The sequence below is a fragment of the Streptomyces sp. NPDC017943 genome, assembly GCF_044328425.1.
Classification (GTDB): Bacteria; Actinomycetota; Actinomycetes; order Streptomycetales; family Streptomycetaceae; genus Streptomyces; species Streptomyces djakartensis_A.
Window position 1 is genome coordinate 505,856 of record NZ_JBIRHH010000006.1, and the last position, 57,671, is coordinate 563,526.

Consider the following 57,671-nt stretch of genomic DNA (forward strand, 5'->3'; position numbering starts at 1 on the left):
CCCCGACCGCCAGTGGAAGCTGAACTACTGGAAGGCCAACAAGGACGCCTGGTGCCGCACCGGCAAGCGCAACGGCAGCTACGCCGAGAAGATCGCCTACGAGAACTGCCTCGAAGGCAACCGCCTGCGCGCCGGTGACTCCGTCAACTACTCCATCGGACAGGGCGACACCCTCGTCACACCGATCCAGATGGCCACCATCTACGCGGCCATCTCCAACGGCGGCACGATGTACGACCCCTCCGTGGGCAAGGCGGTCATCAGCGCCGACGGCAGGACCGTGACGCCGATCAAGCCCCGGTCCCACGGCAAGCTCCCGATGACGCAGAAGACGCGCGACGAGATAGACGACGCCCTCGCGGGAGTCGCCACCCGCGGTACCGCCGCCTGGAGGTTCGGCGGCTGGCCGCAGGACAAGATCCCGATGCACGCCAAGACGGGTACGGCGGAGGTCTACGGCAAGCAGACGACCTCCTGGTTCGCCACGTACACCAAGGACTACTCGATCGTCATGACGATCTCCCAGGGTGGTACGGGCTCCGGCGCCTCCGGCCCCGCCGTGCGCAACATCTACAACGCGCTCTACGGCGTCTCCCCGGAAGGCGACATCGACACCAAGAAGGCCCTGCTGCCCACGCCGCAGAAGACCCTGCCCAAGATCAAGGTCGACGGCACCATCGCCTCGCCGAAGCTGCCCAAGGACCCGGCCAAGGACCAGCAGGCGAAGAAGCAGGACCCGAACGCCCCGGCCGATCCGCTCCAGCCCGCGACGTCGGCCCCGCCGTCGCCCGAGAACCGCGACACCCGCAGGCGCAGGCGCCGGCGGGGAAGCCGGAGGTTGCCCACATGACCGGCGGTGTGAACAGCTTCCAGGTCTCCGGCTACGGGCCCGAGCGCTCCGGCTGGACGCGGCTGCTCGCCCGCGACTCGGTGGCACGGCGCATCGACTGGCCGATCCTGCTCGCGGCGCTGGCCCTGTCGCTGCTCGGCACGCTCCTGGTCTACTCGGCCACCCGCAACCGCACCGAGCTCAACCAGGGCGACCCGTACTACTTCCTCGTCCGGCACCTGCTGAACACCGGCATCGGGCTCGCCCTGATGGTCGCCACGATCTGGCTCGGCCACCGCGGCCTGCGCACCGTCGTGCCCCTGCTGTACGGCGTCTCGGTGCTGCTGATCCTGCTCGTGCTCACCCCGCTCGGCTCGACGATCAACGGCGCCCACTCCTGGATCAAGCTGCCCGGCGGCTTCTCGTTGCAGCCCTCGGAGTTCGTGAAGGTCACGATCATCCTGGGCATGGCGATGCTGCTGGCGGCCCGGGTCGACGCGGGCGACAAGACCTACCCCGACCACCGCACCGTCGTGCAGGCGCTCGGCCTGGCCGCCGTGCCCATGGCGATCGTGATGCTCATGCCCGACCTCGGGTCGGTCATGGTCATGGTCATCATCGTGCTGGGCGTGCTGCTGGCCTCCGGGGCCTCCAACCGCTGGGTGTTCGGCCTGATCGGCACCGGCGCCCTCGGGGCGGTCACCGTCTGGCAGCTCGGCATCCTCGACGAGTACCAGATCAACCGCTTCGCCGCCTTCGCCAACCCCGAGCTCGACCCGGCCGGCGTCGGCTACAACACCAACCAGGCCCGCATCGCCATCGGCTCGGGCGGACTGACCGGCTCCGGCCTCTTCCACGGCTCGCAGACCACCGGGCAGTTCGTGCCCGAGCAGCAGACCGACTTCGTCTTCACGGTGGCGGGGGAGGAGCTCGGCTTCCTCGGCGGCGGCCTGATCATCCTGCTGCTCGGGATCGTCCTGTGGCGGGCCTGCGCGATCGCCCGGGACACCTCGGACCTGTACGGCACGATCGTCGCCGCCGGCATCATCGCCTGGTTCGCCTTCCAGACGTTCGAGAACGTCGGCATGACCCTGGGGATCATGCCCGTCACCGGCCTGCCCCTGCCCTTCGTGTCGTACGGCGGCTCGTCGATGTTCGCCGTGTGGATAGCGGTAGGACTGCTGCAGTCGATCAGAGTGCAGCGGCCGATGTCGGCCTGAGCGGGTACGGGGCGTCTCGCGGCGTCCCGTACCGCGTTCCGGCCCGGACGGTTAGATTCGCTCCATGGCGGACACCAAGCGCGAGATCGAGCGGAAGTACGAGGCTCCGGACGGGGGCCTGCCCGACCTGACCGGTGTCGGCGCGGTCGCCACCGTCGCCGACCGGGGGATCACCCACCTCGACGCCACCTACTACGACACCGCCGACGAACGCCTCGCGGCGTCGTCCGTCACCCTCCGCCGCCGCACCGGCGGCTCCGACGCGGGCTGGCACCTCAAGCTCCCGGTCGGCCCCGGCGTACGCGACGAGATCCGGGCCCCGCTGAGCGACACCCTCCCCGCGGAGCTCGCCGCCCTGGTCCGCTCCCGGGTCCGCGACGGGGAGCTGCTGCCGCTGGTGCGGCTGCGCTCGGACCGCGACGTGCGGCACCTGCTCGACGCCACCGGACAGCTGCTCGCCGAGGTCAGCACGGACGCGGTGCACGCCGAGCGGCTCACCGGCGCCGGGGGAGAGGTGCGCTGGACCGAGATCGAGGTGGAACTGGCCGACGGCGGCGACCCGGCCTTCCTCGACAAGGTCGACAAGCGGCTGCGCAAGGCGGGCGTACGGCCCTCGCGGTCGGCGTCGAAGCTGGCCCGGGCGCTGGCCGACACGGCACCGCCGCCACGCAGCCGCCCGTCCGCCCCCGCCGGCAGGCCCGAGACCGCCGGCGACCACGTCCTGGCCTACGCGCGGGAACAGCGCGACGCGATCGTCGGGCTCGACCCGGCCGTGCGGCAGGACACCGAGGACTCGGTGCACAAGATGCGCGTGGCCACCCGCCGGCTGCGCAGCACCTTCAAGACGTTCCGCACCGTCCTCGACCGGACCGCCACGGACCCCCTCGCCGACGAGCTGAAGTGGCTCGCCGGCGAACTGGGTGTGGACCGGGACCGCGAGGTCCTCACCGAGCGGCTCACGGACACCCTGGACGAGGTGCCCGCCGCCCTGGTCCGCGGCCCGGTGAAGGAGCGGATGCTCGCCTGGTCGAAGGCCGAGCACGGCGGCGCCAGGGGCCGCCTCGCCGGGGTGCTCGACTCGCGCCGCTACCTCACCCTGCTGGACACCCTCGACGCGCTGCTCGCCGACCCGCCCCTGCTCGACGCGGCCGCGAAGAAGCCCGGTAAGCCGGTCACCCGGGCGGTGACCAAGGATTTCCGCAAGGTCGCCGGGCTGGTCGGCCGGGCCCTGGAGCTGGAGCCGGGCACCGAGCGGGACGTCGCCCTGCACGAGGCCCGCAAGAAGGCCAAGCGCACCCGCTACGCGGCCGAGGCCGCCCGCCCGGTCCTGGGCAAGCCGGCCAAGAAGCTGGCCAAGTCCATGAAGACCCTGCAGAACCTGCTCGGCGAGCACCAGGACAGCGTGATGGCCCGGCAGACCCTGCGCGAGCTGTCGGCGGTCGCCCACGCCGCCGGCGAGAACACCTTCACCTACGGCCTGCTCCACGAGCGCGAGGAGCAGCGCGCCCTGCGCGCCGAGGCCGAACTGCCGGGCCTGTGGGAGCGGATCAAGGGCTCCGCGTCGGGCCTGTGATCCGGCGGGCGTACGGAGGTGCTCCGCGCTCGCGTTAGGCTGGATGGTCACCCCTGTCAGTACAGTCCAGCTCACGAAGGTGCGCGACATGCCTGCCGAAGTCGCTGCGTCGGTCTTCCCGCAGCTCGAAGCTCTGCTCCCGCACGTGCAGAAGCCGATCCAGTACGTCGGCGGAGAACTCAACTCCACGGTCAAGGACTGGGACGCCTGTGACGTCCGCTGGGCGTTGATGTACCCGGACGCCTACGAGGTCGGCCTGCCCAACCAGGGCGTCATGATCCTCTACGAGGTGCTGAACGAGCAGGAGGGCGTCCTCGCCGAGCGCACGTACAGCGTGTGGCCGGACCTGGAGGAGCTGATGCGCGAGCACCGCGTCCCCCAGTTCACGGTGGACAGCCACCGGCCGGTGAAGGCCTTCGACGTGTTCGGCCTGTCCTTCTCCACGGAGCTGGGCTACACGAACATGCTGGCGGCCCTGGACCTGGCGGGGATCCCGCTGGAGTCCCGCGACCGCACGGTCGACGACCCGATCGTCCTGGCCGGCGGCCACGCGGCGTTCAACCCGGAGCCCATCGCGGACTTCATCGACGCCGCGGTCATCGGCGACGGCGAGCAGGCCGTGCTCGACATGACGCGCATCATCCGCGAGTGGAAGGCGCAGGGCCGTCCGGGCGGCCGCGAGGAGGTCCTGCTCCGCCTGGCCAGGACCGGCGGCGTGTACATCCCGGCGTTCTACGACGTGGAGTACCTGCCCGACGGCCGTATCGCCCGGGTCGTGCCCAACAGGTCGGGCGTGCCGTGGCGGGTGTCCAAGCACACCGTCATGGACCTCGACGAGTGGCCCTACCCCAAGCAGCCGCTGGTGCCGCTGGCCGAGACGGTCCACGAGCGCATGTCCGTGGAGATCTTCCGCGGCTGCACCCGGGGCTGCCGCTTCTGCCAGGCCGGCATGATCACCCGCCCGGTCCGTGAGCGTTCCATCACGGGCATCGGCGACATGGTCGAGAAGGGACTGAAGGCCACCGGCTTCGAGGAGGTCGGCCTGCTGTCGCTGTCGTCGGCGGACCACAGCGAGATCGGCGACGTCGCCAAGGGCCTCGCCGACCGCTACGAGGACGACAAGATCGGCCTGTCGCTGCCGTCCACCCGCGTGGACGCGTTCAACATCGACCTGGCCAACGAGCTGACCCGCAACGGCCGCCGTTCGGGCCTGACCTTCGCCCCCGAGGGCGGCTCGGAGCGCATCCGCAAGGTCATCAACAAGATGGTCTCGGAGGAGGACCTGATCCGCACGGTCGCGACGGCCTACGGCAACGGCTGGCGCCAGGTGAAGCTGTACTTCATGTGCGGCCTGCCCACCGAGACCGACGAGGACGTCCTCCAGATCGCGGACATGGCGACGAAGGTCATCGCCAAGGGCCGCGAGGTCTCCCGCTCCAACGACATCCGCTGCACGGTCTCCATCGGCGGTTTCGTGCCCAAGCCGCACACGCCGTTCCAGTGGGCCCCGCAGCTGTCCGCGGAGGAGACCGACGCCCGTCTGCAGAAGCTGCGGGACAAGATCCGCGGCGACAAGAAGTACGGCCGTTCCATCGGCTTCCGCTACCACGACGGCAAGCCCGGCATCGTCGAGGGCCTGCTCTCCCGCGGCGACCGCCGCATCGGCGCGGTCATCCGCGCGGTGTACGACGACGGCGGCCGCTTCGACGGCTGGCGGGAGCACTTCTCCTACGACCGCTGGATGGCGTGCGCGGACAAGGCGCTGGAGCCGTTCGGCGTGGACGTCGACTGGTACACCACCCGCGAGCGCGGCTACGAGGAGGTCCTCCCCTGGGACCACCTCGACTCGGGCCTCGACAAGGACTGGCTGTGGGAGGACTGGCAGGACGCCCTCGACGAGACGGAGGTCGAGGACTGCCGCTGGACCCCGTGCTTCGACTGCGGGGTGTGCCCGCAGATGGACACCCACATCCAGATCGGCCCCACGGGCAAGAAGCTGCTGCCCCTGACGGTCAAGAACGCGGCGCCGGCTCCGAGCGGCCACGCGCACTGAGGCCCGAGGCCGGGAAACCGGGGCGGGCAGCGGCTGCCGGGATGCGGAGGACCGCGTCCCGGCGGATGGTGTTGGCATGAACCAGCACCATCAGCTCTCCTCCCGGACGATCGACATCGACACCCGCCTCGTGCGGGCCGGTGCCCTGCTCACCGCGGCCGGTGCCGTGGTGGCGAGCGTGGGCATGGCCCTCGGGGCCGTCGCGGTGTTCGCGGCGGGCCGGCGCATGATCCGCACCATGGACGTGCCGCCGTCCCAGCAGGCGGCCGCGAAGTGGCATCAGGCCAAGGAGGCGTCCCGGGCGGGCGTGCAGGCGTGGCACGACTCCGCGTCCCACGCCCACGACGGCTCGCTCGCGAACTGACCGGCGTTCGGCGTCGGGCATCCGGTGCCCGCTCCGGCCCCCGGGGCCGGTGCGGGTGGAGTGCTGCCCGCTGCCGCACGCCCCGGTGCGGGCGGACCTCCCGGGCGTCGCGCCGGCGGGAGGTGAGAGGGCCGTTTCGCGGGGGACCCGCTGAACAGGCCGGGTCGGTGACGCTCCCCCGGGGGATGGGCCCGGCCAAGGCTCCCCCGGTTCAGACTGTGTGCCGGGGGAGCCGTCAGGCCAGGCCGCCCTTCTCGCAGACCTGGCGGGCGACCTCGCGGAGCTTGACGTTCTTCTCCTGCGAGTAGCGGCGCAGCACGTCGAAGGCCTGCTCCTCGCTGAGGTGGTGGCTGCCCATGAGGATGCCCATGGCCTCGCCGATGGTGTGGCGGGTGGCCATCGCCTGTTCCATCTGCGCGTGGCTGCGGGCGCTGGAGAAGGCGACAGCCGCGTGGGAGGCCAGCAGCCAGCCCGCGGTCTCGCTGTCCTCGGAGAAGGACCCGGGCCGCTTCGCGTAGAAGTTGAGCGCGCCGAACTCCTCGTCCTCGGTGTACAGCAGGAAGCCCATCATGCTGCCCAGGCCCAGCTCACTGGCTCCTGCGGCGTAGGCGGGCCAGCGCGTCCGCTCGGTGGTGACGTCGGCGATGCGGAACACCCGGTCACCGGTGCCGGCGCGGGCCGCGTCGAAGCACGGCCCCTCGGCGAGGCGCTCCTGCAACCGGTCGCTCCGCACGACCAGGTCGTGGGTGGGGGCGAGTGACTCCACGCGTGTGCCGTGCAGGAGGAGGATCCCCGCCGCGTCGCAGCCCTCGACGAGTTCGGTGGCCGAGCCGGTGATGCGCCGGAGGGTGGTCTCGACCGAGTCCTGGGCGAGCAGGTCGCGCGCCATGGCGGCCATCTCCCGAGCGAACACGCGCCAGTCCACGGTCTCCTCCTCGTCACACCCCGGCTTGGGTTCCTCATGCCACGGTGCCACGAGTTCCACGCCCGGGAACGGCGACCACTTGCCGAACCTATCGATTCTCGATAGTTTTCCATCGTAGGTCGATCGAGGGAGTGAGCGATGGGAAAGCTGGCCGTGGGGGCGCTGCGTGTGGTGCTCGTGGTGCTGCTCGCCGGGTCGTTGTTCGTGCAGGGCGTGATGGTCCCGCTGCTGGCGGTCGACATGAACGGGCTGAAGCCGGAGTACGCGTATCTGCGCACACCGATCCTCGTGATCCTTGTCCTGGGGGTGCTCACGGCCCAGGTCGTCGCGGTGTGCGTGTGGCGGCTGGTGACGATGGTGCGGCGGGGCACGGTGTTCTCGCACGGTGCCTTCCGGTACGTGCACCTCGTGATCGGCGCGTTCGTCGCGGCCGCGTGCCTGGTCTTCGCGCTGGGCGTGGTCCTCGCCCCGGGTGAGGCGGTCGCCCCGGGAGTGGTGCTGCTGCTGGGCGGCGTCGGTGTGGCCGTGCTGGGGGTCGCGCTCGTCGTGCTCGTGCTGCGGATGCTGCTCGCTCAAGCCGTCGCCCGCGACCTGGAGGCCGGCCGGCTGCGGGCCGAGCTGGAAGAGGTCATCTGATGCCGATCGTCGTCGACATCGACGTGATGCTGGCCAAGCGGAAGATGTCCGTGGGCGAGCTGGCGGAGCGGGTCGGCATCACCCCCGCCAACCTGGCCGTGCTCAAGAACGGCCGGGCCAAGGCGGTCCGCTTCTCCACCCTCGCCGCGCTGTGCGAGGTGCTCGAGTGCCAGCCGGGGGACCTGCTGCGCTGGGAGGCGGACGTACCGGCGGAACCGGCCGTGCCCTGACCCGCTGCATCCGAACCGGGCCCTCAGGCGTCTACGCCGGTATGGACCTGGAGAAACCGTCCCGGGAGCAGCCCCGGCGCGCAAGCGGGCAGCCCCGGCACGTACCGGAAGAGCCCGGGGGCTGCCTCGCCGTCGCCGTGCGGATCCCCGTGCGGATCGTCGTGCTCGTGCTGGTCGTTCCCGTGCGCATGCTGTGGGACGCGCTGGTCGTGTCCGGACGGTTCCTGAACGACGTGCTGCTCCGGCCGCTCGGCCGGACCCTGCTGTGGCTGGCGCGGGCGGTGTTCGTCTGGCCGTTCGTCGGCCTGTGGCGGTACGTGGCCGTGCCGGTGGGCAGGGCCCTGGCCTGGCTGGGGCACGTGCTCCTCGTCGTCCCGGCCGTGTGGCTCTACCGCCACCTCCTGACCCCGCTGGGCCGGGCGGCCGCCTGGGTCGCCCGTGGCCTGTGGGCCGCGCTCGGCTGGGTGTACTCGGGCCTCCTCGCACCCGTCGGTCAAGCCGTGATGTGGGTGGTGAGGGGGCTGGGCGCCGTCCTCGCCGCCCTCGGCAGCGGCCTCTGGACGGGGGCGGCCCGGCTCGCGAAGTACCTCGTCGTGGTGCCCGCGCTCCTGCTGTACACCTGGGTGCTCGTACCGGTCGGCCGTGCGGTCGCCCGGTGCGTCAGGGGCCTGGTGTGGCTGGTGAGCACCGTGGTCGGCGGTGTCGGGACGGGCCTGTACTGGATCGCGCGCATCCTGTTCGTCCTGCCCGCCCTCGCCGTGTGGCGCTGGGTCCTCGCCCCGGTCGGCCGCGTCCTCGCCGTCGTCGGACGCGAGGTGGGGGACGCCCTCGGCCACGCCTGGCGTGTCGCCGGGCACGTCTCCCTCGCCGTCGGCCGGTTCCTCGCCACCGTCTTCCGGTGGATCTTCGTGGAGCCGGTGCGGTGGGTGTACCGCAGGGTCCTGACCCCCGTCGGGCACGCCGTACGGGACGCCGTCCTGCGGCCCGCCGCCGAGGCCGCCCGCGCCGCCGGGCGGGCCGCGCGGCAGGCCCTGGCCGCCGCGCGGGAGTCCGCACGCCAGGCGCGCGCCGATCTGCGGCGGATGCTGTTCGGCGGCCCGAGCCGGCCCCGGTCCGCCGCCCTCGGGGAACCTTCCGGGCGCGAGCCGCGTACCCTTGGCAGCAGTACGACCGCTCTCACGAAGGACTGAACGACACTGGGCAAGCGACAGCCCGAAGGCCCGCCGCCCGCACCCGCGGTGCAGCGCATCCGACTGCGTTACACCAAGCGCGGCCGCCTCCGGTTCACCAGCCACCGTGACTTCCAGCGCGCCTTCGAGCGTGCGTTGCGCCGTGCCGAGGTGCCGATGGCGTACTCGGCCGGTTTCACACCGCACCCGAAGGTGTCGTACGCCAATGCCGCACCCACCGGCACGGGCAGTGAGGCGGAGTACCTGGAGATCGCGCTCACCGCGCCGCGCGACCCGGAGCAGCTCCGGGTCCTCCTCGACGAGGCCATGCCCACCGGGCTCGACATCGTCGAGGCGGTCGAGGCCCGCACCTCGGGACTCGCCGACCGGCTGACGGCTTCCGTGTGGGAGCTGCGGCTGGACGGCGTGGCGCCGGAGGAGGCCCGCCGCGCGGCGGACGCCTTCGAGCGGGCCGAGACCGTCGAGGTCCAGCGACTCGCCAAGAACGGCGTGCGCACCTTCGACGCCCGCTCCGCCGTCGTGCGCCTGGAGGTGCGCGACCTCCCGGAGACCCACGGTTCGCAGGCTGATAGGCCGACCGACCAGCCCTGTGCGATACTGCGGCTGGTTGTTCGGCACGTGACGCCTGCCGTACGACCCGACGACGTCCTGTCCGGTCTCCGCGCCGTGGCCGACCTGGCGCCGCCGGTCCCCGCAGCGGTGACCAGGCTGGCGCAGGGGCTGCTCGATGAAGAGACCGGCACGGTGACCGACCCGCTCGCGCCCGACCGCGAGGCAGCCGAGGCCCCCTCAACGGCCGAGGAGACTGCCGCCGCGACGGCGCCGGTGTAGGCACCGCGTAGGGACGGACGTCGTAGCGCCGCCCTCGGACTCGGGAGCCACCTGGGTCGGGCAGCGCACCGACCAGAAGACTTTCGCCAGGCCGTACGCATTCGGCGTACGGAACCGGCGAGACAGGACACGGAGAGCTCCCGTGCGGCGCCCGCGCCCCGGACGGCGGCGACGCGCACAGCGCGAGCCGCGGACGTCACCGGCATCGCCGGGCCAGGCGCGGCGCCCGGGAGCCTGACGGGAGAAAAGCCCGCATGCTCGAACCGACCGAACCCGCAGAGTCCTCGACCGGCTCTGACGAGAACAACAACACCCCCAGCGACACCCTGCCGCCCCGCCGGCGGCGGCGTGCCGCCTCCCGGCCGGCGGGTCCCCCCGCCGGTGGCGCCTCCGACGCGACGGCGGAGACCGTCGCTCCGGCCGTGCCGGCCGCCGAGGCCGACGAGCTCGCCGCCGACGGAGTGGAGTCCGACGAGGTCGAGGCGGCCGCCGCCGAGCTCGAGGAGACCCCCGAGGCCGCTGCCGAGGACATCGCACCCCCCGCCCCCAAGCGGCGGCGCGCGGTGCGCCGCGCCTCCGCGCCCGCCGGCTCCCCGGCCGACGCCGAGGCCGCCGAGACCGTGGTTCCCGCGACCTCCGCCGCGGACGCCCCCGTCGCTCCCGAGCCCGCCGCGGCTCCCGCGACCGCCGAGGTGTCCGAGGAGCCCGCTCCCCGCCGCACCCGGCGCCGCGCCACGCGCACGGTCACCTCGCCCACCGCCGCGCAGGCCGAGACCGCGCAGGCCGAGACGGCGCAGGCCGCACCGGCCGCCGCCGAGCCCGCCGCGGTGCAGGCCGAGCCCGCGGCCGCCGCGCCGGGCGACGCCGAGCTCGCTGCCACCGACACCGAGGACGCCGCCCCGCGCCGCACCCGCCGGCGCGCCTCGCGACGCGTCTCCGCACCCGCGTCCGCGCCCGCCGGCGCGGACGGGAGCGCCGAAGAGGCGCAGCCCGCCGTGACCGGGGTCCCGGCCGCCGAGCCCGCCCCCGAGGTCGAGGCCGCCGCCGAGAAGACCACCGAGGCCCCGGCCGCCGAGGCCGACCGGGCCGAGGAGTCCGCCGAGCCGGCCGAGGACGCCGGTCCGCGCCGCCGTCGCCGGGCCGTGCGCCGGGCCGCGGGCGGCTTCGCCGAGCCCGCCCGGCCCGCCAGGTCCGCCAAGCGCGCCGCGCAGTCCGACGCCGGTGCCGCCGACGACGAGAGCGAGGCCCCGGCGCGTCCGGCCCGGCCCGCCGTCGCCCTGTTCCAGGCCCCCGTGTTCGCCGAGCCCCAGTTCCAGACCCCGGAGCGGGCCGCAGCGGCGGCCGCCGCCGGGCCCGCGGATTCCGAGGAGCCCGCGGAAGCCGAGGAGACCGCGCAGGCGGAGGAGCCCCGCGAGGAGCAGTCCGGCGGTGCCCGTCGCCGCCGTCGCCGCCGCGGCTCCGCCGAGGACACCGAGGACCGCGCCGCCGAGACCCGGACCGCCGAGCCCGCCGCGCAGGACGCCCCGGCCGCCGAGGACGACACGGACGACGCCGACGACCAGTCCGACGACCAGGCGGACGGCGAGGACCACGACGAGTCCGAGGGCGGCGGCTCGCGCCGTCGCCGCCGCCGGGGCGGCCGCCGCCGTCGCCGCGGCGACTCCGCCGACCTCGACGGCGAGTCCGGTGAGACCGGGGACGACGACTCCGACCAGGCCGCCGCGGCCCAGGCCGCGCAGGACGCCGAGGACACCGCCGAGCAGACCGAGGAGGACCGCGAGGACTCCGAGGACGGCGACCGGGACGAGTCGGCCGGAGGCGGTTCCAGCAGCAGCCGCCGTCGCCGTCGCCGCCGTCGCCGCGCCGGTGACTCCGGTGCCGACCCCGAGCCCTCCGACGACGACCCGGAGCGCACGGTCGTCAAGGTCCGCGAGCCCCGCCCCCAGCGCGAGAAGAGCTCCGACGCCGCCGACGAGGTGCAGTCCATCAAGGGCTCGACCCGTCTGGAGGCCAAGAAGCAGCGCCGCCGCGAAGGCCGCGAGCAGGGCCGCCGCCGCGTCCCGATCATCACCGAGGCCGAGTTCCTGGCCCGGCGCGAGGCCGTCGAGCGCGTGATGGTCGTCCGCCAGCACGGCGACCGCACGCAGATCGGCGTCCTCGAGGACGACGTGCTCGTCGAGCACTACGTCAACAAGGAGCAGGCGACCTCGTACGTCGGCAACGTCTACCTCGGCAAGGTGCAGAACGTGCTGCCGTCGATGGAGGCCGCCTTCATCGACATCGGCAAGGGCCGCAACGCCGTGCTGTACGCCGGCGAGGTCAACTTCGAGGCGCTCGGAATGGCCCACGGGCCGCGCCGCATCGAGTCCGCCCTGAAGTCCGGCCAGTCCGTGCTCGTCCAGGTGACGAAGGACCCGATCGGCCACAAGGGCGCCCGGCTGACCAGCCAGGTCTCCCTGCCGGGCCGCTACCTCGTGTACGTGCCCGAGGGCTCGATGACCGGCATCAGCCGCAAGCTGCCCGACACCGAGCGGGCCCGGCTGAAGACGATCCTCAAGAAGATCGTCCCCGAGGACGCGGGCGTCATCGTGCGCACCGCCGCCGAGGGCGCGAGCGAGGACGAGCTGCGCCGCGACGTCGAGCGGCTGCAGCAGCAGTGGGAGGACATCCAGAAGAAGGCCAAGAGCGGCAACGCCCCGACGCTGCTCTACGGCGAGCCGGACATGACCGTCCGGGTCGTCCGCGACATCTTCAACGAGGACTTCTCCAAGGTCGTCGTCAGCGGCGACGAGGCGTGGTCGACGATCCACGGGTACGTCTCGCACGTGGCGCCCGACCTCGCCGAGCGGCTGCAGAAGTGGACCTCCGAGGTGGACGTCTTCGCCACCTACCGGATCGACGAGCAGCTCGCCAAGGCCCTCGACCGCAAGGTGTGGCTGCCCAGCGGCGGTTCGCTGGTGATCGACCGGACCGAGGCGATGGTCGTCGTCGACGTCAACACCGGCAAGTTCACCGGCCAGGGCGGCAACCTCGAGGAGACCGTCACCCGGAACAACCTGGAGGCGGCCGAGGAGATCGTGCGCCAGCTGCGGCTGCGCGACCTCGGCGGCATCATCGTCATCGACTTCATCGACATGGTGCTGGAGCAGAACCGGGACCTGGTGCTGCGGCGCCTGCTGGAGTGCCTCGGCCGGGACCGTACGAAGCACCAGGTGGCCGAGGTGACCTCGCTGGGGCTCGTGCAGATGACCCGCAAGCGGGTCGGCCAGGGGCTGCTGGAGTCGTTCTCCGAGACCTGCGTCCACTGCAACGGGCGCGGCGTCATCGTGCACATGGAGCAGCCGACCTCCGCAGGGGGCGGCGGCAAGCGCAAGAAGCGCGCCCGCGCCGGTGCCGCCGACCAGCCGCACGTGCACGAGGCGGCCGTCGAGACCGCCGAGCAGGAGGCGGAGACCGAAGCCGAGGTCGTGGCCGAGACCGCCGAGCCGGCGGCCCTGCCGGAGCCGGCCTTCGAGCCGGACGAGGAGCTGTACAGCAGCGCCGCCGAGGCCGAGGCCGCGGCGGGTCGTGGCAGGTCGCGGCGCCGGGCGAGCCGGCGCGCGTCGGCCCCGGCCGGTGCCCCGCGCGGTGGTGCGGCGGAGTCCAGGCCCGAGAAGGGCAGGGGCAAGGCCGAGCCGGACTCGGACCGGACCCAGGCGCCGACCGCGCAGGACGTGACCGCCGAGCAGGAGGCCGCCCGCCCGGTGCGGCCCGAGACCGCCGCCGAGGCGCAGGCCGAGCCGATGGCCGTCGAGGACCCGGTGGTCGAGGCCCCGGTCGCCGAGCAGGCCCCGGTGTCCGAGCAGGCTCCGGCTGCCGAGGAGGCCGCTCCCAAGGGCCGTGGCCGTCGCCGCGCCACGCGCAAGGTGTCCGCTCCGGCCGGTTCGCCGGCGGGCGCCGAGGCCGCCGTGGTGACGGTCGCCGAGACCGCGCCCGCCGCTCCGGAGGCCCCCGCGGCCACGGAGGAGCCCGAGCCGGCCGCGCAGCCCGAGGCGGTCGCCGAGGCGCCCGCCGAGAGCGCCGCTCCGGCCCGTCCGCGGCGCCGGGCCGTGCGCAAGCCCACCGTGTCCACCGCGTCCGAGGAGGCGGCCGTCGTGGTCGTCCCGTCGGTCGCGTCCGAGGAGGCCCCGCAGGCCGCCGAGGAGGGCGCGGAGGAGGCGTCCGAGGAGGCCGCTCCGGCCAAGAAGACGGCCCGCAAGACGGCCAAGAAGGCCACGGCGAAGAAGGCCGCCACGAAGAAGACGGCGGCCAAGAAGACCGCGGCCAAGAAGACGACGGCCAAGAAGGCGGCGAAGACCACCAAGACCGCCGCCAAGAAGGCCACGTCGAAGAAGACCGTCGCGGCGGAGCAGTCCTCCGGGACCTCCGTCTCGGCCTCCACCGACGAGGCCTGACCGGCCCGGACTCCCCCGGGGCGGGCGTGATGCACACGCCCGCCCCGGGGGACCGGACCGGCGTGACCGGTCGCACAGGGGGCCGGCCCGGCTCGGTTTGACCCTTTCGGCCGCGGCCCCGTAACCTTGACCGTCGGCGTGTCGACTGACGCGTCACATCCCCGTAAACCTCATCCTCCAGGGCGCCGGGCGCCCAGGAGAGGCGGCCCGCTGTGTCGGGCTGCTGGCCTGCGGGGGTGCCGTTTCCCGAGCGAGAGAGTGAGTTCCGCGTGTACGCCATCGTGCGCAGCGGTGGTCGCCAGCACAAGGTTGCTGTCGGCGACATCGTTGAGGTTGACAAGATTTCCACTGCCAAGGTTGGCGACACGGTCGAGCTCTCGACCCTGCTCGTTGTCGACGGCGAGTCCGTGACCAGCGACCCGTGGGTGCTGGCCGGCATCAAGGTCCAGGCCGAGGTCGTGGACCACCACAAGGGCCAGAAGATCGACATTCTGCGCTACAAGAACAAGACGGGCTACCGCCGTCGCCAGGGCCACCGCCAGCAGTACACGGCGATCAAGGTCACTGAGATCCCCGCGGCTGCGAAGTAAGGGACTGAGGAGAAATGGCACACAAGAAGGGCGCATCGTCCACCCGGAACGGTCGCGACTCCAACGCCCAGCGGCTCGGCGTGAAGCGCTTCGGCGGTCAGGTCGTCAACGCGGGTGAGATCCTGGTCCGCCAGCGCGGCACCCACTTCCACCCGGGCGCCGGTGTCGGCCGCGGCGGCGACGACACGCTGTTCGCCCTGCAGGCCGGTTCGGTGCAGTTCGGCACCCACCGTGGCCGCAAGGTCGTGAACATCGTTCCGGTCGCCTGATCGGAAACCTTTCGCGAGGCGGGCCTCACTTCCCCCAGGGGAAGCGGGTCCGCCTTTCGCGTGTTACCCAAGAGACATCCCCGCAGTAAGTAGTAACTGGAGGCACATCCCATGACCACCTTCGTGGACCGCGTCGAGCTGCACGTCGCCGCGGGTAACGGAGGCCACGGCTGTGCCTCCGTCCACCGTGAGAAGTTCAAGCCGCTCGGCGGCCCGGACGGCGGCAACGGCGGCCGTGGCGGCGACGTGATCCTCACCGTCGACCAGTCCGTCACCACGCTCCTCGACTACCACCACTCGCCGCACCGCAAGGCCACCAACGGCAAGCCCGGCGAGGGCGGCAACCGCTCCGGCAAGGACGGCCAGGACCTGGTCCTGCCGGTGCCGGACGGCACCGTGGTGCTGGACAAGGCGGGCAACGTCCTCGCCGACCTGGTCGGCCACGGCACCTCCTTCGTCGCCGCGCAGGGCGGCCGGGGCGGCCTCGGCAACGCCGCGCTGGCCTCCGCCCGGCGCAAGGCGCCCGGCTTCGCGCTGCTCGGTGAGCCGGGTGACCTGCGGGACGTCGTCCTGGAGCTGAAGACCGTCGCCGACGTGGCCCTGGTCGGCTACCCGAGCGCCGGCAAGTCGTCGCTGATCTCGGTGCTGAGCGCCGCCAAGCCGAAGATCGCCGACTACCCCTTCACCACCCTCGTGCCCAACCTCGGGGTCGTCACCGCCGGTTCGACGGTCTACACGATCGCCGACGTGCCCGGGCTGATCCCCGGGGCGAGCCAGGGCAAGGGCCTCGGCCTGGAGTTCCTGCGGCACGTCGAGCGGTGCAGCGTGCTCGTGCACGTCCTGGACACGGCGACCCTGGAGTCCGACCGCGACCCGGTGTCCGACCTCGACATCATCGAGGAGGAGCTGCGCCAGTACGGCGGTCTGGACCGGCGTCCGCGGATCGTCGTGCTGAACAAGATCGACGTGCCGGACGGCAAGGACCTGGCCGAGATGGTCCGGCCCGACCTGGAGGCGCGCGGCTACCGCGTGTTCGAGGTGTCGGCCGTGGCGCACATGGGCCTGAAGGAGCTGTCGTTCGCGCTCGCCGAGCTGGTCGCGACGGCGCGGGCCGCGAAGCCGAAGGAAGAGGCGACGCGCATCGTCATCCGGCCCAAGGCCGTGGACGACACGGGCTTCACCGTCACGCAGGAGGAGGACGGCCTGTACCGGGTGCGCGGCGAGAAGCCCGAGCGCTGGGTGCGGCAGACGGACTTCAACAACGACGAGGCGGTCGGCTACCTCGCCGACCGGCTCAACCGGCTCGGTGTCGAGGAGGCGCTGCTCAAGGCGGGCGCCCGCGGCGGCGACGGCGTCGCCATCGGCCCCGAGGAGAACGCGGTCGTCTTCGACTGGGAGCCGTCCATGATGGCCGGTGCCGAGATGCTCGGCCGGCGCGGCGAGGACCACCGGCTGGAGGCGGCGCGGCCCGCCGCTCAGCGCCGCAAGGACCGGCAGGCCGAACGCGACGAGGCTCAGCAGGAGTTCGACGACTTCGAGCCGTTCTGACCGGCCCTCCCGCCGGCTGACCGCACCGGCTGCGCCCCGGGGACGTGCCCCCGCCGCAGCCGGTTCGGCCCGGCGGGGCGTGGTGCCTGCGGCGCGCTCCTCGGCGCGACCGCCACCGGAGCCCGTCCGGGCGCCGGCTTCACCCCTTGAACAGGCTTCGGACGCGCCTGTAGTCGAGCGTCCGTCAGACCGCCCCGGCACAGGCTCGTTCCAGCGCCGGCGGCGGGTCTTCCTTTGCGTGCTCGGTCGTCATGCACCTGGGCCCCGCGGAGCAGCCGGCCGATCGCCCGCGAGCGTGACGCTTCCCGCCCTCTCTCCGGCGGGAGTGTGAGCCCGGGGCCCGTCCGGGTCCCGGGCTCCGCACGTCTACCCACCTGAGCTGACGAATCGGCGCCCCTGTTCTGGGTCGTTCCCCGCCGTATTCCTCATGGCGCGGAAATCCCGTGCGGACCCCGTGCGAACCCAGAGCGGAATTGCCTCGCGAGGGGCCGACGGGCGCTTCGAATTCGGCACCGGCCGGTCATCGGTGCATCTCGACGATCTCTCGGCGGTGCGCCGTGCTTCGCGCCGCCCGGCCCCCGTGTGCTGTCCCCGCCTGATCGATCGACGCGTCAACACGCCTGCCGCGCAGGGTACTTCACCCGAGGGTTTGTCGATCTTGTGGAATAACTCACAGTGGGGCCTCCAAATGGCCCGCACGACCGTCTTACCGATCACCAGCAGCGCGAGGTGAATGACAGGTTGCGCGTACATAAGCGGTACAGGTCGCTCACCTTGCACTGCGTCAACCGCCAGTGGGAACCTTTTGGGGTTCCCTGTCGTCTCAAGGTAGGTAACCTGTGCCTCAGCACATAGCCAAGCCCCGTACCACCGCGGTGATCCTGGCCGGGGGCACCGGTCAGCGGGTGGGACTGTCGATCCCCAAGCAGCTGCTGAAGATCGCCGGCAAGGCCGTCATCGAGCACACTCTCGCCACCTTCGAGAACGCCGATTCGATCGACGACGTCATCGTGTTGATGGCCCAGGGCTATGTGCCCGACGTCGAGAAGATCGTCGCGAAGGCCGGGTTCAGCAAGGTCTCGCGGGTCATCGAGGGCGGCTCCACCCGCAACGAGACCACCGAGCGCGCCATCGCCGCCCTCGGTGAGGGACTGGCCGAGGGCGAGGACCTCAACGTCCTCTTTCACGACGCCGTGCGCCCCCTGCTGTCGCAGCGCGTCATCGACGACTGCGTGGCCGCGCTGGAGCGCTACGAGGCCGTCGACGTGGCCATCCCGTCCGCGGACACCATCATCGTCACGCGCACGCACGGCCAGGACGGCGAGTTCATCACCGAGATCCCGGACCGGTCCCGCCTGCGCCGCGGCCAGACCCCGCAGGCCTTCAAGCTGTCCACGATCAAGCGGGCCTACGAGGTCGCCTCGGGCGACCCCAACTTCCAGGCCACCGACGACTGCTCCGTGGTGCTCAAGTACCTGCCGGACGTGCCGATCCACGTCGTCGCGGGCGACGAGTACAACATGAAGGTCACCCAGCCCGTCGACGTCTTCATCGCCGACAAGCTGTTCCAGCTCGCCTCCACCGCCGCGCCCGAGCAGGTCACCGAGGAGGCGTACCGCGAGCTGCTGACCGGCAGGACCGTGGTCGTCTTCGGCGGCTCCTACGGCATCGGCAAGGACATCGCCGAGCTGGCCGGGTCCTACGGCGCCGCGGTCTACGCCCTGGGCCGCTCCACCACCGGCACCCACGTGGAGAACCCGGAGGAGGTCGACGACGCCCTGTCCAAGGCGTACGCCGAGACCGGCCGGATCGACTACGTCGTCAACACCGCCGGTGTGCTGCGTATCGGCAAGCTCGCCGAGACCGACAACGCCACCATCGAGGAGGCGCTGAAGGTCAACTACCTGGCCCCCGTGCAGATCGCCCGCTCCTCGCACAAGTACCTGTCCGAGACCAAGGGCCAGCTGCTGCTCTACACCTCCAGCAGCTACACCCGCGGCCGCGCCGAGTACAGCCTGTACTCCTCGACCAAGGCCGCCATGGTGAACCTCACCCAGGCACTGTCCGACGAGTGGGCCGGCGACGGCATCCGCGTCAACTGCATCAACCCCGAGCGCACCGCCACTCCCATGCGCACCAAGGCGTTCGGTCAGGAGCCGACGGGCTCGCTGCTGTCCTCCCAGGCCGTGGCACGCGCCTCGCTCGACGTGCTGCTCAGCGCACTCACCGGCCACGTCATCGACGTCCGCCAGCAGGACCCCACCGCCGGCGCGGCCCGGGCGTCCGGTTTCGAGCAGGCCCTGGCCTCGGTTCTGGACCGGCAGGACGGCGTGTAATATTGCCGCCCGCTAAACCCCCGCAAATCGGGCCTCTGTGCACTCTTGTCGTCCATTCGGACCACCGTCGTGTGCGCAGAGGCCTGCACCCGTACCCCTGGGCAGATTCACAGACCAGCCGCATCAGTGAGCAAGACCGGCACATCCCTCACAAGAGCAGGTTCCTCCGTGATATCCACAGCCATTCGCGTAGCCAGGGTGGGCAGCGCGGCCGAACTCGCCGCGGCGCTCCTCATGGTGGCGGGCTTCCCCGCCCTCATGCTGGCCGCGCTCGTGCCGAGCGTCCCCGCCTTCGCGGCAGCGGCCGCCGTGACGTACCTGGCGGACCACTATCTGCACCACAAGGGCAGCTACCTGATCAACCGCCTCGGCAAGGTCCGGGCCGGCCTGCCGATCCGCTTCCTGATCCGGGAACTGCTGCTCGTCCTGCTGCTGGCCCGGCTGTCCCTCGCGGACAACCTGATCTACTACGGGGCGATCGCGTGCTTCATCGCCTTCTACGGTCTCCAGGCCCCGCACGGCGCGCTGGTCCAGCTCATCCGCAACCGCCGCCGCATGCCGGTCGCCACCCGCAACGTCGACCTCGCCGCGCGCATCCGCATCCCCGACGCCCCGCCGCACGTGCTGCTGCACCGCTCCGCCGAGAAGATGCTGCACCTGGACCTGGCGGCGGTCGCCGGCATACTGGTCGCCGCCCAGGTGAAGTCGTCGCTGATCGGTTTCGTCGGCATCGGTTGCACGCTGGTCCTCGGAACCCTGTACGTCCTCGCGCTCGCGCCCTATGTGTGGGGCCGGCGGATCCCGCCGAACGCCGAGCGGGTGCTGGCCGCCGTCGACGACTGGCTGGGGGAGTACAAGCCGGAGACCGTCCTGTACTTCTCCGGGTCCAAGGACTCCGCGTACCAGGTCAACATGTGGCTGGACACCATGGAGAAGCTGGACTCCAGACCGCTGATCATCCTGCGTGAGCGCGTCATCCTCGCCAACCTGGCGCCCACCACGGTCCCCGTCGTCTGCGTGCCCGGAGGGGTGCACCTGATGAACCTGGACCTGTCCACCGTGCGCGTCGCGCTCTACGCGGCCAACGTCGGCAAGAACATCCACCTGCTGCGCGTGCCCACCATGAAGCACGTCTTCATCGGCCACGGCGACAGCGACAAGCTCGCCAGCGTCAACCCGTACAGCAAGGTCTACGACGAGGTCTGGACGGCCGGCCGCGCGGGCCGCGACCGCTACGCCCTCGCCGACGTCGGTGTCCTCGACGAGGACATCGTCGAGGTCGGCCGCCCCCAGCTCGCCGCGATCCGGACCTGGCAGGGCGTGCCCGAGGGCCGCATGCCGACCGTGCTGTACGCCCCCACCTGGGAGGGCTGGGACGACAACCCGGGCAACACCTCGATCCTGCTGGCCGGCGAGAACATCGTGCGCGGGCTGGTCGCGGCCGACCCGCCCGTCCGCGTCCTGTACAAGCCGCACCCGTTCACCGGCACCGTCAGCCAGGAGGCCGACGCCGCGCACCGGCGGATCACCGCCCTGGTGGAGAAGGCCGCCGCCGAGCGTGCCCTCGATGCGCGGTTCGTCCCGGACACCGCCGCCCAGGCGGACGCCGAGGCCGAACTGCGGCGCATCGAGGCCCGGTTGGCCGAGCTGGCCGGTCTCGGCTCCGACCGGGTCGACGAGGCCGAGGCCAGCCGGGACGGGCTGCTCGACACCGCCCGGCACGAGGAGGTCGCGCGGCTGCGCGCCGAGTGGAACGACGCCTACTGGCGTTCCTTCCCGTCCTGGGAGCACCGCGTCATCACCGGCACCGAACCGCCCCTGTACGACTGCTTCAACGTCTCCGACGCGATGGTCTCCGACATCTCCAGCGTGGTGTCCGACTTCATCGCCAGCGGCAAGCCCTACGCGGTCACCGACTCCGCCGGGGTGGGGGCCGAGGAGTTCAAGCGGAACAACACGGCGGTGCGTGCCGCGGTGATCCTCACCAACAGCGCCGCCGGGCTGGACGAGTTGCTGGGTGCCGTCCGCGACCCGGCCGCCGACCCGCTGGCCGAGGACCGCAGGAAGCTCAAGCAGTACCTGCTGGGCCCGGACGAGCCGAGCTCGCTCCAGCAGTTCAACACGGCCGTCGCGAACCTGGCGCTGAAGGCCGAGACGCGCAACGTCGGCCTGCGGTCGCGGGACGCGGCCGCTCTCGACCAGGCGGAGGCCGAGACGCAGGCCGAGGCCGAGCTCACCGACGCCGTGTCCGGGCAGCGTGTGCCCGCCGCCGGTGACCCCGGCGGAGCCGGCACGGCCTGACCGGCTGCCGCACCGAGGAGCCCGGCCTCCCGGGGAAGTCGCCCCGGAGGCCGGACTCCTGACGTTTCCGGCCGTGTGCCTGGCCTCCCCGTACTTCCGCGACCCCGCCGCGGGCATCGCGGACCACGTCTACCTCGCCGGTGGCCCGAGAGACGCGGACGTTCCCGGGCTACCGGGAGGGCGGTGCCGGCCTGTTCGTACGCCGGGCCGTGCGCAAGGCGCGCGGCGTGTGGCGGGCCCGCGGACCCAGGGCGGCGGCGTGAGCGGCGTGGACACATGCGACGGGGGCCGCCGGCATCGCCGGCGGCCCCCGCGGTGGCTCTCCCGCCGCCCGTCAGCGCGGTGCGGTGGGCACGGCCGGCTCGGTGCGCTGGCCCGGCAGTTCCGCCGCCAGCCGTTCCGTCGTCAGCCGCTCCGCCACCCGGGCCCGGTGCTCGCGGGCCTCCTCGCACAGCGCCTGCACGGCCGCGTTGAAGCGCTCCTGCGACGAGGGCTCGGCGGGACCCAGCAGCCGCAGCTTCAACGCGGCGCGGGCCTCGGCCAGTTCGTCCCTCTCCGGGTTCCGGACCGCCTCCAGCAGCGCGGGCACGCCCGCCGCGTCCGGGGTCAGCACGGTCGCCGCGACCACCGTCGGGAACGCCGCACGGAAGGCGTCCTCGGGCAGTCCGCTGGTGTTGGCGACCGCGTACGGCTTCTCGCTCGCCAGGAAGTCGCTGATCACGCTCGACACATCGCTGATCAGCAGGTCGGCCACGTTGAAGCAGGAGTACAGCGTGGGCCGGGCGTCCGTGATGATCTGGTGCTCACCGGCCGGCAGCGAGGCCCAGTACGCCTCCTCCCACGCGGCCGTCGCCCGCCGCACCGCGGCGGCCCGGCCCGGCTCGGGTGCCGACTGCACGAGCATCCGCTCCGCCACGTCGGCCCCGGACCGGAACCTCGAGGTGGTGAGCCGCTCCAGCTCGGCCGTCAGCCGCGCCAGTTCACCGGCGGCCCGCGGCTGGGTCTGCTGCCGCTGCCGGTTCGCGGCGCGGATCAGCTCGCGGATGCGCTGGTCGGCAGCGCCCGCGCGCGGGTCCACCGAGCCCGTCAGCGGGTGCGGCTTGTACAGCAGCCGCACGCCCGGGTCCGCCAGCAGCGCCCGCACCAGGTTCTCCCCGGCCGCGACCACGGAGGTGTTGCCGGGGTTGCCGTCCCAGCCCTCCCAGGTCGGGGCGTACAGCACGGTCGTGTACGCGCCCTTCGGCGGGCCCGCGTGAGGCAGCACGCCGTCCAGCTGCGGGCGGCCGGTCTCGACCACGTCCTTGTCCTCGACGCCGACCTCGGCCAGGGCGTACCGCTCGCGCGCCGCGGGCCCGGCCACCCACACCTCGTCGTAGGCCTTCGCGTACGGGTTGCACGAGGACAGCTTGTCGCTCTCGCCGTGGTTGACGAAGGTGTGCCGTATCGTCGGGATGCGCAGCACCTGGGAGGTCTTGCCCGAGTTCGACGGGTGGATAAGGACCTGGAGCGTGGAGTGCTCCAGCCGCATCAGCGTGGAGACCTTCGGCAGGCACACGATCGGGATGTCCGTGGCCGCGATCTTCTGCACCATGAACCGCTCACGCAGCACGATGATCGGCTTGCCGTCGATCTGCGCGAGGGGCTCCAGCCACATGTTCGCCTGGTAGGCCGAGGAGACACCGCCGGAGAAGTACAGCCCGGCGGTCGGCCGGTACTCCGCCAGCCACTGGTCGAACCACGCCAGCACCTCCTCCTCGCCGGCCGGCCGGCGGCTCGGCAGCAGCCGGAGCAGCAGGGCGCACAGGCCCCCCAGCGCGAGGACCACCGAGAGGGCGATGCCCACCGCGGCGTACACCGGGTCGTCGCCCGGGGCGGCGGCCAGCAGGCCGACCGTCGCCGGCAGGCCGAACAGCAGCAGCCGCTGGCCGGGGCGGCGCAGCACCGCGGCCGGGGCCGGGGACAGCCGCAGGGCGGAGGCGTCTATGTTCCGGGTCACCACCGGCAGGGTGCGGGTGCGCCGCACCAGGACCGAGACGGCCTGCACCGCGAAGTGCAGCACGTAGAACAGCAGCAGCCCGGCCACGAGCGGGGCGTAGACCGTCTCCCGGTCCTGCTCGCCGAGCCGCAGCAGGCCCACGACGAGCAGCAGGTCCCGCAGGACGTGCCGTACGGTGATGTCCGCGTGGGACTTGGCGAACATCGACTGCACCCCGCGCTGCCACTTGTACAGCACCCCCTCCACGGCCAGGGAGAGGGCGGTCGAGGCGAGCAGCAGCGGCACGTTGGGCAGCAGAGCGGCGACCGCCTGAGCGGCGAAGGCTGCGGCCAGGGCGACGGCCGCCAGCCCCTTGGACAGGGCAGGCGGACGAGGGAGAGATAGGGGCACTGCGGTCACTCCAGATGCGTCGGTTCGGCGCACATCGGCCGTCCGGGTTAACGCGCGGCTGTCTCCCGACGACACGTGCGTGCCGTCTGAGTGTAGGGAGCCGTGCCCAGGGACCGTAGCGGAAGATTGCGCGGCTGTCGTCATCGGGGTATGGAGATCGTGGTCACGTCAGGCGAGACGCACCGTCCGCAGCGTGGACCGGCGAGGCGCCACGCCCCGCCGTCCCGTAGATTCCCTGGTGGCAAACCGGAGGACTTTCCTGGTGGGACGGCGGAGAATCCCCCGGTGAGGCACCGAGGCGGCGCGAGGGGACGGACCGGGACGTGACAGGGGCAAGGCAGGCCGTGGGCGAGGCCCGAAGGATCGTCGTCAAGGTCGGGTCCTCCTCGCTGACCACCGCCTCGGGCGGCCTGGACGCGGACCGGGTGGACGCGCTGGTCGACGTGCTCGCCAAGGTCCGCAGCGGTGGGGAGCGCGAGATCGTCCTGGTCTCCTCCGGCGCCATCGCCGCCGGTCTCGCCCCGCTCGGCCTGCGCCGCCGCCCCAAGGACCTGGCCCGCCAGCAGGCAGCCGCCAGCGTCGGCCAGGGCCTGCTGGTCGCCCGCTACACCGCCTCCTTCGCCCGCTACGGCGTGCGCGTCGGCCAGGTGCTGCTGACCAGCGACGACATGAGCCGCCGCGCCCACCACCGCAACGCCTCGCGCACCCTGGACAAGCTGCTGGCGATGGGCGCCTTCCCGATCGTCAACGAGAACGACACCGTCGCCACGGACGAGATCCGCTTCGGCGACAACGACCGTCTGGCCGCCCTCGTGGCCCACCTCGTCCACGCCGATCTGCTGGTCCTGCTGTCCGACGTGGACGGCGTCTACGACGGCGACCCGGCCAGGCCCGGCACCTCCCGGATCGCCGAGGTCCGCGACCCCGCCGACCTCGCCCACGTCGAGATCGGCAGCGCGGGCCGGGCCGGTGTCGGCACCGGCGGCATGGTCACCAAGGTCGAGGCCGCCCGCATCGCGGCCGCCGCCGGGGTGCCCGTCGTCCTGACCAGCGCCGTCCACGCCGCCGACGCACTGGCCGGGCAGGACACCGGTACCTACTTCCACCCCACCGGCAGGCGCTCCGCCGACCGGCTGCTGTGGCTCCAGCACGCCTCCACCCCGCAGGGCGCGCTCACCCTGGACGACGGCGCCGTGCAGGCCGTCGTGGACCGCCGCAAGTCGCTGCTGCCCGCCGGCATCGCCGCCGTCGAGGGCGACTTCAGCGCCGGCGACCCGGTCGAGCTGCGCGACGGCGCGGGGCACGCCGTGGCCCGGGGGCTGGTCAACTTCGACGCCAAGGAGATCCCGCGGCTCATCGGCCGCTCCACCCGGGAGCTGGCCCGGGACCTCGGCCCCGCGTACGAACGCGAGGTCGTACACAGGGACGACCTGGTGGTCCTGCATCCGTAATGTTCCGAAACGTCCGCCCCCGGTGGTGGACGTTCCGCAAAACCGCCCCACGAACCCTTGCGGCCTGCTCAACTTTGTCTCGGGGAACTGTCCCGCAGCATCGCCATGGAGCGAAGGAGGCCGTCGTGAGACGAGTGCGCCCGGGGGCCACCGTGTCCCGTGGTGGTGCCGGCTCCCGCACGGCCGGTGAGGAGCGCGCCCTGACCAGCGTGGCGGCCGGAGACCGGTTCGACGGGGAGCAGCCCGCGGAGACCGCGCGCCTGTGGCACGTCACCCTCAGCGTCTCCGGCAGGCGGGCCCCGCTGCCCGAGGTCCGGCGCGCCCTGGAGCAGCTCGCCCACGACCACCCCTTCCTCCTCACCAGCCGCTACGCCGTCGACCACGCGGAGATCCGCTACTGGGAGGAGGCCCGCGACCTGCACGACGCGGCAGCGGTGGCCCTGCGCCTGTGGGGCGAGCACCGGCAGACCGCCGGGCTGCCGCCCTGGGAGATCGTCGGCCTGGAGGTCATCGACCGGGCCACCTACCACCAGCGCGTCGCCGAGGGCTACGGCCCGCCGCCCGCCTCGCCCGTGGGCATCCACCCGTTCTGACGGCCGTCCGGGGAGCGTCTCGGGCTGTGGAACGCGCCGTGAACCGGCGCGTCCGGCGCACTACCCTTCCCTCATGACCACGCTCTCTCCGTACGACTCCATGTCCCCGGTCACCGAGGCCGCCTACCGCGCCAAGGCCGCCGCCGCGTCCCTCGCGCCGCTGCCGCGGGCCGACAAGGACGACGCGCTGCTCGCCATCGCGGACGCGCTGGAGGTCCGCACGAGCGAGATCGTCGAGGCCAACGCCGAGGACGTCGCCCGGGCCCGCGAGGCCGGTCTCGCCGACGGCATGATCGACCGGCTCACCCTCACCCCCGAGCGGGTCCGCTCCATCGCCTCCGACGTGCGCGACGTCGCCGCCCTGCCCGACCCGGTCGGCGAGGTCGTCCGCGGCTCCACGCTGCCCAACGGCATCGACCTGCGCCAGGTCCGCGTGCCCCTCGGCGTCGTCGGCATCATCTACGAGGGCCGACCGAACGTCACCGTCGACGCCGCCGCCCTGTGCCTGAAGTCCGGCAACGCCGTCCTGCTGCGCGGCTCCTCCTCGGCGTACCGGTCGAACACCGCCCTCGTGCGGGTCCTGCGCGACGCCGTGGGTGGAGCCGGGCTGCCCGCCGACGCCGTGCAGCTCGTGCCCGGCGAGAGCCGCGACAGCGTGCGCGAGCTGATGCGCGCCCGCGGCCTGGTCGACGTGCTGATCCCGCGCGGCGGCGCATCCCTGATCAACACGGTCGTGCAGGAGTCCGTCGTCCCCGTCATCGAGACCGGCACCGGGAACTGCCACGTCTACGTCGACGCCCGGGCCGACCTGGACACGGCCGTGGAGATCCTGGTCAACTCCAAGGCCCAGCGGGTCGGCGTCTGCAACGCCGCCGAGACCCTGCTGGTCCACCAGGACATCGCCGCCGCCTTCCTGCCCCGCGCGCTGGACGCCCTGGCGGAAGCCGGGGTCACCGTGCACGCCGACGAGCGCGTACGGGCCCACGCCCAGGACACCAAGGCCACCGTCGTCGAGGCGACGGCCGAGGACTGGGAGACGGAGTACCTGTCGTACGACATCGCCGCGGCCGTCGTGGACTCCCTGGACAAGGCCGTGGAGCACATCCGGCTGTGGAGCTCCGGCCACACCGAGGCCATCGTGACGACCTCCCAGCAGGCCGCCCGCCGCTTCACCCAGCTGGTCGACTCCACCACCGTGGCGGTGAACGCCTCCACCCGCTTCACCGACGGCAGCCAGTTCGGCTTCGGCGCCGAGATCGGCATCTCCACGCAGAAGCTGCACGCCCGCGGCCCGATGGGCCTGCCGGAGCTGACCAGCACGAAGTACATCGTGACCGGCGACGGCCACGTGCGGCGCTGACCCGAACGGCGTAACGGGGTATGCGGGTCCCCGCATACCCGCCCGGGGCGGCTCAGGCGGCTCCGGGCGGTCCACCCGCGTGGTACGGGCGCTGACCGGCCGGACGCGCGCCCCCCGGAGCCCCACGCGATCCGCCCCGCACGGGGACGAAATATGCATACCGTCTGCCCAGAACGACCCCCCAGGTCTACTCTGGATCCGTGCCGGAGGACGTGGGGGGCACGCCGTTTCCGGACGGCAGGGAGCCCGACGACGACCACGACCGCGGGGTGTCGGACGAAGAGTTCGCCTCCGTGGTCTTCGACGAGGCCTTCGTACGCGCGGCCGTGGTGCACGAGCCGACCGCCGTCGAGCGTCTCCTGGCCGCCGCCCAGGCCAGAGCCGAGGCCTCCGAGGCGGAGGCCCGCCGCGCCCACGCCAGAGGCGAGCGCTACGACGACGGGTTCGGCCCGGACACCCACCGCGCCCACGGTCGTGATCCCGACCTCGGCGAGTTCGACGACCCGGACGTCCTCGAGGACCGCCGCCACCCCGGGCCCTACTCCCGGCAGGTCCGCTGGCACCGGCCCGTCGCCTGGGTCCTCGCCCTCGTGATGGGCGTCGGCATGGTCGCCCTGGCCTTCACGGCGGTCTACCGCGGAGCCTCCGCCGACCACGACGAACCCCTGCCCCCGCCCACCTCGACCGGACCGGAGCAGGGCAGCGGGGCCGCCCCCTCCGCATCCGCCGACCACTCACGGCCGGCCATGTCGGTGATCCCGCGCACCCCCTGACCGGAACCCGCCCGCCTTGGTGAGAACCTGTCAGAACTTGTGGAGCAACCCGGCGTTTACCCGGGCGCCCGGGAACCTACAGTGAAGATATGGGCGGGCCTGGCAACCCACCTGAGGGGACTCCCGAGGGCGTTCCCGGAGGTGGCGAGGACGAGTACCGATCCGTCGTCTTCGACGAATCGTTCGTCCGCGCTGCCCGGCTCCAGGAGTTCTCCGCCCAGGAGCGCATCGCCGACCACTCGCCCGCCGTACGCCGCCGCCCGCCCGTGCGCCGGGGCCTGTCCCGGCAGGCGCTGGTACTGGTCGTGCTCATCGCCGTCGCCTTCGGCACCGCCCTCTACATGGGCGTCCGCCACCCCTACCAGACCCCGGCCGCCCGTCAGCCCGGAGAGCCGCTGCGGATGACCGTCATCCCGCTCGCCCCCGAGGGCAAGGTGCCCGGCACGTCCGACCCGGCGTCCCTGTACGCGCACAGCCCCGCCGCGCAGTTCAAGTCCGGCGCGGAGGGCGTACCGCTGCCCGCCTCGCGGCGCACCGCGCACTTCTCCGACAGCCAGGTCGTCGCCGCCCTGACCACGGCCAAGGACTACATCGTCCGCTCCGCCCTCGACCCGGACGTGCTCACCGGGCGCGAGGTGCGCTCCGTGCGGGTCCTGCTCGACCCCGACCAGCTGGGGCAGTTCGACCAGAGCTTCGCCCGCCCGACCGCCGACGGACGCCACGCCCCCACCGGCTGGCTGGTCCGCTTCGACCCCACCCGCGCCGAACTGGCCGAGCGGGAGGTCCGGGTGCAGGGCACCCTCCAGGCCGCGGAGACCGACTCCTCCACGCTGGAGGTCACCACCGACCACACCTTCGTCTACGCCCTGCGCCCGGCGGGGGCCGCAGCCGAGGACGACGTGTCCCTGTTCACCCTGCGGCGCGAGCTGCAGTTCCGCTTCGACCGCGACGACCTGCGCCTGCACCAGGCCCGGCTCGTCGTCTCCTACGTCCAGGCCGGCCCGCTGTCCTGCGCCGAGGACTCGACGAACTACCTCCGCCCCCTGCTGGCCGGCCAGACGGCCAGGGAGGGCGGGCCCGCGGGTACCGACCCCTACGCGACGGGCAGCGCGACCGCGCTGTGCGGCTCCCTGGCGACGAGCGCGCAGCCGAAGGTCTGATCCGGCCGCGCCGGACCCGCCGCCGTCCGGCCGGTCCGCTACCCGCCCTCGCCCGGCGGGCGCTCGTCACCGGGCGTGCCCGGGGAGCCGGGCGCGTCCGGGTCGCGGGGCGGCCGCTGGGCCGAACCGGTGAAACCGCCGAAGCCGCGGCGGACCCGGTCGCCCAGGTCGCCGGCGCCGCCCGCGAGGTCCGTGACCAGCTTCATCAGCGGGTCCTTGGAGTTCTTCACGCTGCTGCCGTAGTGGTTCGCCGACTCGCGCCAGGAGTCGCGGACCGAGGTGTCCCCGTCGTCCTCGCGGCGGGCGTAGTGGCCGTCCATGAGCCGCTGGAAGTCCCGCGAGGCCGCCCACTTCTTCAGCTCGGCCGCCCGCACGGTGGTGAAGGGGTGGGAGCGGGGCAGCACGTTCAGGATCTTCAGCACCGAGTCGCGCAGGTCGCCGCCGGCCTCGTACTCCTCGGCCTGGGCGAGGAAGGCGTCCACGTTCATCTCGTGCAGGTGGTTGCCGCCGGCGATCTTCATCAGGCCGCGCATCGACGCCTGGAGGTCCTGTCCCACCAGCAGCCCCGCCCGGTCCGCCGACAGCTCCGACTTGCGGAACCACTCGCGCAGCCCGGTCACGATCGCCATGATCGCGAGATTGCCCAGCGGGATCCAGGCGACCCGGACGGCCAGGCTGGTCAGGAACAGCAGGATCGTCCGGTAGACCGAGTGGCCGGACAGCGCGTGCCCGACCTCGTGGCCGACGACGGCCCGCATCTCCTCCTCGTCCAGCAGCTCGACCAGACCCGTCGTGACGACGATGATCGGCTCGTCCAGGCCGATGCACATCGCGTTGGGCTGCGGGTCCTGCGTCACGTACATCGGCGGGACCTTCTCCAGGTCCAGGATGTAGCAGGCGTCCCTCAGCATCACGTTCAGATGCGAGAACTGCTGGTCGGAGACGCGCACCGAGTCGGACAGGAACAGCAGCCGCAGGCTGCGCTCGGGCAGCAGGCCGCTGAGGGCCTTGAACACCGTGTCGAAGCCGCTGAGCTTGCGCAGCGCCACCAGGGCGGAGCGGTCGGCGGGATGCTCGTAGGCGCGTGAGGAGATCCCGGGGAAGCGCCTGCGCTGCCTGCCGGGCACGCGCTCGTGCCCGTGGTGCTCGTGGCCGTCGGACATGTCTTCCCCCATGCGTCTGTATGGCCTTTGCGGCCCCTTGTGCGGCCCTTTGCCCTCCCTGGGCGGAGCCCAGCCTAGGCGGAGTTACCGTGGTCGGGCAGTACAGCGAAGGGAACCACCGCCATGGAGCACCACCTCGCGGCCGCCTGGCTCGCGCAGGCCGCGAACACCACCGACGGACGAGGGGGACCGGGGATCCTCCGCGTCGTGCTCCTGGTGATGCTCGTGGGCTCCGCGCTGACCGCGTGGTTCCTGCTGCGCGGCTACAGACACAAGGACGACTGAGGAATCGGGAAGGTTCCCCGCCGGGCGCGGGGGCGGCACCGGCGGGGCGCGCGGGACGGCACCGGCGGAGAAGTGCGGGGCGGCACCGGCGGAGGTGCGGCGGGGCGCTCGCGGCACCGACAGGCGGAGTCGGGGTGATCGCGGCGGGGGCTCCCGCTTACGATGAGCCGACGTCTTTATCCCGCCCACACGCGATAGGTCCTGCCGAAGATGAGCTTCCACAGCACCGCTGCCCAGTTGGTCACCCTCGCCGCCGAGGGCGAGGAGCACGGCGGAAACCACGAGAGCCTCAGCCCCTACCTCACCGGTGGCGGCGCCCTGTTCATCCTGCTGCTCCTGCTGTGGATCACCACCCGCTTCAACCGCGACCGCTGAGCCCGGCCGGGCGCCCCCCGCGGGGCGCCCCGGGGACCACGGGGGCGGCCGGAGCCCTCGGGCGGGGCCGGTAGGGTCTGCTCGCATGGGAGAGCAGGACATGCCTACCGGTCCGGCGAACGAGACGCCGCACGACCCGGCAGCGGACACGGCGAGCGGCACCGAGCGGCACCCGGACGGGCCGCGCCGTGCCGCCGGGACGGCGCGCCGGACCGCCGGCCCCGGCACGAGCCCGTCGCGGCCCGGCAAGCGCAGGCTCGGTGTCATGGGCGGCACCTTCGACCCGATCCACCACGGGCACCTGGTGGCCGCCAGCGAGGTCGCCGCGGCGTTCCACCTCGACGAGGTGGTCTTCGTGCCCACCGGGCAGCCCTGGCAGAAGAGCCACCGCAGCGTCTCGCCGGCCGAGGACCGCTACCTGATGACGGTCATCGCGACCGCCGAGAACCCGCAGTTCTCCGTCAGCCGCATCGACATCGACCGCGGCGGCCCCACCTACACCGTGGACACCCTGCGGGACCTGCGCGCCCTCAACCCGGACACGGACCTGTTCTTCATCACGGGCGCCGACGCGCTCGCCCAGATCCTCACCTGGCGGGACTCGGCGGAGCTGTTCTCCCTGTCGCACTTCATCGGGGTGACCCGCCCGGGCCACCAGCTGGACGACCCCGGACTCCCCGAGGGCGGCGTCTCGCTGGTGGAGGTGCCCGCGCTGGCCATCTCCTCCACCGACTGCCGGGCGAGAGTCGCCAAGGGCGACCCCATCTGGTACCTGGTGCCCGACGGAGTCGTGCGCTATATCGACAAGCGCGAGCTGTACCGCGGCGAGTGAGCCGAGAGGGGCACCGGTGAACGACCGATACGACGCGGGGGCCGCCGACCACGGCGCCGGCCAGTACGAGCTCGTCGGCTACGACGAGTACGGCCGGCCCGTCTACCGGCACGTCCAGACCCAGCAGCACACCTACGACCCGTACGCCCAGCAGCACCAGCAGCACCAGCAGCACCAGCAGCACCAGCAGGGCTACGGCTACGACCCCTACGGCACCGGCGGGCAGCAGCCCCCGGCCGCGTACGACCAGGGCGCGGCCCCCACGTACCCGCAGGACCACGGCTACGACCCGTACGGCTCCACCGGGCACCACGGCGGGCATCAGGACCCCTACGGCGGACAGTCCCAGGCGGCCGGGCACACCGCGCAGCAGACCTCCCAGCAGACCTCGCAGCAGCCCTTCCCGCAGACCGCCCACATCCCGCAGCAGACGGGCCCGGCCGGACGCGAGGAGCCCGACGAGCCGCAACGGGAGTACCACACCGAGCAGTTCGCCTTCGTCGAGGAACCGGACGACAACTCCGAAGACGTCATCGACTGGCTGAAGTTCACCGAGAACCGCACCGAGCGCCGCGAGGAGGCCCGGCGCCGCGCCCGCAGCCGGATCGTCGCCCTGACCGTCGTCCTCGCGCTGGTCGCGGCCGGCGGCGTCGGCTGGCTCTGGTACGCCGGCAAACTGCCCGGCCTGTCCTCCGGCGACTCCGGCACCGGCACCACCACGGCGGCCGGCGCCCAGAAGCGCGACGTGATCGTCGTCCACCTGCACGACACCAAGGGCGGCGGCACCTCCACGGCCCTCCTCGTCGACAACACCACCGCCCACCGGGGCACCACCGTCCTGCTGCCCAACTCGCTCGCCCTGACCGGCGACGACGGCACCACGACGACCCTGGCGAAGTCGGTGGAGGACGACGGCTCCGACGGCACCCGTGAGGCACTGGACACGGTGCTCGGCACCGACATCGAGGGCACCTGGCGCCTGGACACCCCGTACCTGCAGAACCTCGTCGACCTCGTCGGCAACATCGAGGCCGACACCGACACCGACGTGCCGGACCCGGCCGCGAAGAAGAAGGGCGAGGCCCCGCTGGTCCACCGGGGAGCGGACCAGACCCTCAGCGGCAAAGCGGCCGTCGCCTACGCCACCTACCGCGCACCCGGCGAGGCGCAGACCGCGCAGCTCGAGCGGTTCGGTCAGGTCATGCAGGGCGTGCTGCGCAAGCTGTCCTCCGACCCGGGGGCCGCGACCACCACCATCCAGACCCTGGCGCAGATCCTCGACCCGTCCCTGACCGACAAGGACCTCGGCACCTTCCTCGCCGGGCTCTCCGACCTCGCCAAGGGCGGCGACCACCGGACCGACCTGCTGCCCGTCCAGGGCGACGGCACGCTCGCCGCCCAGGCCGGCGCGAAGATCGTCCGGGAGGTCCTCGGCGGCACGGCCAAGAGCCCGGACAAGGACGCCGCCACGACCGTCTCCGTGCGGAACGCCACCGGTGTGAAGGACAACACGGAGAAGGCCCGCGTCGTCCTGCTCAACGGCGGCTTCACCTTCCTGGAGGGCGGCACGGCGACCGCCCGCGCCACGTCGAAGGTCGTGTACGCCGACGCCGCCGGCAAGGAGCACGCCGCCGAGGTCGCCAAGACCCTGGGCCTGCCCGCGAGCTCCGTCGCCAAGGGGGAGACCCCCGCGAGCGCGGACGTCGCCGTGCTCCTCGGCCAGGACTACCGGCCGTCGTCCGGCTGACGCGGCCCCGTGGCGAGAGCGGGCCGTGACGGCGGGCCCTCCGCGCGATCCGTCGTGATCGCGTGGGGGGCCCGCTGCCGTCCGTGAGACCCTTGAGGACAAGTGTCCACCGACGGAAAGCCTTGCAGTGACCGTGACCGACCGCTCCCAGGAGCTCATCAACACCGCCGCCCAGGCGGCCGCAGACAAGCTGGCGCACGACATCGTCGCCTACGACGTGAGTGACGTGCTGTCCATCACGGACGCCTTCCTGCTGGCCTCCGCGCCCAACGACCGCCAGGTCAAGGCCATCGTCGACGAGGTCGAGGAGCGGCTGTCCAAGGAACTCGGCGCCAAGCCGGTGCGCCGCGAGGGCGACCGGGAGGCCCGCTGGGTCCTGCTCGACTACGTCGACATCGTCGTGCACGTCCAGCACAGCGAGGAGCGCGTCTTCTACGCCCTGGAGCGGCTGTGGAAGGACTGCCCCGAGCTGGAGCTGCCCGAGGACGCCCGGGCCACCCGCGGCAAGGCCGAGGAGCACGCCAAGCTGCAGGCGGCCGAGGAGGCGGCGGAGCTGGACGGTGACTGGCGGTGAGCACCCTCGGTGAGGCCGGCAGGCCGGGCCGCGGCCGCCGCATCATCCTGTGGCGGCACGGCCAGACCTCCTGGAACGTGGAGCGCCGCTTCCAGGGCAGTACGGACGTCGAGCTCACCGAGACCGGTGTCGCCCAGGCCCGCCGCGCGGCCCGTCTGCTGACCTCGCTGAAGCCGGACGCGATCGTCGCGTCCGACCTCAGGCGCGCGGCGGCGACGGCCGCCGAGCTCGCCGTGCTCACCGGCCTCGACGTCGCCCACGACGAGGGGCTGCGCGAGACCTACGCGGGCGTCTGGCAGGGCCTGACGCACGAGGAGATCATCAGCCGGTACGGCGAGGAGTACGCCGCGTGGAAGCGCGGCGAACCCGTGCGCCGCGGCGGCGGGGAACTGGAGACCGAGGTGGCCGACCGGGCCGCCCCCGTGGTGCTCCGGCACGTCGACAAGCTCCCCGAGGACGGCACGCTCGTCGTGGTCAGCCACGGCGGCACCATCCGCACCACCATCGGCCGCCTGCTGGGGCTGGACGCGCACAACTGGGAGAGCCTGGGCGGCCTGTCCAACTGCTGCTGGTCCGTGCTCGGCGAAGGCGCCCGCGGCTGGCGGCTGCTGGAGCACAACGCCGGCACCCTGCCGGAGCCGGTGCTCGGAGACGACGACTGACCCCGGATTTCACTTTCCGGCAGGTCGCAGGCTAAAGTTCTTCTTGTTCGCCCCGCCAGCGGGGAGAGAACACCAGGGGCTATAGCTCAGTTGGTAGAGCGCCTGCATGGCATGCAGGAGGTCAGGAGTTCAATTCTCCTTAGCTCCACATCAAGATCCCGTTCCCGTCAGGGGGCGGGATTTTTCATGCGCGCGGTTGAGTCGTCCGGGCCGTTCCGGCCGTATAGCTCTACAGCCCCGCCGGGGTGCCGTGTCCGGACTGGTACTGAGGCGTCGCTGACCGTATTGGTCCGGCCGTGGCAGAATCAAACGGCCGGAAGGGGGCGCGACCCGACGGGAGGGAGTAGCGATGCCTGCGAGCATCCTCGAGGAGGCCGACCACCTCCTCGGCTCAGCGGTGCCACCGGTGATGTCCACCCGCCTCAGCTGCCCTTCCTGCGGATCCGCGCATGTGGCCCAGATGCTCGGCGACAACGGCGGTGTCTCCTACGTGTGCACGGCCTGCGGCCACAGCTGGAGCTGATCGATGGGTGCACACAGGCGGAAGTGCGACTGGTGCGGCAGCGGGACGCCGATCGTCCGCGACATGGAACCGATCAACCCCGACTACCAGTACTGGTGCGAGGAATGCGCGCGGGCGCTGATCATAAAGGGCGACCCGATCGAGACGTACCGCGAACTGGAGGGTGAGCCGATCTACGGCCGGCTCCTGGAGGAGCACTGCACCCTCAAGCGGTTCTACTCGTTCGTGACGGCCTGAGGGGCGACAGGGCGACAGGGCAACAGGGTGGCAAATCGGTCATATCGGGCGCGGCGAAACCGATTTGGCGTTGGGCCCGCAGGACCAGTAATGTTGGCGTCGCCGCCGGGGAGACCCGGAGGGCAACACCGCAAGGGGCTATAGCTCAGTTGGTAGAGCGCCTGCATGGCATGCAGGAGGTCAGGAGTTCAATTCTCCTTAGCTCCACAGCAGATGAGAAGGCGGGCCATCCGAATGGATGGCCCGCCTTCTTGTCGTTCGTCGTCCTTGTCGTGTCGTACGTCGTCCGTGTCGTCCGTGCGGCTGCGGGCGGGGACCCCCGGAGGGGAACCGCCCGCAGCCGTTGCTCAGCGGCCCAGGGCGCGGCGGCCGCGGCCCTGGGAGAGGACCGGCAGGTTGCGGGAGGGCGCCTGGCCGCGCGTGTCCTCCTCGATGCGCAGGGCCAGCGCCGGGCAGCGGCGCACCGCGCGTAGAGCCTTGGCCTCGGCGTAGCGCGGCACCTGCGCCTGGGCCACCGTCGGGAAGCCGTCGGCGCCCAGCTGGAACACCTCGGGCAGGATGTCCGCACACAGGCCGTGGCCCCGGCACAGCGTCCAGTCCACGAAGATCTTCTGGCGGCTGGGGCCGTTCTCCTCCGTCTCACCGCCCGGGATGCCCGTCGGGGCCCTGCCCCCCTCGAAGAGCGGCAGGACGCCCTCCACGCGCCGTCCGCAGCCGTTGCCGAGGACGTGGGCGGCCAGGTCGTCCGTGAACGCCTTGATGGTCGACTCCAGGAACATCGCGGAGCCGTCGGGGTGCGAGCAGGCCCCGCGCCGCTTCACGTTCTTGGCGACCTGCTTGAGGGCCTCCAGGGCCGCCGGTCCGCCGCCGTTGAGGATGTCCTCCAGACCGCGCGCCGCGGCCGGCAGGCCGAGGTAGCAGGGGCCGCACTGGCCCGCGCTCTCCTCGGCCAGCCACTGGGCGACCCGCAGCGACTCGCCCAGTGGGCAGGTGTCCTGACTGATCGGCAGGATGGCCCCGGCGCCGAGGGAACCGCCCACCGCGTCCAGGGAGTTGCGGGAGACGATCGCCTCGTTGACCGTCGCCGCGTCGATCCACTTGCCGTGGTAGCCGCCGGTGAGCACGCCCTGCGGGACCGGCGGCGCGCCGGCCAGCTGCAGGACGTAGCGCAGTGGTACGCCCGTGGGGACCTCGATCACCATGGGCCGCGCGACCGCCCCGGAGACGGTCAGCATGACGGTGCCCGGCTCGTCGTACAGGCCGGTGTTGCCGTAGCGCTCCGGGCCGATGCGGGCGGCGATGGCCAGCTGGGCGAAGGTCTCGGCGTTGGACAGCAGGGTGGGCGCGCCGCCGACGCCGTTCTGCGAGGCGCTGACCTTGCGGCCGGGCGGGACGGCGGGCCCGCCGTCGATCGAGCGGATCAGCGACGCGGCGGCGCCGGTGACCATGCGGACCGGGTTGCGCTGCACGCGGGCGCGCAGGGCCGACCTGCGGCCGTTGCTGAGACCGCGCTCGGCCAGTGCGGCCTCCATGGAGCGCTGCGTCGACTCACGGGTGACCCCCACCACGAGCGTGCGGGCACCCAGGGCCTCGGCGCACAGCAGCGCGCCGTCCAGGATGAGGTGCGGGGCGCGGTTGATCAGCACCGTGTCCTTGCGGCAGGCCGGTTCGTCCTCGCTGCCGTTGACGACGACGACCGGCCGGACGCCGCGCTTGATCGCCGCCTCGGCGACCGAGCGCAGCTTCTTGTGGAAGGGGAAGCCCGCGCCGCCGCGGCCCTTCAGGTTGATGCGTTCGGCGAGTTGCGCGAGCTGCTCACCGCCCATCGGCTCGAGCGGCCCGTGCACCTTCAGGTGCATGGGCAGATCGAGCCGATCGACAAGGTCGAAGCCCGACGTGAGCTGGGGAAGGCCGACGACGCGGACTTCGGGAACGTCGGGCAGGGCCTCGTTCACTTAAAGCCTCCGGAAGGCGTGTTCCAAGGTTCGCCCGATCCCGGTGCGTCGAAGTCGTAGGACGCACCGGGCAGTGTTTCAGTGGCGGGACCGCTGTTGTACGTGTCGTCCGGGTAGTACGTGTCGCGCGGGGCGTTCGACTCACCCGTGTCGTACACATCACTCGATCCGTAACCGCCTGTGCCGGGATTGCCGTAGGCCGGGATGCTTTGTCCGGTGTCCTGCAGGGGGTCGTAGGGCGGGATGTTGAAGCCCGTGTCCTGGAGCGGGTCGTAGGCCGAGGGCGGGGCCTCGCCGACCGGGGGCGGGGACGGTATCGGCCAGTTGCCCGAGGTGCTGGAGGGGCCGTCCACGGTGGGGACGACCTGGGTGGGTTGCAGGTCCAGCGGCAGTTCCATGCTGGTGGTCGGCCCCGGGGCGAAGGCCTGGCGGCCCAGGGGAGGGGCCGAGACCGCGCGGTAGGCCGCGGCGAAACCGCCCGTGGACTCCTGCGGCGAGGGGCGTTCGGCCTGCTCGAAGCGCGGCGCGGACGCCTCCCGCCCGGCGCCGGCCTTGCGGCTCTCGTAGCCGGGCAGTGCGGAGCCGCCGGCCGCCCGGGCCCGGCTCTCCTCCAGGCTTCTGCGGCCCTGGCCCTCACCCGGGCCGATCAGGGCGGCGAACCGGTCGGCGACCTTGCGCTTCACCGGGCGCGGGGCGGCCCGCAGCGCGAGGGCGGCGGTCACACCGGCCAGGGACAGGCCGTACAGGACGATGAAGATCGGCTTGGCCGCGCGACCCGCGTAGAGGCCGTGCACGAGGGCGGCGCACCAGGCCGGGTAGGCCAGCATGTGCATGGCGCGCCAGCGGGCCGCGACGGGCGCGGGGGAGGCGAAGCGGTTGCGCAGTGCGCCGGTGATCCCCACGAAGATCATGAGCAGTCCCGCCAGGGTGCCCAGACCGATCAGGAACGCCCGGCCGGTGACCAGCTCTTCGTCGGTGAGGAGCAGCCCGAAGGGGATCACGGCGGCGATCCACGAGGTGTGGGCCAGGGCCAGCTTCACCCCGATGTGCACCAGCAGGAAGACGATCGAGGCGACGGCCGTGGTCCGGTGCACGGCCTGCGCCAGGATGCGCCTGCGGGCGTCGAGCAGGATCCGGTCCTGGGCGACCAGGCCCCAGATCACCGAGCACGACAGGCACACGAGGGACAGCACACCGGCGCCGAAGTTCAGGAACTCGGCGAACGAGTCGTCTGCCGTGGAGTCGTAGGGGTTCACGACCGGTCTCCCCACGTCCCGGCGAGCGGGTGTGGCGAGTTGATACTGCGAAGAGGGTTCATGGGGGCAACTCCGAGCGGTTCGGGAAAGCAGCGGTCCCGCTGCCGCACTCTAAGCGGAGCCATACCGATCGGTAGCAGGTTTGAGTTATTGCGTTGTTATCAAAGGACAATGTGGTCGTTGTGATGCCCCATAGCGGCCGTTACGCGAAGTAACTATTGACCAAGGTTCAGCTTTTGGTCGGCCGAGGCCCCTCGACAAGCGCGTCGCGGTGCGCTGAGGGCCTGCGGTACCCTGACGCCATGCGTGCCGTACGCCTTCTGCTTAGCGGGCCGCGCTGATCAGTCCCGGCCACCGGACGACACGAGTGGCCGGAATCGGCGCGGCGTCCCCTCCTGTGCGAGGGGATTTTTCGTTTCTCGAACCAGACAGCCGCAGGCAGAGACGATCGATGGAGCTTTGAGGATCATGAGCGAGACGAACCCCGCCGCCGCCTCCGAGGTGGCGGCGCCGCACCGCTACACGGCAGCCATGGCTGCCGACATCGAGGCGCGCTGGCAGGACTTCTGGGACGCCGACGGCACCTACGCGGCGCCCAACCCCACGGGCGACCTGGCCGGCGACCCGGAGACCGTCGCCCGGCCCAAGAAGTTCATCATGGACATGTTCCCGTACCCGTCCGGTGCGGGCCTGCACGTCGGCCACCCCCTGGGCTACATCGCCACGGACGTCTTCGCCCGCTTCCAGCGGATGACCGGCCACAACGTCCTGCACACCCTGGGCTTCGACGCCTTCGGCCTGCCCGCGGAGCAGTACGCGGTGCAGACCGGCACGCACCCGCGCGTGTCCACCGAGGCCAACATGGAGAACATGAAGGCGCAGCTGCGCCGGCTGGGCCTGGGCCACGACAAGCGCCGCTCGTTCGCGACGATCGACCCGGACTACTACAAGTGGACCCAGTGGATCTTCCTGCAGATCTTCAACTCCTGGTACGACCAGGACGCCCGCCGGGCCCGCCCGATCGCCGAGCTGGTCGCCGAGTTCGAGTCCGGTGAGCGGCCCGTACCGGGGCACACGCGCGCGTGGAGCGAGCTGAGCGCCGCCGAGAAGGCCGACGTCCTGGGCGGGTTCCGGCTGGCCTACGCCTCGGACGCGCCGGTCAACTGGTGCCCCGGCCTGGGCACGGTCCTGGCCAACGAGGAGGTCACCGCCGAAGGCCGTTCCGAGCGCGGCAACTTCCCGGTCTTCAAGGCCAAGCTGCGTCAGTGGAACATGCGCATCACGGCCTACGCCGACCGGCTGCTGGAGGACCTGGACGCGCTGGACTGGCCCGAGGCCATCAAGCTGCAGCAGCGCAACTGGATCGGCCGCAGCGAGGGTGCCCGCGTCGACTTCCCCATCGACGGCGAGCGCATCACGGTCTTCACCACCCGTCCCGACACCCTGTTCGGCACCACCTACATGGTGCTGGCGCCCGAGCACCCGCTGGTCGAGAAGTTCACCCCGGCCGCCTGGCCGGAGGGCACCCACGAGGTGTGGACCGGCGGCCACGCGACCCCGGCCGAGGCCGTCGCCGCCTACCGCGCGCAGGCGGCGTCCAAGTCCGACGTGGAGCGCCAGGCCGAGGCCAAGGACAAGACCGGCGTCTTCATCGGCGCCTACGCGACCAACCCGGTCAACGGCGAACAGGTCCCGGTCTTCATCGCCGACTACGTGCTGATGGGCTACGGCACCGGCGCGATCATGGCCGTGCCGGCCGGCGACCAGCGGGACTTCGAGTTCGCGCGCGCCTTCGAGCTGCCGATCCACTGCATCGTCGAGCCCACCGACGGCCGCGGCACCGACACCGCCACGTGGGAGAACGCCTTCTCCTCCTACGACGCCAGGATCATCAACTCGTCCAACGACCAGGTCAGCCTGGACGGCCTGGGCGTCGCCGAGGCCAAGGCGCGCATCACGGAGTGGCTGGAGCGGACCGGTGTCGGCGAGGGCACCGTCAACTTCCGCCTGCGCGACTGGCTGTTCAGCCGCCAGCGCTACTGGGGCGAGCCGTTCCCGATCGTCTACGACGAGGACGGCATCGCCCACGCGCTGCCCGAGTCGATGCTGCCGCTGGAGCTGCCCGAGGTCGAGGACTACAGCCCCCGCACCTTCGACCCGGACGACGCCGACACCCAGCCCGAGACGCCGCTGTCGCGCAACGAGGACTGGGTCAACGTCACGCTGGACCTCGGCGACGGCCCGAAGAAGTACCGCCGTGAGACCAACACCATGCCCAACTGGGCCGGTTCCTGCTGGTACGAGCTGCGCTACCTGGACCCGCACAACAGCGAGCGCCTGGTCGACCCCGAGATCGAGCAGTACTGGATGGGTCCGCGCGAGGGCATGCCGCACGGCGGTGTCGACCTGTACGTCGGCGGCGCCGAGCACGCCGTGCTGCACCTGCTGTACGCCCGCTTCTGGTCCAAGGTGCTGTACGACCTGGGCCACGTCTCCTCCGCCGAGCCGTTCCACAGGCTGTTCAACCAGGGCATGATCCAGGCCTACGTGTACCGCGACAGCCGCGGCATCGCGGTGCCGGCCGCCGAGGTCGAGGAGCGCGACGGCGCGTACTGGTACCAGGGCGAGAAGGTCTCCCGGCTGCTGGGCAAGATGGGCAAGTCCCTGAAGAACGCCGTCACGCCCGACGAGATCTGCGCCGAGTACGGAGCCGACACCCTGCGCCTGTACGAGATGGCGATGGGTCCCCTGGACGTCTCGCGGCCGTGGGACACGCGCGCGGTGGTCGGCCAGTTCCGGCTGCTGCAGCGGCTGTGGCGCAACATCGTCGACGAGGCGACCGGCGAGGTCACCGTGGTCGACGCCGAGCCGGACGAGGACACGCTGCGCGCCCTGCACAAGGCGATCGACGGGGTGCGCGGGGACCTGGAGGGCATGCGGTTCAACACCGCCATCGCCAAGGTCACCGAGCTGAACAACCACCTGACCAAGACGGGCGGGGCCGTGCCCCGCCAGGTCGCCGAGCCGCTGGTGCTGATGATCGCGCCGCTGGCCCCGCACATCGCCGAGGAGCTGTGGCGCAGGCTGGGCCACACCGACTCGGTGGTCCACCGGGACTTCCCGGTGGCCGACCCGGCGTACGTCGTCGACGAGACGGTGACCTGCGTGGTGCAGATCAAGGGCAAGGTCAAGGCGCGGCTGGAGGTGCCGCCGTCGATCTCCGACGACGAGCTGGAGAAGGTCGCGCTGGCGGACGAGAAGGTCGTCGCGGCACTGGGCGGCGCCGGGATCCGCAAGGTCATCGTGCGCGCGCCGAAGCTGGTGAACATCGTCCCGGCGTGAGCGCCCGGACTCCGCGGCAGCCGTGGGGATGACCTGCCGGTCGTCCCCCATGGGTCCCCTACGGGCAGGTTCGGGGTTCTTCTGGAACTCCGGACCTGCCTGTTGCGTTTACCGTGGAGAGCGATGTGAGGTGTGCCGCGGCGCCCTGAGGAGGAGCCCTTGTGGAAGCAGTGATCGCAGTCTTCGCCCTGCTCTTCGTGCTTCTCGTCGCGCTCGGCGCGTACGCCACCGTGAAGGCCGTCGGCGCCGCCAAGCGCAGCGTGGACCGCGGCATCAGCCAGGCCCGCCGCACGGTCGAGGACCACACCCTGCGGGCCAAGTCCCTCGCCCAGACCGGCGCCGCGGGAGAACTCGCCCAGCTGCGGCTGAAGCTGCGCACCTCCATGCGTGCCACCCAGGACGCTCTGAACGCGGCCGCCACCGACGACGAGTCCGTGAAGGAGTCCTTCGGCCTCTTCCAGCGGCTCGGTGTGCACGGCCACGAGCTGGACGGTGAGCTGAAGCGCCTGGAGTCGGAGCCCGACCGCGCCACCCTGCGGGAGCGCCTGCCCGAGCTGCGTGAGCGCACCGAGCGCATCACGCAGTCGGCGGACGCGCTGCGCTGGGCGGTCCGCGACCGCGCCCACCGCTTCTCGGGCGACGACCTGGACACCCTCAGCGCGCAGATCGACGTGGAGGCCGGCGCCCTGCGGCACTGGACGGCGGCGCAGGCCCCGCCCGCCGCCCCGGCCCCGCAGGGAGCGAGCGGGACGGGGAGGGCCGGCGAGACCTCCGCCGCCGGGCAGACCCGGCCCGGGACCACGCGGTCCGGCGCGGAGCAGGAGCCGGGGGCACGACCCGCCATCACGGCGCCCGCACCCCGCCCGACCTACCCCTGGCAGAAGAAGCCCCGCCCCGAGAGCACCACTTGATCCGGCCACGCGTGCCCCGGCGCCCCGGGGCCGGGCTGCCGCACGGCCACTACGGCAGGTAACCTCCAGCTCATGTCCCGCCATGTCGCGATCGTCACCGATTCAACGGCCTACCTGCCGGCCCGGACGATGGAGCGGCACGGCATCACCGCGGTCCCCCTGACCGTGGTCCTCGGCGACCGCGCCCTGGAAGAGGGCACCGAGATCTCCACCCGGGCCCTCGCCCAGGCTTTGCAGAAGCGGCGCCCGGTGACGACCTCGCGACCCGCGCCCGCGGTCTTCGAGGAGACCTACCGCGAGGTCGCCGAGTCCGGCGCCACGGGCATCGTCTCCCTCCATCTGTCCGCCGAGCTGTCCGGCACCTATGACGCGGCCGTCCTCGCCGCGCGCCGGGCGCCGGTGCCGGTGCGGGTGGTGGACACCGGCATGATCGCCATGGCACTCGGCTTCTGCGCGCTCGCGGCGGCGGAGGTGGCCGAGTCGGGCGGCACGGTGGACGAGGCCGTCACGGCCGCGGAGAAGCGGGCCGCGGGCACCTCCGCCTACTTCTACGTGGACACCCTCGACTACCTGCGCCGGGGCGGCCGTATCGGTGCGGCACAGGCCCTGCTCGGTTCGGCGCTCGCGGTCAAGCCGCTGCTGCAACTGGCCGACGGGCGGATCGAGCCCCTGGAGAAGGTGCGCACCGCGTCCAAGGCCATCGCCCGCCTGGAGGAGATCGCGGCCGACCGCGCGGGCAGTGCGCCCGTGGACGTCGCCGTGCACCATCTCGCCGCCCCCGACCGGGCGTCGGCCCTCGCCGACCGGTTGCGGACGCGACTGCCCGGGCTGGCGGATCTGCATGTCAGCGAGGTCGGGGCGGTGATCGGGGCGCACACCGGGCCCGGGCTGCTGGGGGTCGTGGTCTCGGCTCGGTGAGCGCGGTGGGTGCATCACGTCTGTGAGGGGCGCATCCCTCCTGTGCGGGCGCATCCCTCCTGTGCGGGCGCATCACCCCTGTGCGGGCGGATCTCCCCTGTCGGGCGGATCACTCCTGTGAGGGGCGGAGTTGTCCACAGGCTGTGGGTTGTCCACGGGATTCGACCAAGATCATCGCGGGTGGGCCGGTGTGGCCGATCCTCCTCGCATGGCACTTCGATCACGTTCACACACGGGGCCGGCGACCAGCGGGCCGGGCCGGGGGCCGACGTCGGACGGACGCGTACGGCACCGCCGGGACCGGCGGCACCGATTCGGCATGCGCGGGGGAGCCGGGCGAACCGGACTGACCGAGCGATCCGAGCGATCCGAGCGACCCGGGCGATCCCGGAGGCGGGGTGCGCATGCGCGCGCCTCGGAGGAGGAACTGCGGCGGCGGGCGGGGCTGTTGTTCGGCGGGTCCGCGGGGCCTGCTGAAGAGGCAGGGCGGCGGCGGGAGTCGGGGCAGGGGCCGCCGCCGGGTTCCGCCCCTGCCGGGGAGGTTCCGAGGGGCGGGCCGCGGACCGGGCGCGGAGATCACGGGACGGCTTTCGACCAGCGGGGGGTCGTCGAGGACAGGGCGGGGGATGCGGCCGGGGTCGAGCGCCGGGGGCTGGGTCTGGGCGGCTCGGCGGCCCGGGGATGGGGTGGGCTTGCGGCCGAGGGGCGGGGCGGTCCGGCAGTCGGGTCGCGGGGCGGCCTGGTCGTCGAGGGCCGGGGCGGCTCGGCGGGCGAGGGCCGTGGCGGGTTGGTGACCGAGGGGGTGAGCGGGCTGGGTGCCGGGGGCCGGGGTGGTTCCGTTGACGAGGGCCGGGGCGGCTCGGCTGCCGAGGGCCCAGGCGGTTTCCCCGTGCGGGGGACCTGGCGTGAGCGGTCCGGGCTTGCCCTGCGGGAGCGCATGCCGGTGTGGATGCAGGCGCGGTGCGGTCTGGAGCGGCGGAGCGTCCTCGCTCTGGCAGCGGTGCTGGTGCTCGCCGCGACGTTCGCCGCGCAGCACTTCTGGTCCGGCCGGACCGAGACCGTACGGCCGCCGGAGGTGGTGAGGGCGGCGGTTCCCTACGGGCAGCAGGACGAGTCCGGAGGGGTTGGGGAGGCGCCCGGGTCCGGCGGCGCGGGAGCGGCCGAGGGCGCGTCCGCCGGCTCCGCCGCTGCTTCCGCAGGGGCGGCGGGCGGGGCGGCGAAGGCCGGGGCCGGGGCCGGGGAGATCGTCGTGGACGTCGGGGGCAAGGTCCGCGAACCGGGGATCCACCGGCTGCCGGCCGGCTCCCGGGTCGCGGACGCCCTGCGTGCGGCGGGCGGGGTGAAGCCGGGCACCGACACCGGCGGCCTCAACCGCGCCCGCTTCCTGGTGGACGGTGAACAGGTGCTCGTCGGCGCGCCGGGCTCGGGCGCGGGCGGAGCACCGCCCGGGGGGATCGCCGGGGCGGCCGGAGCGGCAGGGGCGGCGCCTCCGGGCGGCGCGGCGAACGGCTCGGCTCCGACGGCTCCCGTCTCGCTCAACACCGCCACCCTCGACCAACTCGACACCCTTCCGGGCGTCGGGCCGGTGCTCGCGCAGCACATCGTCGACTACCGCACGCGCCACGGCGGTTTCCGCTCCGTGGACGAGCTGCGCGAGGTGAACGGCATCGGCGACCGTCGCTTCGCCGACCTGCGCGCCCTCGTACGGCCATGAGGCACGCGGCCGGCACACCGGTGGCCCCGGACGAGGTCGCGCCTGTGCAGCCCCGCCCCGCCCGGTCGGCCGTGCACGCCGCCTCCGGCCATCGGCTGGGCAGTTCCCGCCCTCGGCAGGAGGGTCCGACCGACCTGCGTCTCGTGCCGCCCGCGCTCGCGGCCTGGGCCACGGCGGCCCTCCTGCCGGACGCACCACCCGGCTGGGTCGTGGGCCTGGTGACGGGCTGTCTGGCCGCTGTCGCGCTGCTGCCGTGCGCCCGGCGTTTCGCAGTGCCGTCCTGGGCGCGGGCGTCGGCCGCCGCGGTGCTGCTGTGCGTGGCCGCTGCCGCCGCGTCGGCCGGGCTGCACGGAGCGGATCTGCGCCGGGGGCCGGTGCCCGGTCTGGCACGGGAGTACCGGTCGGTGTCGGCGGAGGTGGAGGTGACCTCCGATCCGCGGCTCAGCAGGCCGAAAGTGAGGGGTGATCACCTCGTTCCGACGGTCGTGCTGATCGACGCGGAGGTGCGCCGCGTGCACGAGCCGGGTGGAGCGGCGGTGGCGACGCGGACGCCGGTGCTGCTGATCGTCGACGTCAGGGCGTCGATGCCGCACCGGGCCGTCGACGGGCCGGCGCCCTCGCCGTGGCTGGGGCTGCTTCCCACCACGCGGCTCCGGGTGGAGGCACGGTCGGCGCCCGCCCTGACGGGCGGTGACCGGATCGCGGCCGTCCTGCGGGTGCGCGGAAAAGGTCCACCGCAGGTGGTGCGGGAGCCGTCCCGGTCCCAGCGGCTCGCCGGGCGGTTGCGGGCCGGATTGCGGGAGGCGACCGAGGGGCTGCCCTCGGACGCCCGGGCCCTGCTCCCCGGTCTGGTCGTCGGGGACACCTCGCGCGTCACCCCCGAGCTGGAGGAGGCGTTCAGGGAGACGGACCTGACCCACACGCTCGCCGTGTCCGGCGCCAACTTCACCATCCTGCTCGCCCTGCTGCTCGGCCCGCCGGGCCTGGCCCAACGGGCCGAGCGGAGAGGACTCGCGCCGCGGCTCGGCATCTCCCTGCGCGGGACGGCCGTGCTCGGCGGCGCGCTCTCCCTCGCGTTCGTCGTGGTGTGCCGGCCGGACCCGAGCGTGGTGCGGGCCGCGGCCTGCGGAGCCGTCGCGCTGCTCGCGCTCGCCACCGGCCGCCGCAGATCCATGATCCCGGCGCTGGCGACGGCGGTCCTGTTGCTGGTGCTTCACGACCCGTGGCTGGGGCGCAGTTACGGGTTCCTGCTCTCCGTGGTGGCCACCGGCGCCCTCCTCACGCTCGCGCCCCGCTGGAGCGCCGGGCTGCGGCGGCGAGGGGTGCCGCCGAGGCTCGCCGAGGCCCTGGGCGCCGCGGCGGCCGCGCAGGCCCTGTGCGCGCCCGTCGTCGCGGTGCTGTCGGCGCGGGTGAGCCTGGTGGCGGTGCCGTGCAACCTGCTCGCCGAGATCGCGGTCGCGCCGGCGACCGTCCTGGGCTTCGCCGCCCTGGCCACGGCCCCGGTGGCGATGCCGGTGGCCGAGGCGTTCGCGTGGTGCGCGCGGTGGCCCGCGGGGTGGATCGCGTCGATCGCCCGGACGGGGGCCGCGCTGCCCGGCGCGGGAGTGGACTGGCCCGCGAGCTGGGTGGGGGCGGCACTGCTCGGCGTCGTGACGCTCGTCCTGGTGCCGGTCGGGCGGTGGCTGCTCCGCCGTCCCTGGTGGTGCGGGGCCTGCGGGGTGCTGCTGGTGCTGGCCGTGGTGCAGCCGCCACCGCTCACCCGCACCCTCACGGGCTGGCCGCCGCCGGGCTGGCGGATGGTCATGTGCGACGTGGGCCAGGGCGACGCCATGGTGCTCGCCGCGGGGGACGGTGCCGGGGTGATGGTGGACGCGGGGCCCGACCCGTCCCTCGCCGACCACTGCCTGCGCGACCTCGGCATCACCCGTCTCCCGCTGATCGTGCTCACCCACTTCCATGCCGACCACGTCGCGGGCCTGCCCGGGGTGCTGCGCGGGCGGGACGTGGGGGCGATCACGACCACGGGTCTCGACGAGCCGGCGGACCAGGCCGCGTTCGTGCGGAGACAAGCGGCGCTGCGGCGGGTGCCCGTGACGCGGGCGGCGGCGGGGGAGCAGCTGCGGGCGGGGGAGTTGTCGTGGCAGGTGGTGTGGCCACCTCCGAGTGCGTCCCCGGGTCCACCCCTGAGCCCACCGCCGAGTCCGCCCGGGGGCCCGCCCGAGAGCCGGCTTCCGGACGTGCCCCCGCAGCCGCTCCCGGCCCACCCGGTACCGGAGGGTCCGAACGACGCCAGCGTCGCCATGCTGGTCCGGTCCGGCGGACTGCGGATGCTGCTGCTCGGCGACCTGGAGCCCCCGGCCCAGCGGGCGCTGGCCCGGTCACCGGCCGCCCGGGCACTGGAAGGCGTGGACGTGCTGAAGGTCGCCCACCACGGCTCGGCGTACCAGGACCCGGGCCTGCTGCGCCGGGTGGCCCCGCGGCTGGCCCTCATCTCCTGCGGCGACGACAACCCCTACGGGCACCCCGCCCCCGGCACGGTCGGGGCGCTGCGCGCCGGGGGCGCGGTGGTGCTGCGCACCGACCGGGACGGCGCCCTGGCGGTCACGGGGGAGGACGGAGAGCTGAACGTGGCGCGAGACTGAGGGCATGAATCCAAGTCAGGTTGATGCGTATCTGCGCCGTCTCGGAGTCGAGCAGCCGGCGTGGCCCACCGTCGACGCACTGCGTGAGCTGCACCTGCGGCATCTGCAGACGGTGCCGTTCGAGAACCTCTCGGTCCACCTCGGTGAGGAGATCGTGCTGGAGGAGAAGCGGTTGCTGGACAAGGTGGTGGGGGCGCGCCGGGGCGGATTCTGCTACGAACTCAACGGCGCCTTCGGGGCGTTGCTCGCCGCGCTCGGGTACGACGTGGTGCTGCTGGCGGCGCGGGTCCACGGGGACGGGGAGCTGCTCGGGATCCCGTACGACCATCTCGCGCTGCGGGTGCGCACGGTGGACGCGGGGGACTGGCTGGCCGACGTCGGGTTCGGGGCGCACAGCCACCTGCCGCTGGCGTTCGGCGAGCGCGGTGAGCAGGAGGATCCGGGGGGCACGTTCCGGATCGTCGAGGCGGGGCCGGACGCGGCCGGGGTGCGCGGCGGGCACGAGGCCGCACAGGCGGCGGACCTGGACGTGGTCCGCGACGGCCGGCCGCAGTACCGCCTGGAGGTGCGGCCGCGGGTGCTCGGCGACTTCGCGGCCGGGGCGTGGTGGCACCGGACGTCGCCGGAGTCGCACTTCACACGGTCGCTGGTCTGCTCCCGCGTGACGGAGGAGGGCGGGCGCATCACGCTCAGCGGGCGGAAGCTGACGGCGACGGCCGCCGACGGGACGCGGGAGGAGCGGGAGCTGGGGACGGACGAGGAGGTGCTCGCGGCCTACCGGGAGCGGTTCGGGATCGAGCTGGCCGCGGTGCCGGCCCTGCGCGTCCCCGCATAGCGCGCCGCCCTACACCTAGCCTCTGCCCCGCCCAAGCCCGGCTCCCTGTCCGCCCCTGCTCCGCCCGGGGCCGGGAGCCGGGTCCGGGGTGCCGTGCCGGACAATGTCCGGCGTGAGTGACGTGCGACATGTGCTGGTGCTGCCCGACCGGGACGCGGCCGAGGAAGTGGTGGAGGCGCTCGGGGAGCGGTTCGGCATCGCCGAGGAGCCGCGGCTGGTGCGGGACGCCCTGGCCGGTGAGGACGACGCCGAGGACGCGCAGTGGCTGGTCGTCCTGCGCGACGAGGAGGAGCGGCTGGACCCGGCCGAGCTGGACCGGTTCGCCGGGGAGTGGGAGGGCTGGCGGGAGGAGCCGTAGGCCGGTCCGCGGACCGGGCCTTCCCGGCTCGCTGTCACCGCTGCGTGGGATGCTTGTCGCGATGCCCAGGAAGAGTGCGAACGACGACCCCCTCGCGCCGGTGACCCTTGCCGTCGGCCAGGAGGACCTGCTGCTGGACCGCGCCGTGCAGGAGGTGGTGGCCGCCGCGAAGGCCGCCGACGCGGACACGGACGTGCGGGACCTCGCGCCCGACCAGTTGCAGCCCGGCACGCTCGCCGAGCTGACGAGCCCGTCGCTGTTCGCGGAGCGCAAGGTCGTCGTCGTGCGCAACGCGCAGGACCTGTCGGCCGACACCGTCAAGGACGTGAAGTCCTATCTCGCCTCGCCCGCCGAGGAGATCACCCTCGTCCTGCTGCACGCCGGCGGGGCCAAGGGCAAGGGCCTGCTCGACGCGGCCCGCAAGGCCGGGGCCCGCGAGGTGGCCTGCCCGAAGATGACCAAGCCGGCGGACCGGCTGGCGTTCGTGCGGGCGGAGTTCCGCACGGCCGGGCGGTCGGCCACCCCGGAGGCGTGCCAGGCGCTCGTCGACGCGATCGGCAGCGACCTGCGGGAGCTGGCGTCGGCCGTCTCTCAGCTGGTCGCGGACGTCGAGGGGACGATCGACGAGGCGGTCGTCGGGCGCTACTACACCGGGCGGGCGGAGGCGTCGAGCTTCACGGTCGCCGACCGGGCCGTCGAGGGCCGGGCCGCGGAGGCCCTGGAAGCGTTGCGCTGGTCGCTGGCGACCGGCGTGGCACCGGTGCTGATCACAAGCGCGCTGGCGCAGGGCGTCCGCGCCATCGGGAAGCTGTCGTCGGCCCGCGGGGGCCGGCCGGCGGACCTGGCGCGGGAGCTGGGCATGCCGCCCTGGAAGATCGACCGGGTGCGGCAGCAGATGCGCGGGTGGACCCCCGACGGCGTGGCGGCGGCGCTGCGGGCCGTCGCCGAGGCGGACGCGGGAGTGAAGGGCGGGGGCGACGACCCGGAGTACGCCCTGGAGAAAGCGGTCGTCACCATCGCCCGGGCGGCCCGTTCCCGGGGCCGGGGCTGACGCGCGCGGCGGTTCGGTACACCGGCGGACGCGGTCGTGAGGCAGGGCCGGCCGACGACGGGGACGCGCCGCCGTTCGCCGGCGGGGTGCGGCCGGAGTTTCGCGGCGGGGACCGGCCCTCTCCCCACGGTGCCGCCGGACCCGGCCGGAGGGACAATCGAAACCGTCAGCCGTACGTCGCCGAGTGAGCGAAAGGTGGCGAGGATCATGGCTGAGCACCCGCACGCAGTGCTCGTCCGCAAGGGCTACGAGGCCTTCTCGCGCGGGGACATGGACACCTTGCGCGGGATGATGGCCGCCGACGCCACGCACCACGTGCCCGGTGACCACCCGTTGTCGGGGGACTTCAAAGGGGTGAACGCGATCATCGAGATGTACGAACGGCTCGGCGCGGAGACCCGGGGAACGATGCGTGCCGACCTGATCGGCATCGCGGTCGACGGTCGCGGCCACGCGGTCGGGATGACCCGCTTCACCGCCGAGCGCAACGGCAGGCACCTCGACGACACCGGGTGCATCGTCTTCCGGATCGTCGGCGACAAGGTCACCGACCTCGACGAATGCGTCGAGGACATCGACGCGAACAACGAGTTCTGGTCCTGAGGAGACCGGCCCGGAAAGCCGAAGGCCGGGGGTCCGGAAAAGCCGAAGGCCGTGGCGGCCCGGAAAAGCCGAAGGCCGGGGGTCCTCCCATGGGGAAGGAGGACACCCGGCCGTTCGGTTCACGCTGCTGGATCCGCGCCCGCGTGGCGAACGCAGGCCGCGCGCGGATCCGAAGGGGTGCCGGACGGGAGCGGATGAGAGAGGGCCCGCTCGATTCCCTCCGGCGTCACATCAGATGTCAGCCCTTGAGCGCGGTGACCTTCTGAGCCAGCGCCGACTTCTTGTTGGCGGCCTGGTTCTTGTGGATGACGCCCTTGGAGACGGCCTTGTCGAGCTGACGCGCGGCAGCGCGCTGGTACTCGGTGGCCTTCTCGACGTCACCCGCGGCAGCAGCCTCGCGGGCCTTGCGGATCGCGGTCTTGAGGGAGGACTTGACGGCCTTGTTGCGCAGCCGCGCCTTCTCGTTGGTCTTGATCCGCTTGATCTGGGACTTGATGTTCGCCACGAATGAGCCTTCTCAGGTTCTGGCACGGCACCGCTCGGGCCCCGTACCGGTGATTTCTTGAGTCGTGCCTCCTGCGAGAGGGCATGAGGCACAGCCACCCAGGCTACCAGCGCGGCCTTTCCCGGCCCAAACCCGTCCGTGGTCCGCACCCGTGGGACCATGGAGGCTACGTATCGATCCGACCCGAGACCGCAGACACTGCGGACGCCTCAAGAATCAGGACCCTGCGTGCCCGCGATCCCCAGCCACGTGCCCGAGCCGAGCCGTACCGACCCGGCTCTGATCCGCAACTTCTGCATCATCGCGCACATCGACCACGGCAAGTCCACGCTCGCCGACCGGATGCTCCAGCTGACCGGAGTGGTCGAGCAGCGGCAGATGCGCGCCCAGTACCTCGACCGCATGGACATCGAGCGCGAGCGTGGCATCACGATCAAGTCTCAGGCGGTGCGTCTGCCGTGGGCCCCGACCCACGACAAGGGCAACACGCACATCCTGAACATGATCGACACCCCGGGGCACGTCGACTTCACCTACGAGGTCTCGCGGTCGCTCGCCGCCTGCGAGGGCACCATCCTCCTGGTGGACGCCGCCCAGGGCATCGAGGCGCAGACCCTCGCCAACCTGTACCTGGCGATGGAGAACGACCTCACGATCATCCCCGTGCTGAACAAGATCGACCTGCCGGCGGCGCAGCCCGAGAAGTTCGCCGAGGAGCTCGCGCACCTCATCGGCTGCGATCCGGGCGACGTCCTCAAGGTGTCCGCCAAGACCGGTGTCGGCGTCGACGCGCTGCTGGACAAGGTCGTCGCCGAGGTGCCGGCCCCGGTGGGTGTCGCGGACGCCCCCGCGCGCGCCATGATCTTCGACTCGGTCTACGACTCCTACCGCGGTGTCGTGACCTACGTCCGCGTCATCGACGGGCAGCTCAACAAGCGCGAGCGCATCAAGATGATGTCCACGGGCGCCACGCACGAGCTGCTGGAGATCGGCACCAACTCGCCGGAGATGCTGCCCGCCGACGGACTGGGCGTCGGCGAGGTGGGCTACCTGATCACCGGCGTGAAGGACGTCCGCCAGTCCAAGGTCGGTGACACGGTCACCAGCCAGTCCAAGGGCGCCACCGAGCCCCTCGGCGGCTACAAGGACCCCAAGCCGATGGTCTTCTCGGGGCTGTACCCGCTCGACGGCTCGGACTACCCGGAGCTGCGCGAGGCCCTGGACAAGCTCCAGCTGAACGACGCCGCGCTGGTCTACGAGCCGGAGACCTCCGCCGCGCTCGGGTTCGGCTTCCGCGTCGGCTTCCTGGGCCTGCTGCACCTGGACGTGATCCGCGAGCGGCTGGAGCGCGAGTTCGGGCTCGACCTGATCGCGACCGCGCCGAACGTGGTCTACCGCGTCGTCATGGAGGACGGCAGCGAGCACACGGTCACCAACCCGAGCGAGTTCCCCGAGGGCAAGATCTCGGACGTGTACGAGCCGGTCGTGCGGGCGACCATCCTCGCGCCGAGCGAGTTCATCGGCTCGATCATGGAGCTGTGCCAGACCCGGCGCGGCACCCTGCTCGGCATGGACTACCTCTCCGAGGACCGGGTCGAGATCCGCTACACGCTGCCGCTCGCGGAGATCGTCTTCGACTTCTTCGACCAGCTGAAGTCCAAGACCCGCGGCTACGCCTCGCTCGACTACGAGCCCACCGGCGAGCAGACCTCCAGCCTGGTCAAGGTCGACATCCTGCTGCACGGCGACAAGGTGGACGCCTTCTCGGCGATCACCCACAAGGACCAGGCGTACGCCTACGGGGTCCGGCTCGTCGCCAAGCTCAAGGAGCTCATCCCGCGGCAGGCCTTCGAGGTGCCGGTCCAGGCCGCCATCGGCTCGCGGGTCATCGCCCGCGAGACCATCCGCGCCATCCGCAAGGACGTCCTCGCCAAGTGCTACGGCGGTGACATCTCCCGGAAGCGGAAGCTGCTGGAGAAGCAGAAGGAGGGCAAGAAGCGGATGAAGATGGTCGGTTCCGTGGAGGTTCCGCAGGAGGCGTTCATCGCCGTCCTGTCGAGTGATGACAGTGCGGGGTCGGGCAAGGTCAAGAAGTAACCGCCGATTACCGCGGGTTACACCGCAAACCGGGTAGAACAAGGGCCCGTCGTGCGAAAGCGCGGCGGGCCCCGGTGCGTCCGGGGGGTAGCTCTCTGTACGAAGTGACAGGCCGCGGCCCCTTACGCAGGAACGGGCCGACCTTTACTCTGATCCCCTGCTCGATAGTTACTCACCAGTTAAACAACAGGCGTGACCTGCAGCTCGTGAGGACCAACCAGCCGCACCTGAGCCAGCCGCGCTGTCGCGGGCCCGGAGGATGTCGTGAGCGACACACAGACCTTGATCGAGAACCGTCCGCCCTCCGTGGCGGGCCTCTTCCTGGAGCGCGTGGCCGCCACGCCGGACGCCGAGGCCTACCGGTATCCGGTTCCCGCGGCCTCGGGCGAGGGGCCGGACGAGTGGAAGTCGCTCACCTGGGCGCGGGCCGCCGAGCGGGTCTACGCCATCGCCGCGGGCCTGATCGAACTGGGCGTGCAGCCCGAGCAGCGTGTCGCCCTGGCCTCCAGCACCCGCATCGAGTGGATCCTGGCCGACCTCGGCATCATGTGCGCCGGCGCCGCCACCACCACGGTCTACCCGCAGACCAACGCCGACGAGTCGGCGTACATCCTGTCGGACTCCGAGAGCCGGGTGCTCATCGCGGAGAACGCCGAGCAGCTGGCCAAGGCCAAGGAGAAGCGGGCCCAGCTGCCCGCGCTGACCCATGTCGTGGTCGTGGACCCGGCCGGCGCGGAGAGCGCCGACTGGATCCTCACCCTCGACGAGCTGGAGAAGCGCGGCGCCGCCCGACTGGAGAAGGAACCGGAGCTGATCAAGGAGCGGGTCGGGGCCATCACCAAGGACCAGCTCGCCACGCTCATCTACACGTCCGGCACCACCGGCCGCCCCAAGGGCGTGCGGCTGCCGCACGACAACTGGTCGTACATGGCCAAGGCCATCGCCGCGACCGGGCTGGTCAGCGGCGACGACGTGCAGTACCTGTGGCTGCCGCTCGCGCACGTCTTCGGCAAGGTGCTCACCTCCGGGCAGATCGAGGTCGGGCACGTCACCGCCGTGGACGGCCGGGTCGACAAGATCATCGACAACCTGCCGGTGGTCCAGCCGACGTACATGGCCGCCGTGCCGCGCATCTTCGAGAAGGTCTACAACGGGGTCGCCGCCAAGGCCCGGGCGGGCGGCGGGGCCAAGTACAAGATCTTCCAGTGGGCCGCCGAGGTCGCCCGCGAGTACGCCAAGGTCTCGCAGGACAACTTCCGGCGCACCGGCACCGCGACCGTGCCCTTCGGGCTGAAGGCGAAGCACAAGGTCGCCGACACGCTGGTGTTCGCCAAGATCCGGGAGGCCTTCGGCGGCAACCTGCGGGCCTGCGTGTCCGGCTCGGCCGCCCTGGCCCCCGAGATCGGCTACTTCTTCGCCGGCGCCGGCATCCACGTCCTGGAGGGCTACGGCCTCACCGAGTCCTCGGCCGCGTCCTTCGTCAACCCGGGCGAGGCCTACCGCACGGGCACGGTCGGCAAGCCGCTGCCCGGCACCGAGGTGCGCATCGCGGACGACGGCGAGATCCTGCTGCGCGGCCCCGGCATCATGGAGGGCTACCACAACCTGCCCGAGAAGACCGCCGAGGTGCTGGAGCCGGACGGCTGGTTCCACACCGGCGACATCGGGGAGCTGTCCGCCGACGGCTACCTGCGGATCACCGACCGCAAGAAGGACCTCATCAAGACCTCGGGCGGCAAGTACATCGCCCCGGCGGAGGTCGAGGGGCAGTTCAAGGCGGTGTGCCCGTACGTGTCCAACATCCTGGTGCACGGCGCCGACCGGAACTTCTGCACGGCGCTCATCGCCCTCGACGAGGCGGCGATCACCGAGTGGGCCAAGGAGAACGGCCTGGAGGGCAGGCCGTACGCGGAGATCGTGGCGGCGCCGGCGACGGTGGAGATGGTCGACGGGTACGTGAAGCAGCTCAACGAGGGGCTTCAGCGGTGGCAGACCATCAAGAAGTTCCGGCTGCTGCCGCGGGACCTCGACGTGGAGCACGGCGAGATCACGCCGAGCCTGAAGCTGAAGCGGCCGGTCGTGGAGCGGGAGTACAAGCACCTGATCGACGAGATGTACGAGGGGTCCCGCGAGGCGTAGTCCGCCCCGGGTGACCCGTTCCGGGCCGGCGCCGCGCAGGCGCCGGCCCTTCGTCGTGCCACCGGCCGTTCGCCCCCGGCGGGCGGGGCGAGCGGGTGATGACGCCCGGATGCTCGGATCCGACCGTCTTTCGACCGTTCTTCAACCACATCCGTAGCACTCTTCTCACTCATGGCGGCCTTCTTCCGTAACTCCGTGCTTATGGGCGTGGCCGGTCTGTCACCCTGTCGGCATCGACTGTGGCGTATTCGTACGAACTGCCCGGGGAGCCGTCCATGGGGGCCATTCCGACGCAACGGGAGACCGTCTCCCGTGCATCGCAGGCGCCTGCGCATGCCCGGGAGCCGTCCGTGCCCGCGCAGGAAGGGCTCGCCGAGCCCGCCGCCGGGGAGCCCGCGCCCGCCGCGCAGGCGCTCGCGATGACACACGCGCGGGCGCACGCCACCCTGCCGGGCAGCTCCCTCGCTCCGGGCGCCGCCCGCAGCCTGCTGCGCACCGCCTTCGCCGAGTGGACGGAGGCGGGCCTGCCCGGGTCCGAGCACCTCGGCGAGCGCCTGGCCGCCGACGCGCGGCTCGTCGTCAGCGAACTCGTCACCAACGCCGTCGTGCACGCCGGAACCGACGTCGAGCTGGAGTGCCGGCTGGAGGGCGACGCGCCGGACACGGTCGCGCTGGTCGTGGAGGTCTGCGACCACCACCCCTCCCGCGCCCCGCGCGGCGCCGGGCCGGACCCGTCCCACGAACCCCCCGAGTACGGGCGCGGCCTGCGGCTCGTCGGCGCGCTGTCCGAGGCGTGGGGGATCACCTACCGCACCGGCCGCAAGACCGTGTGGGCACGGCTGCCCGCGGCGGGATGCGCGGCGGAGGCACAGGCCGAGGCGTACGCCGGGGAGCACGCGCTGGCGCGCGACCTGCGGGTCGCGGAGAGCCTCGCGCCCGGGCCGCCGGGGCCCGCCGGGCCCGGGGAACGGACCCGGCGGAACGATGCGCCACACGCGGACAGGCCGGCCGGGCCCCGTGACCAGGCCGGGCCCCGTGACCAGGCCGGGCCGCGTGACCCGGCCGGCCCGGGCGACCGCTGGGAGCGGCACGGGGAACAGGACGACGGCTGGCTGGGCCGCGGGGCGCTGTCCTTCCTCGCGGAGGCCTCCGACCTCCTCGCGGGACAGCTCGACGAGGACCTGGTCGCCGCCCTCACCGGGCAGCTGATCGTGCCGCGGCTCGCCGACTGGTGCGCGATGTGGATGGAGGACGAGGCGACCGGCGGCTGGAGCGGCGCGGACGGGCCCGGTCTCGGCCGGGTCTGGCACGGCAGCGAGCACCGCGTCGAGGAACTGCGCCGGGCCCTGGAGAAGGAACCGCCGCAGCCGTCCGACCCGTCCCGCCCCGGGCCCGCCGCCTACCACTGGCCCGGTGAGGCCCTCGGCGAGCCCGGGGCGGCCCTGGCGTACCGGCTGGTCGCGGGGGGACGGCCGCTCGGCACGCTCGTCGTCGGACGGTCGGGGGCGTCCGGTTTCCCCGACGAGATCACCGGCCTCGTCGAGGACCTCAGCCGCCGCGTCGCGCTCGCCGTGGGCGCCGCCCGCCAGTACGCCCGCCAGGCCACCATCAGCGCCGTGCTCCAGCGCGGACTGCTGCCCGGCGCCGTGGCCGAGATCCCCGGCGTGCGCAGCGCGCTCGTCTACGAGCCCTGCGACAAGGGCGGACCCAGCGGCGACTTCTACGACCTGTTCCCGGCCGGCGACGGCCGCTGGTGCTTCGCCGTCGGCGACGTCCAGGGCAAGGGCCCCGAGGCGGCCGTCGTCATCGGCCTGGCCCGCCCCTGGCTGCGCCTGCTGGCCCGCGAGGGCTATCGCGTCGCCGACGTCCTCGACCGCCTCAACCAGCTGCTGCTCG

46 protein-coding genes and 2 tRNA genes (2 of these 48 running past the window's edge) are annotated in these 57,671 nt (G+C 72.6%); 42 read left to right on the forward strand and 6 right to left on the reverse strand.

Annotated elements, in window-relative coordinates; translation table 11 throughout:
* The 5 genes from mrdA to ACH4C6_RS22450 all read left to right on the forward strand — a co-directional run.
* Positions 1-850: the 3' end of a penicillin-binding protein 2 gene (gene mrdA / locus ACH4C6_RS22430; RefSeq protein WP_398110358.1), read on the forward strand. 1,397 nt of this gene lie to the left of the window's left edge; the window shows 850 of its 2,247 coding nt (coding positions 1,398-2,247); its start codon lies beyond the left edge, outside the window; the stop codon is at positions 848-850.
* Positions 847-2,049 (forward strand): rod shape-determining protein RodA, encoded by a 1,203-nt coding sequence (rodA, locus tag ACH4C6_RS22435; protein WP_398110359.1) that lies wholly within the window; start codon positions 847-849, stop codon positions 2,047-2,049. The genes mrdA and rodA overlap by 4 nt, the downstream gene beginning before the upstream one ends.
* Before the next feature lie 64 nt (positions 2,050-2,113).
* On the forward strand, positions 2,114-3,622 hold the full coding sequence (locus ACH4C6_RS22440) for a CHAD domain-containing protein (protein ID WP_398110360.1): 1,509 nt from the start codon (positions 2,114-2,116) through the stop codon (positions 3,620-3,622).
* Positions 3,623-3,710: 88 nt separating this feature from the next.
* A complete protein-coding gene (locus ACH4C6_RS22445) occupies positions 3,711-5,675 on the forward strand; it encodes a TIGR03960 family B12-binding radical SAM protein (protein ID WP_398110361.1) in 1,965 nt (654 codons plus the stop codon).
* 76 nt (positions 5,676-5,751) lie between these two features.
* Positions 5,752-6,039, forward strand: a complete 288-nt coding sequence (locus tag ACH4C6_RS22450) for a hypothetical protein (protein WP_398110362.1) — start codon at positions 5,752-5,754, stop codon at positions 6,037-6,039.
* A gap of 235 nt (positions 6,040-6,274) precedes the next feature.
* Here ACH4C6_RS22450 and ACH4C6_RS22455 read toward each other — a convergent pair whose 3' ends face one another.
* The gene (locus tag ACH4C6_RS22455; protein ID WP_398110363.1) at positions 6,275-6,964 is read right to left on the reverse strand and encodes a GAF and ANTAR domain-containing protein; all 690 of its coding nucleotides are present in this window, start codon (positions 6,962-6,964) and stop codon (positions 6,275-6,277) included.
* 138 nt (positions 6,965-7,102) lie between these two features.
* On the opposite strand from ACH4C6_RS22455, the gene ACH4C6_RS22460 reads away from it, so the two are divergent.
* The 10 genes from ACH4C6_RS22460 (at position 7,103) to ACH4C6_RS22505 (ending at position 21,328) form a co-directional block, all read left to right on the forward strand.
* On the forward strand, positions 7,103-7,600 hold the full coding sequence (locus ACH4C6_RS22460) for a DUF2975 domain-containing protein (protein ID WP_398110364.1): 498 nt from the start codon (positions 7,103-7,105) through the stop codon (positions 7,598-7,600).
* Positions 7,600-7,830, forward strand: a complete 231-nt coding sequence (locus ACH4C6_RS22465) for a helix-turn-helix domain-containing protein (RefSeq protein WP_398110365.1) — start codon at positions 7,600-7,602, stop codon at positions 7,828-7,830. The genes ACH4C6_RS22460 and ACH4C6_RS22465 overlap by 1 nt, the downstream gene beginning before the upstream one ends.
* A gap of 41 nt (positions 7,831-7,871) precedes the next feature.
* Positions 7,872-9,020: a hypothetical protein gene (locus ACH4C6_RS22470; protein WP_398110366.1), complete on the forward strand. Its 1,149-nt coding sequence runs from the start codon at positions 7,872-7,874 to the stop codon at positions 9,018-9,020.
* Between the two features lie 48 nt (positions 9,021-9,068).
* The gene (locus ACH4C6_RS22475; RefSeq protein WP_398110367.1) at positions 9,069-9,851 is read left to right on the forward strand and encodes a TIGR03936 family radical SAM-associated protein; all 783 of its coding nucleotides are present in this window, start codon (positions 9,069-9,071) and stop codon (positions 9,849-9,851) included.
* Between the two features lie 254 nt (positions 9,852-10,105).
* Positions 10,106-14,284 carry an Rne/Rng family ribonuclease gene (locus ACH4C6_RS22480; protein WP_398110368.1) on the forward strand — a complete coding sequence of 1,393 codons (4,179 nt, stop codon included), beginning with the start codon at positions 10,106-10,108 and terminating at the stop codon, positions 14,282-14,284.
* A gap of 269 nt (positions 14,285-14,553) precedes the next feature.
* Positions 14,554-14,874, forward strand: coding sequence for a 50S ribosomal protein L21 (gene rplU / locus ACH4C6_RS22485; protein ID WP_289920160.1), 321 nt, complete (start codon positions 14,554-14,556; stop codon positions 14,872-14,874).
* A gap of 14 nt (positions 14,875-14,888) precedes the next feature.
* On the forward strand, positions 14,889-15,143 hold the full coding sequence (rpmA, locus tag ACH4C6_RS22490; RefSeq protein WP_010041940.1) for a 50S ribosomal protein L27: 255 nt from the start codon (positions 14,889-14,891) through the stop codon (positions 15,141-15,143).
* Positions 15,144-15,254: 111 nt separating this feature from the next.
* Positions 15,255-16,691: a GTPase ObgE gene (gene obgE, locus ACH4C6_RS22495; protein WP_398110369.1), complete on the forward strand. Its 1,437-nt coding sequence runs from the start codon at positions 15,255-15,257 to the stop codon at positions 16,689-16,691.
* 839 nt (positions 16,692-17,530) lie between these two features.
* Positions 17,531-19,027 carry a D-ribitol-5-phosphate cytidylyltransferase gene (locus ACH4C6_RS22500; RefSeq protein WP_398110370.1) on the forward strand — a complete coding sequence of 499 codons (1,497 nt, stop codon included), beginning with the start codon at positions 17,531-17,533 and terminating at the stop codon, positions 19,025-19,027.
* Between the two features lie 198 nt (positions 19,028-19,225).
* Positions 19,226-21,328 carry a hypothetical protein gene (locus tag ACH4C6_RS22505; RefSeq protein ID WP_398110371.1) on the forward strand — a complete coding sequence of 701 codons (2,103 nt, stop codon included), beginning with the start codon at positions 19,226-19,228 and terminating at the stop codon, positions 21,326-21,328.
* Positions 21,329-21,662: 334 nt separating this feature from the next.
* On the opposite strand, the gene ACH4C6_RS22510 is transcribed toward ACH4C6_RS22505, so the two are convergent.
* Complete coding sequence (locus ACH4C6_RS22510; RefSeq protein ID WP_398110372.1) at positions 21,663-23,714, reverse strand: hypothetical protein; 2,052 nt, start codon at positions 23,712-23,714, stop codon at positions 21,663-21,665.
* 344 nt (positions 23,715-24,058) lie between these two features.
* Here ACH4C6_RS22510 and proB point away from each other — a divergent pair, with 344 nt between their 5' ends.
* The 5 genes from proB to ACH4C6_RS22535 all read left to right on the forward strand — a co-directional run bounded on the left by proB (position 24,059) and on the right by ACH4C6_RS22535 (position 29,051).
* Complete coding sequence (gene proB / locus ACH4C6_RS22515; RefSeq protein WP_398110437.1) at positions 24,059-25,165, forward strand: glutamate 5-kinase; 1,107 nt, start codon at positions 24,059-24,061, stop codon at positions 25,163-25,165.
* A 134-nt stretch (positions 25,166-25,299) separates the two neighbouring features.
* Complete coding sequence (locus tag ACH4C6_RS22520) at positions 25,300-25,758, forward strand: hypothetical protein (protein WP_398110438.1); 459 nt, start codon at positions 25,300-25,302, stop codon at positions 25,756-25,758.
* 73 nt (positions 25,759-25,831) lie between these two features.
* Positions 25,832-27,118, forward strand: coding sequence for a glutamate-5-semialdehyde dehydrogenase (locus ACH4C6_RS22525; protein WP_398110373.1), 1,287 nt, complete (start codon positions 25,832-25,834; stop codon positions 27,116-27,118).
* A gap of 200 nt (positions 27,119-27,318) precedes the next feature.
* Positions 27,319-27,891: a hypothetical protein gene (locus tag ACH4C6_RS22530; protein WP_398110374.1), complete on the forward strand. Its 573-nt coding sequence runs from the start codon at positions 27,319-27,321 to the stop codon at positions 27,889-27,891.
* Between the two features lie 89 nt (positions 27,892-27,980).
* Positions 27,981-29,051 (forward strand): hypothetical protein, encoded by a 1,071-nt coding sequence (locus tag ACH4C6_RS22535; RefSeq protein WP_398110375.1) that lies wholly within the window; start codon positions 27,981-27,983, stop codon positions 29,049-29,051.
* Positions 29,052-29,089: 38 nt separating this feature from the next.
* On the opposite strand, the gene ACH4C6_RS22540 is transcribed toward ACH4C6_RS22535, so the two are convergent.
* Positions 29,090-30,214, reverse strand: coding sequence for a M48 family metalloprotease (locus ACH4C6_RS22540; RefSeq protein WP_398110376.1), 1,125 nt, complete (start codon positions 30,212-30,214; stop codon positions 29,090-29,092).
* A gap of 123 nt (positions 30,215-30,337) precedes the next feature.
* Here ACH4C6_RS22540 and ACH4C6_RS22545 point away from each other — a divergent pair, with 123 nt between their 5' ends.
* From ACH4C6_RS22545 to ACH4C6_RS22590, 10 genes are all read left to right on the forward strand, one after another.
* On the forward strand, positions 30,338-30,499 hold the full coding sequence (locus tag ACH4C6_RS22545; RefSeq protein ID WP_398110377.1) for a hypothetical protein: 162 nt from the start codon (positions 30,338-30,340) through the stop codon (positions 30,497-30,499).
* 210 nt (positions 30,500-30,709) lie between these two features.
* Positions 30,710-30,874 carry a hypothetical protein gene (locus ACH4C6_RS22550; protein ID WP_003990192.1) on the forward strand — a complete coding sequence of 55 codons (165 nt, stop codon included), beginning with the start codon at positions 30,710-30,712 and terminating at the stop codon, positions 30,872-30,874.
* 85 nt (positions 30,875-30,959) lie between these two features.
* Positions 30,960-31,706 (forward strand): nicotinate-nucleotide adenylyltransferase, encoded by a 747-nt coding sequence (nadD, locus tag ACH4C6_RS22555; protein WP_398110378.1) that lies wholly within the window; start codon positions 30,960-30,962, stop codon positions 31,704-31,706.
* Between the two features lie 16 nt (positions 31,707-31,722).
* Positions 31,723-33,453 (forward strand): LCP family protein, encoded by a 1,731-nt coding sequence (locus ACH4C6_RS22560; protein WP_398110379.1) that lies wholly within the window; start codon positions 31,723-31,725, stop codon positions 33,451-33,453.
* 127 nt (positions 33,454-33,580) lie between these two features.
* Positions 33,581-34,027 (forward strand): ribosome silencing factor, encoded by a 447-nt coding sequence (gene rsfS / locus ACH4C6_RS22565; protein WP_376323015.1) that lies wholly within the window; start codon positions 33,581-33,583, stop codon positions 34,025-34,027.
* Positions 34,018-34,689, forward strand: a complete 672-nt coding sequence (locus tag ACH4C6_RS22570) for a histidine phosphatase family protein (RefSeq protein ID WP_398110439.1) — start codon at positions 34,018-34,020, stop codon at positions 34,687-34,689. The genes rsfS and ACH4C6_RS22570 overlap by 10 nt, the downstream gene beginning before the upstream one ends.
* A 75-nt stretch (positions 34,690-34,764) precedes the next feature.
* A tRNA-Ala gene (locus ACH4C6_RS22575) sits at positions 34,765-34,837 on the forward strand.
* Between the two features lie 201 nt (positions 34,838-35,038).
* A complete protein-coding gene (locus tag ACH4C6_RS22580) occupies positions 35,039-35,212 on the forward strand; it encodes a hypothetical protein (protein WP_369195687.1) in 174 nt (57 codons plus the stop codon).
* 3 nt (positions 35,213-35,215) lie between these two features.
* On the forward strand, positions 35,216-35,449 hold the full coding sequence (locus ACH4C6_RS22585; RefSeq protein ID WP_006136074.1) for a hypothetical protein: 234 nt from the start codon (positions 35,216-35,218) through the stop codon (positions 35,447-35,449).
* 134 nt (positions 35,450-35,583) lie between these two features.
* Positions 35,584-35,656: transfer RNA gene (locus tag ACH4C6_RS22590), tRNA-Ala, on the forward strand.
* A gap of 140 nt (positions 35,657-35,796) precedes the next feature.
* On the opposite strand, the gene ACH4C6_RS22595 is transcribed toward ACH4C6_RS22590, so the two are convergent.
* Together ACH4C6_RS22595 and ACH4C6_RS22600 are read right to left on the reverse strand one after the other, a co-directional pair.
* Positions 35,797-37,404: an NADH-ubiquinone oxidoreductase-F iron-sulfur binding region domain-containing protein gene (locus ACH4C6_RS22595; RefSeq protein ID WP_398110380.1), complete on the reverse strand. Its 1,608-nt coding sequence runs from the start codon at positions 37,402-37,404 to the stop codon at positions 35,797-35,799.
* On the reverse strand, positions 37,401-38,660 hold the full coding sequence (locus tag ACH4C6_RS22600) for a cytochrome b/b6 domain-containing protein (RefSeq protein WP_398110381.1): 1,260 nt from the start codon (positions 38,658-38,660) through the stop codon (positions 37,401-37,403). Before ACH4C6_RS22600 ends, ACH4C6_RS22595 begins: the two co-directional genes overlap by 4 nt.
* 468 nt (positions 38,661-39,128) lie before the next feature.
* Between ACH4C6_RS22600 and leuS the strand changes: the two genes are divergently transcribed.
* From leuS to ACH4C6_RS22645, 9 genes are all read left to right on the forward strand, one after another.
* Entirely contained in the window at positions 39,129-42,002 is a 2,874-nt protein-coding gene (gene leuS, locus ACH4C6_RS22605; protein ID WP_398110382.1) for a leucine--tRNA ligase, read from the forward strand.
* Between the two features lie 161 nt (positions 42,003-42,163).
* A complete protein-coding gene (locus tag ACH4C6_RS22610) occupies positions 42,164-42,913 on the forward strand; it encodes a hypothetical protein (RefSeq protein WP_398110383.1) in 750 nt (249 codons plus the stop codon).
* 72 nt (positions 42,914-42,985) lie between these two features.
* The gene (locus ACH4C6_RS22615) at positions 42,986-43,831 is read left to right on the forward strand and encodes a DegV family protein (protein WP_398110384.1); all 846 of its coding nucleotides are present in this window, start codon (positions 42,986-42,988) and stop codon (positions 43,829-43,831) included.
* A 787-nt stretch (positions 43,832-44,618) separates the two neighbouring features.
* Positions 44,619-45,545, forward strand: coding sequence for a helix-hairpin-helix domain-containing protein (locus ACH4C6_RS22620; RefSeq protein WP_398110385.1), 927 nt, complete (start codon positions 44,619-44,621; stop codon positions 45,543-45,545).
* Positions 45,542-48,187 carry a ComEC/Rec2 family competence protein gene (locus ACH4C6_RS22625; RefSeq protein ID WP_398110386.1) on the forward strand — a complete coding sequence of 882 codons (2,646 nt, stop codon included), beginning with the start codon at positions 45,542-45,544 and terminating at the stop codon, positions 48,185-48,187. The genes ACH4C6_RS22620 and ACH4C6_RS22625 overlap by 4 nt, the downstream gene beginning before the upstream one ends.
* Positions 48,188-48,191: 4 nt before the next feature.
* Positions 48,192-49,022 (forward strand): arylamine N-acetyltransferase, encoded by an 831-nt coding sequence (locus ACH4C6_RS22630; RefSeq protein ID WP_398110387.1) that lies wholly within the window; start codon positions 48,192-48,194, stop codon positions 49,020-49,022.
* A 112-nt stretch (positions 49,023-49,134) separates the two neighbouring features.
* Entirely contained in the window at positions 49,135-49,380 is a 246-nt protein-coding gene (locus ACH4C6_RS22635; protein WP_398110388.1) for a hypothetical protein, read from the forward strand.
* Between the two features lie 61 nt (positions 49,381-49,441).
* Entirely contained in the window at positions 49,442-50,431 is a 990-nt protein-coding gene (gene holA, locus ACH4C6_RS22640; RefSeq protein WP_398110389.1) for a DNA polymerase III subunit delta, read from the forward strand.
* 207 nt (positions 50,432-50,638) lie between these two features.
* Positions 50,639-51,034, forward strand: coding sequence for a nuclear transport factor 2 family protein (locus tag ACH4C6_RS22645; RefSeq protein WP_398110390.1), 396 nt, complete (start codon positions 50,639-50,641; stop codon positions 51,032-51,034).
* 238 nt (positions 51,035-51,272) lie between these two features.
* Here the strand turns inward: ACH4C6_RS22645 and rpsT are convergent, their stop codons facing one another.
* Positions 51,273-51,539, reverse strand: a complete 267-nt coding sequence (rpsT, locus tag ACH4C6_RS22650) for a 30S ribosomal protein S20 (RefSeq protein ID WP_359191700.1) — start codon at positions 51,537-51,539, stop codon at positions 51,273-51,275.
* Between the two features lie 228 nt (positions 51,540-51,767).
* On the opposite strand from rpsT, the gene lepA reads away from it, so the two are divergent.
* From lepA to ACH4C6_RS22665, 3 genes are all read left to right on the forward strand, one after another.
* A complete protein-coding gene (gene lepA, locus ACH4C6_RS22655) occupies positions 51,768-53,636 on the forward strand; it encodes a translation elongation factor 4 (protein WP_398110391.1) in 1,869 nt (622 codons plus the stop codon).
* Positions 53,637-53,900: 264 nt separating this feature from the next.
* Positions 53,901-55,775 carry an AMP-dependent synthetase/ligase gene (locus tag ACH4C6_RS22660; RefSeq protein WP_398110392.1) on the forward strand — a complete coding sequence of 625 codons (1,875 nt, stop codon included), beginning with the start codon at positions 53,901-53,903 and terminating at the stop codon, positions 55,773-55,775.
* Between the two features lie 275 nt (positions 55,776-56,050).
* Positions 56,051-57,671: the 5' portion of a SpoIIE family protein phosphatase gene (locus ACH4C6_RS22665; protein WP_398110393.1), read on the forward strand. 497 nt of this gene lie beyond the right edge of the window; the window shows 1,621 of its 2,118 coding nt (coding positions 1-1,621); its start codon is at positions 56,051-56,053; its stop codon lies beyond the right edge, outside the window.

Bases quoted from the DNA above. Each gene is read 5' to 3' on its own strand.
- holA (WP_398110389.1), top strand. From the start codon at position 49,442: ATGCCCAGGAAGAGTGCGAACGACGACCCCCTCGCGCCGGTGACCCTT.
- obgE (WP_398110369.1), top strand. From the start codon at position 15,255: ATGACCACCTTCGTGGACCGCGTCGAGCTGCACGTCGCCGCGGGTAAC.
- ACH4C6_RS22460 (WP_398110364.1), top strand. From the start codon at position 7,103: ATGGGAAAGCTGGCCGTGGGGGCGCTGCGTGTGGTGCTCGTGGTGCTG.
- ACH4C6_RS22645 (WP_398110390.1), top strand. From the start codon at position 50,639: ATGGCTGAGCACCCGCACGCAGTGCTCGTCCGCAAGGGCTACGAGGCC.
- ACH4C6_RS22625 (WP_398110386.1), top strand. From the start codon at position 45,542: ATGAGGCACGCGGCCGGCACACCGGTGGCCCCGGACGAGGTCGCGCCT.
- ACH4C6_RS22445 (WP_398110361.1), top strand. From the start codon at position 3,711: ATGCCTGCCGAAGTCGCTGCGTCGGTCTTCCCGCAGCTCGAAGCTCTG.
- rodA (WP_398110359.1), top strand. From the start codon at position 847: ATGACCGGCGGTGTGAACAGCTTCCAGGTCTCCGGCTACGGGCCCGAG.
- ACH4C6_RS22580 (WP_369195687.1), top strand. From the start codon at position 35,039: ATGCCTGCGAGCATCCTCGAGGAGGCCGACCACCTCCTCGGCTCAGCG.
- ACH4C6_RS22440 (WP_398110360.1), top strand. From the start codon at position 2,114: ATGGCGGACACCAAGCGCGAGATCGAGCGGAAGTACGAGGCTCCGGAC.
- ACH4C6_RS22585 (WP_006136074.1), top strand. From the start codon at position 35,216: ATGGGTGCACACAGGCGGAAGTGCGACTGGTGCGGCAGCGGGACGCCG.
- ACH4C6_RS22550 (WP_003990192.1), top strand. From the start codon at position 30,710: ATGAGCTTCCACAGCACCGCTGCCCAGTTGGTCACCCTCGCCGCCGAG.
- nadD (WP_398110378.1), top strand. From the start codon at position 30,960: ATGGGAGAGCAGGACATGCCTACCGGTCCGGCGAACGAGACGCCGCAC.
- ACH4C6_RS22535 (WP_398110375.1), top strand. From the start codon at position 27,981: ATGGGCGGGCCTGGCAACCCACCTGAGGGGACTCCCGAGGGCGTTCCC.
- ACH4C6_RS22615 (WP_398110384.1), top strand. From the start codon at position 42,986: ATGTCCCGCCATGTCGCGATCGTCACCGATTCAACGGCCTACCTGCCG.
- ACH4C6_RS22450 (WP_398110362.1), top strand. From the start codon at position 5,752: ATGAACCAGCACCATCAGCTCTCCTCCCGGACGATCGACATCGACACC.
- ACH4C6_RS22545 (WP_398110377.1), top strand. From the start codon at position 30,338: ATGGAGCACCACCTCGCGGCCGCCTGGCTCGCGCAGGCCGCGAACACC.
- ACH4C6_RS22525 (WP_398110373.1), top strand. From the start codon at position 25,832: ATGACCACGCTCTCTCCGTACGACTCCATGTCCCCGGTCACCGAGGCC.
- ACH4C6_RS22470 (WP_398110366.1), top strand. From the start codon at position 7,872: ATGGACCTGGAGAAACCGTCCCGGGAGCAGCCCCGGCGCGCAAGCGGG.
- ACH4C6_RS22465 (WP_398110365.1), top strand. From the start codon at position 7,600: ATGCCGATCGTCGTCGACATCGACGTGATGCTGGCCAAGCGGAAGATG.
- rpmA (WP_010041940.1), top strand. From the start codon at position 14,889: ATGGCACACAAGAAGGGCGCATCGTCCACCCGGAACGGTCGCGACTCC.
- ACH4C6_RS22540 (WP_398110376.1), bottom strand. From the start codon at position 30,214: ATGTCCGACGGCCACGAGCACCACGGGCACGAGCGCGTGCCCGGCAGG.
- ACH4C6_RS22630 (WP_398110387.1), top strand. From the start codon at position 48,192: ATGAATCCAAGTCAGGTTGATGCGTATCTGCGCCGTCTCGGAGTCGAG.
- ACH4C6_RS22480 (WP_398110368.1), top strand. From the start codon at position 10,106: ATGCTCGAACCGACCGAACCCGCAGAGTCCTCGACCGGCTCTGACGAG.
- leuS (WP_398110382.1), top strand. From the start codon at position 39,129: ATGAGCGAGACGAACCCCGCCGCCGCCTCCGAGGTGGCGGCGCCGCAC.